Genomic DNA, 54373 nt, shown 5'->3' with positions numbered 1-54373 from the left:
GTGAAGAGCTGTTCCACGGCACCATCAACGCCGCACCGGTCTACCCCCGCGAAGTGGTGCGGCGCGCTCTGCTGCACAACGCGGCGGCGGTGATCCTCAGCCACAACCACCCTTCCGGCGACCCGGAACCCTCCAGCGCCGATACCCGCATCACCGACGAACTGCAGCAGGCGCTGGCGATGGTGGACGTGCGCCTGCTGGACCACTTCGTGGTCGGCGAGGGCCGTCCCGTTTCATTTGCTGAACGGGGCCTGCTATCCCTGCCCCAGCCGCGGCTGTTCGGCTGAGCGCGGCCCTTCAGGCGCCATCGGCCGCCCCCACAGGCATGTTCTGGTCAGCGTGGGCGTGGGTATCTGCGCTAAAATGGGCGATTCCGCCGCTCATTCTCACAGCAGGCCTCGTGAAAAATCTCCTCCGCGCCCTGATCAGCCAAGGCATCGAAGCCTTGCGCGCCAATGGCACCCTGCCCGCCGACTCCCTGCCGCCGGACTTCGTGGTCGAGCGCCCGAAGACCCGCGACCACGGCGACTTCGCCACCAACGCCGCGATGCTGCTGGCCAAGGCCGCGCGCAGCAATCCGCGCGCACTGGCGCAGGCGCTGGTCGAGGCGCTGCCGCGCAGCGAGGACGTGAGCAAGGTCGAGATCGCCGGCCCCGGCTTCATCAACTTCCACCTGGCCCCGGCCGCGTACCAGCGCGAAGCCGCGTCGGTCATCAAGGAAGCCCACGACTACGGTCGCAACCTGTCCGGCAATGGCCGCACGGTGGGCGTGGAGTACGTGTCGGCCAACCCGACCGGCCCGCTGCATGTCGGCCATGGCCGCGCGGCGGCGATCGGCGACTGCGTGGCGCGCGTGCTCGATGCCAACGGCTGGAACGCCAAGCGTGAGTTCTACTACAACGACGCCGGCGTGCAGATCGAGAACCTGGCGCTGTCCACCCAGGCACGGATCAAAGGCATCGCGCCGGACCAGGACGGCTGGCCGGAAGGTGGCTACCGCGGCGAGTACATCGCCGACGTCGCCCGCGCCTACATGGCCGGCGCCAGCGTCGACCTGGAAGGCAGCACCGTGGTCGGCGCCAAGGACCCGGACGACATGCAGGCGATCCGCCGCTTCGCCGTGGCCTACCTGCGCAACGAGCAGAACCTGGACCTGGCCGCGTTCGGCGTCGACTTCGACATCTATTTCCTGGAAAGCTCGCTGTACGCCGACGGCAAGGTAGCCGAAGCGGTGGCCAAGCTGCAGGCGTCGGGTCATACCTATGAAGAAGGTGGCGCGCTGTGGCTGCGCAGCACCGACTTCGGTGACGACAAGGACCGCGTGATGCGCAAGTCCGACGGCACCTTCACCTACTTCGTGCCCGACGTGGCCTACCACCTGTCCAAGTGGCAGCGCGGCTACGAGCGCGCGATCACCGAGCTGGGCGCCGACCACCACGGCTCGCTGGCCCGCGTGCGCGCCGGCCTGCAGGCGATGGAAGTGGGCATCCCGCAGGGCTGGCCGGAATACGTGCTGCACCAGATGGTCACCGTCATGCGTGGCGGCGAGGAAGTGAAGCTGTCCAAGCGTGCCGGCAGCTACTTCACCCTGCGCGACCTGATCGAGGAAGCCGGCCGCGATGCCACCCGCTGGTTCCTGATCGCGCGCAAGCCAGATTCGCAGCTGACCTTCGACATCGACCTGGCCCGCCAGCAGAGCAACGACAACCCGGTGTTCTACGTGCAGTACGCGCATGCCCGCGTCTGCAGCCTGCTGCGCCAGGCGCAGGAGAAGGGCCTGGTGTATGAGCAGGGCAACGGCCTGGCCAACCTCGGCCGCCTGGCCGACGACGCCTCGCTGCTGCTGATGAACGAGATCTCGCGCTATCCGGAAGTGGTGGAAGCGGCCGGCGTGGCGCTGGAACCGCATCTGGTGGCGCAGTACCTGCGTGAATTGGCGCACGCGTTCCACACGTGGTATCACGGGACGCCGGTGCTGGTGGAAGATGCCGCCGATCGCAACGCCAAACTGACCCTGGCCTGTGCGGCGCGCCAGGTACTGGCCAATGGCCTCGAACTCCTGGGCGTCAGCGCCCCGGAAAAAATGTAAGCATCAGGAGACGCAGTACACATGGCAGCACGACGCGGCAAAAGCCAGGCACGACGCAACAGCGGCAGCCAGGGCACCCCCGGATGGGTGTGGCTGGTGGCCGGTGTAGCGATCGCGGCCGTGGTGTTCCTGGCGGCGCCGAACCTGTTCAAGGGCGAGGGCGATGGCTTCCTGCGCGCCGGTCCGCAGCCGAACCCGAACGCGCAGCCGGCCCCGGTCGCCGATGCCGACAGCGATGTCGGTACCCAGCCGGCCGCGCAGCCGGCTGCGCCGAAGCAGGCCGAACCGAAAAAGCCGGCCGCCACCCAGTACGACTTCTACACCCTGCTGCCGGGCAAGGAAGTCGAGATGTCCGACGCCGAACTGGCCGCCAGCGCGCGTGCCGAAGACCAGCGCCGGGCCAAGGCCGAAGCACAGCGCGCGCAGGCGGCACTGGAAGGCAAGCCGGTTCCGCCGGCGACCACGACCGCACCGGCACCGGCGGCCACCGCCAGCGTGTCCAGCACCGCGCAGGTGACCGCCACCAGCCGTCCGCTGCCGGCACCGCTGAGTGAACGTCCGGCTGCGGCAACGCCGCCGGCCAGCACGGCCTCGACCAGCACCGCCGCCGCCACGCCGGCAGCGCGCGCGGAAACCGCAACGGCAACGGCGGGTACCCCGGCCACTGCCGCACCCGCGGCCGCCGACAACGCCCGCTATATCCTGCAGGCAGGCGCCTTCGGCGCCTCCGGCGATGCCGAAGCAACCAAGGCCAAGCTGGCGATGATGGGACTTGCGGCACGCGTGGAGTCAGCACAGATCAACGGCAAGACCGTGTACCGCGTGCGCATGGGGCCGTATGGCAGTGCCGGTGAACTGTCCGAAGCCAAGCAGAAGCTGGATGGCACCGGCCTGCAGGCGATGGCGATCAAGGCCCAGTAAGCCTGCCGCTGTGAATGAAAAAGCCGGGCATTGCCCGGCTTTTTCTTGTTTCTGCAGAGTCGAGCCATGCTCGACTCTACAAACGGCGGTCAGCCTTCGCGGGCGACCTGGAAACCGGCGAAGGACTGGCTGACCGGCATCAGTTCCAGGCGATTGATGTTCAGGTGCGGCGGCAGGCTGGCCACCCAGAAGATCTGTTCGGCGATGTCTTCGGCGGTCATCGGGTTGGCGCCGTTGTAGAGCTTGTCCGACGCCGCCTGGTCGCCGTGGGTGCGCACCAAGGTGAACTCGGTTTCAGCCATGCCTGGCTCGATCGTGGTCACGCGCACGCCGGTGCCGTGCAGGTCCGAACGCAGGCCCAGCGAGAACTGGCTGACGAAAGCCTTGGTGCCACCGTAGGCGTTGCCACCCGGGTACGGGTAGACGCCGGCCACCGACGAAATATTGATGATCGCGCCCTTGCGCTCCACCAGCTGCGGCAGCAGGCGGTGGGTCAGGGTCACCAGCGCGGTGATGTTGGTGTCGATCATCGTGGTCCAGTCCGACAACTTGGCGCTCTGTGCCGGCGCGGTGCCCTGCGCCAGGCCGGCGTTGTTGACCAGCAGATCGATCTCGCCAAAGGCCGGCGGCAGTGCCAGCAGCGCCGCTTCCATCGCAACCGGATCGCGGATGTCGAAGGCGGCGGCATGCACCACGTCCTTGCCGTAGCGATCGACCAGCGGCTGCAGGCGTTCGCCGCGGCGGCCCGTGGCGATCACTTTCCAGCCGGCCTGGGCGAAGCGGTGGACGGCGGCGGCGCCGAAGCCGGACGTGGCGCCGGTAATCAGGACAGTGCGGGTCATCAGGCAACTCCAGGGGGAAAAACCGGACGCCCATTCTGGCACCGTCGGCCCGCCCTTGCGTTGTCGATGCCGGCTGACCACGCCCGAGGCGTGCGCGGCTCAGCGCACGCGGAATACCCGGGCCTTGGGCAGGTCTTCGTCGACCTGCAGGAACCAGCGCCCGGCAATTCCTGGAACAACGGCGATCTGCGGCGACTGCAGCACCTTGCGCAGCTTCATCTGCCCCTTCATCACCTGCCATTGCTGGCCGTTATCAAGGGTGAACAGCGTGCCGGGCTGCCAGCCTGCGACCTCTCCGACCACGCGTGCATTGACCGGTCCTTCTTCCAGGCCCAGATGCATTGCTGCCGGTGCCGGCACATTGGCAGGCAGCGGCGCAGCGGCGGGGGCCACCGCTGCCGTCGGCCCGGTGGCCGCGCGCTCTGCCTCGCGCAGTACCCGGTTCAGCGCCTGCAACTGCGCTGGACTGAGCCCGACCTCGGCCAGTTGAGATGCACTCAGGCGCCGCTCGACGGGTACGAAGCGGTCCTGGGCGAAGGCAGCGAAGCTGCTGGCGAGCAGCAGTGCGGAAAACAGATACCGGCGCATGCAAGGGTCTCAGCGAACGAGTGCCCACGATGCTGCAGTTCGATGACAGTCCGGTGACACGCCAGGGGCCGGTACAATGGGCCATGATCAACAACGATGTCCTGCGCAGCGTGCGCTATTCCCTGGACCTGGGCGACCACCACGTGGTGACCCTGTGCCAGATGGCCGACCCGGCCTTCGCCGTGGATCCCGAACAGGTGAAGGCCTGGCTGCGCCGCGAGGACGAAGCCGGCTTCGAAGCGATGAGCGACAGCGCGCTGGCGCACTTCCTCGATGGCCTGATCGTGCACCTGCGCGGTCGCGACGAGAGCCAGCCGCAGCGCGCGGTGGAAACCCGCATCGACAACAACCTGGTGCTGAAGAAGCTGCGCGTGGCGTTCCAGCTGCGCGACGTCGATCTGATGGAAATCTTCGCCAGCGCCGGTTTCAACGTCTCCAAGTCGGAAGTCGGTGCGCTGTTCCGCCAGCCCGGGCACACCAACTACCGGCGTTGCCTGGACCAGATGCTGCGCAACTTCCTCAAGGGCCTGAGCCTGCGCCTGCGCGGCTGAGCACGGCCTCGACGAACGCCCGCGCCGCCGGTGTCGGCAGCCGCTGCCAGACCAGGTGCACGCGGCGGGTCGGGGTCGGCTGCAGCGGAATCTGCACCACGCCCTGGAAGCCTTCGGCAATCAACGTCGGCACGATGCCAACCGCCAGCCCATGGCGGACGAAGCGCTCGATCAGTTCCATCAGATTGACCTCGAAGCGCACCGCATGCGGCAGGCCAGCGGCGGCGAAGGCATCGTCGGTCTGCCGCCGCGCACCAGTGCCGCGCGGGAAGTCGACCAGCGCCTCGTCCTGCAATTCGGTCAATGGCAGCCGCTTGCGCCGGGCCAAGCGGTGCGACGGCGCCAGCACCGCCACCAGGTCTTCTTCCTGCAGCATCTGGTGGCAGACCCCGTCCAGGCCGGCCGAGGGCGCCAACCCCACCAGTGCAACATCCAGGTCACGCGACTGCACCTGCGCGATCAGGTCCTCGCTCTTGTCCACCCGCAACTGGAATTCCACCTGTGGGTGCGCCTGCTGGAACGCGGCCAGCATCGCCACCACATCGATATCGGTCAGCGAGGAGATCTGCCCGATCGCCAGCAGCCCGCGCACCTCGCCACTGACCGCGGCCACGTCGGCGCGCAGGTGGCGCAGGCTGACCAGCACCTGGCGTGCGTGCACCAGCAGCGCCTCACCCGCTGCCGTCGCCCGCACCTGCCGCGGCAGGCGCTCGAACAGCGGCGTGCCCAGTTCCTGCTCCAGGTAGGCAATCTGGTGGCTCAACGCGGACTGCACTACATGGCAGCGTTCGGCTGCGCGGGTGAAATTGCCCTCCTCGGCAAGGGCAACGGCAAACTCGAGCTGCTTGAGATTCATCCAACTATCTCGTTTCCAGATGGCATGGATGATGATGATTCATTTCCATCATGGCCGCAGCAGGTGGACACTGTGCCCCCCGCTTCCTGGAACACCGCGTGAGCCCGTCCCTCCCCCCTCTGCACCGCTGGCAGGTGCTGCTGATGTCCGTGGCTACCGGCGTGGCCGTGGCCAGCAACTACTATGCGCAGCCACTGCTGCACACCATCGCCGACGCCTTCGGTGTGCCGTTCGGCCAGGTCGGCATGGTCGTTACCGCCGCGCAGCTGAGCTATGCCGCCGGACTGATCCTGCTGGTGCCGCTGGGAGACCTGTTCGAACGCCGCCGCCTGATCGTGGTGATGAGCCTGCTGTCGGCCGGCGGACTGGTGATCAGTGCCTGCGCACCGTCACTGACCTGGCTGCTGGTGGGCACCGCCATCACCGGCCTGTTCTCGGTGGTCGCCCAGGTGCTGGTGCCGTTCGCCGCTACGCTGGCCGCGCCGGAACATCGCGGTCGCGTGGTCGGCACGCTGATGAGTGGCCTGCTGCTGGGCATTCTGCTGGCGCGCACCGTGGCCGGCCTGCTTTCCAGCCTGGGCGACTGGCGCCTGGTGTATGCGATCGCCGCTGCCACCCTGGTGCTGACCGCACTGGCATTGCAGCGCGGTCTGCCGCGATTCCACCACAGCGCCGGCTTGGGCTATTTCGCATTGCTGCGCTCGATCGGCGTGCTGTTCGTGCAGGAACCGGTGCTGCGCCAGCGCACGCTGCTGGGCGCCTGCAGCTTCGCCATGTTCGCGATCTTCTGGACCCCGCTCGCGTTCCTGCTGGCACAGCCGCCGTATGCCTACAGCGACGCCACCATCGGGCTGTTCGGGCTGGTCGGCGCGGCCGGCACGCTGGCGGCCGCCCTGGCTGGCCGCATGTCCGACCGTGGCCAGACCGGGCGTGCCACCGCCATTGCACTGCTGCTGTTGCTGCTGTCGTGGTTGCCATTGGGGCTGTCGGCACACTCGCTGCTGGCGCTGCTGGTGGGCGTGGTGGTGCTGGACCTGGCCGCGCAGCTGTTGCACGTCAGCAACCAGAACCTGATCTACGCACTGCAACCGGCGGCACGCAACCGCCTCAATGCCGGCTACATGACCGGCTATTTCATCGGCGGTTCGCTGGGTTCGCTGCTGTCTGCGCAGGTCTACCAGCGCTTCGGCTGGACGGGCGTCTGCGTGGCCGGCGCTGCCGTGGCTGCGCTGGCCCTGCTGCTGTGGCTGCCCGGCGCGCTGCGCGCGCGCCAGGCGTCGCTGGCCGACTAGAAGCTGCCCTGCAGCGCCAGCTCCCATCGCCCACCGGCGTTGCCGGGGAACAGGCGCTTGGCTGCGTTGTCCGTGTCATGCACGGTGGCGCGCAGTTCCCATGCCGGGGTCAGCGAGGCGATGGCACTGAGCTGCCCATGCAGGTAGTCCGGGCCCTGCGCGGTGGCCAGCCAGTACTGGCCCACCGCTGCTTCCAGGCGGAGGCGTTCGTGCAACGGCACACGCACACCCAGCTGGGCATAGGTACCGCGATGGCCACCGGCCAACGCATCGTTGGAATGGGCGACCTGCAGCCAGGCGCGCTGCTTCCAGGTCACCGTGGTGTTGAGCTCGGTCCAGTCCAGCGCGCGGCCGGTGCCCGGGTACACGTAACGGGTCAGGTTGGCATCCAGGCTCCAGTCCGGTGCCAGTGCGCCGGACCAGCCCGCCACCAGGTCGAACTCGCTGCGCGCGCCATTGTCCGGCTTGAACGAAACGTTGGACCCCCACACGCTGGCGTACCAGCCCGCTGGGATCGAGACCTTCGCGCCGGCCTGCACCGCCGGGTCGCCGTCGCTCTGCGAGCTGCCGCGCCATACGTAGTCACTGGTCAACGCCGCACTGCCACTGACCTGCACCTGCGCCTGCGCGCTGCCGATCCCGAGCAGCCCTGCCAGGGCGGCCACCAGCGCCGCCATCATCGCCTTGCTGTTCACTGCACTGTGTTCCTCGTCGAAGGCGGTCACGCCGCCGGGAACGCAGTGTCGAGGCGGGGGCCGTAACGGATCGAGGGTGCTGCCGGGCCCGTGGCGCAAATTCGGCGTAAATCCCGTGGACTGCGGCCAATGCCAGCAGCGCGGTATCATGGCGCCCTGTTTCCAGGAACCAACCGCGTGGACGCCATCCTGACCCCGGTATCGATCGGCGAGCTGATCGACAAGATCACCATTCTCCAGATCAAGGCCGAGCGCATCGACGATGCGGCCAAGCTGGCCAACGTGCGCACCGAACTGGACGGCCTGCTGCCCTTGTTGCAGCAGCAGCTGCAGGCACAGCCGGCCCTGGCCGCGCTGCAGCAGCAGCTGAAGGCGATCAACGAGCGCATGTGGGACATCCAGGACCAGCTGCGCGACAAGGAAGCGGCCCAGGTATTCGACGATGCCTTCATCCAGCTGGCACGCGGTGTCTATGGCACCAATGGTGAGCGCGTGCAGGTGAAGAACGAGATCAACCGCGTGGCCGGTTCGGCGCTGGTGGAAGAGAAACAGTACCAGGGCGAGTAAGCCCGCTCATCCGCATTCGAGCAGGTGCCGGATGCGGAACAGCTCACCATCGCTGTGGATGCCCAGCTTCTCGTAGGCGGTCCGCTTCTGCGTGCTGACCGTACTGGCCGTGCGCCCGAAGCGCCGCGCCACCTCCCCGGTGGTGCAGCCCTGCAGGACCAGCCGGAGCACCTCGCGCTCGCGTCGGCTCAAGGGCGTGAGCACCGGCGCCGGTGTGCGCCGCATGCGCGATCGGCTCAACTGCGTGCGCAACTCCGGGGGCACGAAGCGGCCGCCACGCGCCAGTACGTCAACTGCGCGCCGCAGCATCTCCGGCGTGGTTCCCTTGGACAGAAAGCCGCGCGCGCCGGCCTGCATCGCCATGGTCACCGTGCTGGCATTGCAGTGCGCAGACAGCACCAGCACCGGCAGCAGCGGCCAGCGCCGCGACAACAGCCGCAACAGGGCCAGGCCCTGTTCGGGTCCGCACGGCGCCAGCAGGTCGATCAGCAACAGGTCGATGCCATCCGGCTGGCGCTGCAGCAGATCGAGCAGATCACCTTCGCGGGTGAAGCTGCCACAGACCTGCACGCCACCGTGCTGGCAAAGCACCACCTCCACCCCCAGGCGCAGCACGGGATGCGGCGCCAGCATTGCCAGGCGGCGGGGCCGATCGAGGGGCAGAGCGGGAACGGCAGGCGGCATCACATGGATCCGACGGTACGAAGTGCCCACCGTAGGCCCGCGCCGGGAGCAGCGGAATCCAATTTATTGCAACGCAGCAGCGGCCCCGGAACATGCTCAGCTGCGGTTTCGGGTCGTCACAACGCAACAGGCCCGGCATGCGCCGGGCCTGTCGAGGCATCTTCAGCGCGCAGGCGCGCCGAGGTAGCTATTACCAGCTGAAACGCGGGCCGACGGTGTATTCCTTGTCGCCGTCGCGGTTCATCTTCAGCTCGCCATTGATGCCCCAGTTCTGGTTCAGCTTGACCTGGCCACCCAGGCGACCGTACCACTGGCCTTCCGGATTGATGCCGTGCTTCTTCGAGAAATCTTCGTAGCCGACCATGCCGTAGACTTCGGCGTGGGCACCGAAGGCGGTGCGGATACCCGCTTCAGCGCTGTAGCCGTTGAAGTCCAGGCCGTGCTTCTGGTCGCGCTTCTGGTAAGCAACGCGGGCAACGAAGTCGGTGGTCGGGGCGATTTCAACGTTGTAGCCGGCGCCGATCTTCCACTGGTCCAGCTTGATGTTGGTGTGGTCGATTTCCTGGCGGCTGTACTCACCGAAAGCGTGGAAGTTCGGCAGGAAGCCGTAAGAACCCTTCACGCCCCAGCCGTCGGCCTTGAACGCGTCGATATCGGTCTTGGCGTAGTCGGCTTCGGCGTAGTTGTACGACAGGTTCTCAGCAGCCGAGGCGGTGAACGGCAGGGCAGCGGCCAGGGCCAGAGCAATCAGCGAATTCTTCATGGGGGTACACCTTTTACTTTCTTATGGTGTGCAGCAGCGCCAGGGCGCCATCGCATCGGGAATGTAAATTCTCCGTTATTCGCCACAACGCTCCCTGAAAACAGCGTTCTTCGCATTGCTGAATTTTTTGGCTTGATTCAGGCTGTCTCTGGCATACGCGCGCGGCGCGCGTGCATTTGTGGTTCGTCACCGACTGCAACAGGAGGTTGCCTTGCACGTTTCCGATCCGCTGCTGATGCCTGTTCGCGCCGCCCTCCTGGCCTGCGCTTCCCTGTTTCCGATCCATGCTGCGCACGCGCTGCAGGCGGCTGACTACCAGCGCGCCGAACGCGTGCATGACAGTCATCTGCGCGGTGCGCTGCGCAATGCATCGGTCCTGCCCCAGTGGCTGGCCGATGGGCGCTTCTGGTACGAACGCGAAGACACACAGGGCCGGCGCCAGGCGATACTGGTCGATCCAATCCAGGCTACGCGCCAGATCCTGTTCGAACCCGATGCGCTGGACGCCGCAGTTGCACCTCTGGGTGCCAGCGGGCCACGCCTGCGCTTGAACAACGTGCAGGTACTGGATGATGGCCTGCGCCTGCAGTTCAACGGCGAGGCGGAGATCAACTGCCAATGGCCACGCCTGCAGTGCACGGCCGCACAACAGGCATTGCCGCCGGCTGATGCACTGCCGTCGCCCGGCGGTGATGCCTGGCTGCAGGTACGCGACCACAACCTGTGGCTGCAGCGCTCTGGAGCGGCGCCGCAGCTACTGACCCAGGGCGGTGAAGCTGGGCATGGCTATGGCGTACTGCCGGACTTCACCCTGCGCGGCATTCCACGCCGTCAGGGCCGGATGCCGGCACGACCGTTTGCGGTGAGCTGGTCACCCGATGGCCGTTACGCAGCCGGCATCCGCTACGACGAGCGCGCGCTGCAGGACTATCCCTATCTGGAAAGCAGCCCGACCCACAGCGCGCGGCCGCGCGTGCATACCGTGAAGCTGGGGGTACTGGGCGATGCACAGCAGGTATGCGACAGCCTGTATGTGATCGATATCCCCAGCGGCAGGCAGCATGACATCGCGCTGCCCGAGGGCTGGAACACGCTCAGTGAGGCCGGCATCCTGGGTTGGGACGGCGATCGGTTATATGCCGTGATCGCGCACTTCGGCACGCCGCGCAGGCTGCGCCTGGTGGAGATCGATGCCAACAGCGGTGCATTGCGCACGGTTGTGGAAGAAGCCAGCGACACTCGCCTCCAGCTCAACGTGTATTCCTACAACCGGCCAGCGGTGGCCATCCTGCCCGGGCAGGACACCGCCGTGTGGTTCTCGCAGCGCGATGGCTGGGGCCATCTGTACCGGGTGCGCCTGTCCGATGGCAAGGTGCTGCGCCAGCTCACCCGCGGCAAATGGGTGGTGCGTGACCTGCTGGGTGTGGACGCTGCGGGTGGCTGGGCGTACTTCAGCGCCGGTGGCGTCGACGGTGGCGACCCCTACGTGCGCGGCCTGTACCGGGTATCGCTGCAGGGCGGTCCGATCCAGCGCCTGGCCGCCGATGGCAGCGACCACATGGCCGATGCGGGCACCGGTGCCCTGTTCGGCGGACGCGCGCCACAGGCACTGTCACCGCACGGTGGCTACCTGGTGGATACGGTCTCGCGCCTGGAACAGCCACCGCGCACGGTGCTGCGCGCCAGCGACGACGGACGTGAAGTGATGGTGCTGGAAACAGCCGATGACAGCGCGATCGTTGCTGCCGGCTGGCGCGCACCACGGCGCGAACGGCTGCTGGCCGCCGATGGACGCACGCCGATCTTCGCCACCGTCTACCTGCCCCGCGACTATCGCGATGATGGCAGCTTCCCGGTGATCGACGCGATGTACGGTGGTTCCTTCATCAGCAATGCGCCGGTGACCTACGCCGAGGCGGTGTCTGCCCTGAATCCGGTATCCCGCGCCAGCCTGGCCGAACTCGGCTTCATGGTGGTCAGCATCGATGCGCGCGGCACCGGTGGCCGCGACAAGGCGTTCCATGACAGCAGCTTCCTGCGCGCCGCCGATGTACAGCTGGATGACCATGTGGCTGCGCTGCGCCAGCTGGGCGAACGCTACCTGGGCATCGACCTGGAGCGGGTCGGCATCTACGGGCATTCGTTCGGCGGCTATAGTGCAGCGCGCGCCCTGCTGCGCTATCCCACGTTCTACAAGGTGGGCGTGGCCTCGGCTGGCAGCCACAATTTCCAGGGTATGTACGGCGGCGCCCTGCACGGCATGGACCGGCTGTTCGGTGGGGTGCTGCCGGCCACGCCCACTGCCGAAGGCGTGCCGGCGCCCTTTGCCGGGCTCGACAATGCGGCACTGGCCGGCAACCTGCGCGGGCATCTGCTGCTGGTCTATGGCGAACTGGACGAGAACGCGCCACCGGCGCTGACCCTGCAGCTGGCCGCCGCCCTGAACAAGGCCCAGCGCAGCTACGACCTGCTGTACCTGGCCCGGCAGGACCACGAACTGTTCCGCAACGACGCCACCTACACGCACCGCATGTGGGACTACTTCGTGCGCCACCTGGCCGGCCAGCAGCCACCGGATACGGTGCTGGCGCCGCTGCCCGGTGGCCCGGGCTGAACAGGCGCACACAGGATGTCGATCCACGACGCCCTGGTTCGTCGGGTACTTGAAGGCCGTGCATGCGGCACGGTCCATCCGGAGGCAGGCAATGAGCTACATCGATGGTTTCGTCCTGGCGGTGCCCACCGCCAACAAGGAGAAGTTCCTCGCCCACGCACGCACAGGAGATCCCGTTTTCATCGAATACGGCGCGCTGCGCGTGGTCGAGTGCTGGGGCGATGACGTGCCGCACGGCAAGACCACCGACTTCTTCGGCGCAGTGAAAGCCACGCCGGACGAGACGGTGGTGTTTTCCTGGATCGAATGGCCGGACAAGCCGACCCGCGACGCCGGCATGAAGAAGATGATGGAAGACCCAAGGTTTGATCCGGCGACAAATCCGATGCCGTTCGACGGCGCGCGGATGATCTACGGCGGCTTCGTGCCGCTCTACGAGCTGACGCGCTGAACCGGGCGGACGTGCTCAGCGCGCGTCCGTTTCATCGCTGGCAGACGCATGGCCGGCGCCCAGAGCGGCGCCGGCGCCGAGGCCGACCCCCCCCATGCCAGCGCCCATTCCGCCACCGCCACCTCCTCCACCCGCACGACCGCCCTTGGCATCGCCCTCGTTGCGGCCCTTGCCGCCGCCACTGGCGCCACCCGGCCGGGTCGGCCCCTGCGGCGGTATCTGCAGGTCGGCCGGAATCGGCGCCAGATCCAGCGCTTCGCGCACGAAGTCGCGCAGCGAGACCACAAGTTCGTGGGTATGCACCGGTCGCCCCTGTGCAAGATCGTTGGCAGCGCGCGCAGCCAACCGCACCTGTTCGTCGGTGCCCAGCAGCAGGATGTCCGACAGCGCCGCTTCAACGGCATCGCGGATGCGGCGCGCGCGATCCGAGCGGGGTTCGGCGATGCCTTCGGCATCTTCGCGCTGGCGCAGGTCGCGGCGATGGCTGGGATCCACGCCCAGTTCGCCGGTGAACGAACCGCCCAGGGTCTTGTAGGCCGCCATCAGCGTGCGCAGCCGTTCGTTGATCTGCCGGTTCTCGCGCTCGCGGCGCTGTTGCAGGGTCTGCATCACCAGCAGGCGGATGCCCACGCCCAGCAGGGTGATCAGGACCAGGCCGGCCAAGGTGGACAGCACGCCCTGCCAGGAACTGAAGTCGATACCGCGCATGCCCGGGGCTCCAGCGGAAAGAACCCGCATCTTGCCCCGGACAGTGTCCCGGAAACGCGAAAGGCCCCACCACCCGGTGGGTGGCAGGGCCTTCGGTCACGGCGCGATTACTTGCGCTTGGCGGCCTTGCGCACGGCCTTCTTGGCCGGAGCCTTCTTGGCAGCGACCTTCTTCAGCGGGGCAGCCTTCTTGGCAACCGTCTTGCGGGTGGCGGCAACCTTCTTGCCAGCTGCCTTCTTGGCAACGGCGGTCTTTTTGCCGACGGCCTTCTTGGCCACAGCAGCCTTCTTGCCGACAACCTTCTTGGCGGCGGCGGTCTTCTTGGTGGCGACCTTCCTGGTGGCGGCAACCTTCTTGCCGACAACCTTCTTCGCAGCCACGGCCTTCTTGCCAGCGACCTTCTTGGTGGCGACGGTCTTCTTGGCCACAGCCTTCTTGGCGGTGGCGACCTTCTTGCCGACCACCTTCTTGGCGGCCGCGGTCTTCTTGGCAACGGTCTTCTTGGCGACGGCGGCCTTCTTGGTGGCAGCCTTCTTCACGGTGGCGACCTTCTTGCCGGCAGTCTTGGTGGCGGCCTTGGTGGTCTTCTTGGCAGCGGCGGCCTTCTTGGTCACAGCCTTGCCTGCAGCGGCCTTCTTCTTGGCCACTTCCTTCTTCAGGGCAGCGGCTTCGGCCTTGGCGTTCTTCTTGGCCGCTTCCAGCTTCTTCTTGGCGTTGGCAACAGTCTTGCCGACCGACTTGGCAGCCTTTTCGGCCTTCTTGGCAACGGTCTTCTCGACCTTGGCCACGGCCTTCTTGGCCTTGGCAACGCGGGTACCGGCAGCCTTGGTGGCGCGCTTGACGGTCTTCTTGACCGACTTCACTGCGTCTTCGGCAGCGTGGGCGATGGTCTCGCCAACGTTGGTGGCGGTTTCTTTGACGTTCTCGACAGCGTCGGTCACGACCGACACACCATTACCGTTGCTCATGTTGCCCTCCTGGGGGCCTTAAGTATCAAAACGGGGCGATGCTATACCGACATTGACGATCGTGGAACGGGGCATGCGCCACCAATCGCATCTGCTGCGACGGCGATGGTGTAGTCGACCATCCCTGCAGGCACACCGTGTTTACAGGAAACCCCTTTTTTTCAGTACTGCGCCGCATGATCCGCGTCGTGACAGGCATTGGTTGTGTGCACCCGCCCGGATGCCGCGGAGGGCATGCAATATGGCGCGTCGCGGCACCGGGATGCGCAGAACTGCGCAAGTATCGTCCTGTATCCGCGCGACCTGCGGCTGACGTCCGCACACTGCCGGGCGCCGCCTCCGCTGTCGTCACCGGCCCAGCGCCGGTCGTCGCGATCCGCGTTCCCGGCGCGCGGTTTTCATGGCGCATTTATCCAGATCGCGACACACTCATTCAGCTTGTTTTACCGTAGAGCCGAACCGCCCCCATTCCCGCCAGCGAACCGACTCCCATGCGACCGCTACCTACCCTGCTCACGCTCGCAATCGCCGCCGCCTTCGGTGGCTTCGTTGCCACCGGCATCAACGCCCACCTGGACAACCGTGCCGACGCCGCTCCGCTTCCAGCGGTGGTGCCGACCATGGCGGCACTGCCAGCCGCAGTGGCCGGGCAGCAGGTTCCGTCACTGGCACCGATGCTGGAGAAGGCGATGCCGGCCGTGGTCAGCGTCAACACCAAGCAGGTGGTGCGCGTACGCAATCCCTTCTTCAACGACCCGTTCTTCCGCCGCCTGTTCCCGGACATCCCGCAGGAACGCATCAACGAATCGCTGGGCTCGGGCGTGATCATCGACGCCAGGGAGGGCCTGGTGCTGACCAACCACCATGTCATCGACAACGCCGATGACGTACAGGTGACACTGGCCGACGGGCGCACGGTCAAGGCCGAATTCCTCGGCTCGGACCGCGATACCGACATCGCGCTGATCCGCATTCCGGCGCAGAACCTGACCGACATCAAGCTCGGCAACAGCGACCAGTTGCGGGTGGGCGACTTCGTGGTGGCCATCGGCAATCCGTTCGGCTTCAGCCAGACGGTCACTTCGGGCATCGTCTCGGCGGTGGGCCGCAGCGGCATCCGCGGGCTGGGCTACCAGAACTTCATCCAGACCGACGCGTCGATCAACCCGGGCAACTCGGGTGGCGCGCTGGTCGACCTGCAGGGCCAGCTGGTCGGCATCAACACTGCCAGCTTCAACCCGCAGGGCAGCATGGCCGGCAACATCGGCCTGGGCCTGGCGATTCCCTCGAACCTGGCGCGCAGCGTGGTCGACCAGCTGGTCAAGCACGGCGTGGTGGTGCGCGGCACGCTGGGCGTGGAAAGCCAGAACCTGACCGCGCAGATCGCGCAGGGCCTGGGCCTGGGCGAAACCCGCGGTGCGCTGATCACCCGCGTGCTGGCCGGTTCGGCGGCCGCCGCCGCCGGCCTGAAGCCGGGCGACGTGGTGGTGTCGGCCAATGGCCAGCGCGTGGACAGCGCCGAAGCCCTGCACAACGTGGAAGGCCTGGCGGCGGTCGGCAGCCCGATGACGCTGGACGTACGCCGCGAAGGCAAGCCGCTGCAGATCAAGGCGACGCTGAAGGAACAGGCACGCGCGGTCACCGGCGACAGCCTGGACCCGCGCCTGGGCGGGGCCACCTTCGTCGACCTGCCCGAGTCGCTGCGCCAGTCGGGCGCCAGCGGCGTGCTGGTCAGCGAGGTCAAGCGCGGCAGCCGCGCCGCCAGCAACGGCCTGCAGCAGGGCGACATCATCACCGATGCCACCGTCGGTGAATTCGCCGACCTGGCCAGCTGGCGCGCCAACTTCCAGCAGCGCCCGCCGACGCTGGTGCTGCGCGTGCTGCGCAACAATGGCCAGCAGCAGGGCCAGCTCGTGATGCGCTGATCGCCCTGCCGTAACACCCCCTATACCCCGGCAATGCTATTGCTGTCAGTCCAGGTCGGCACCGCCGACTCCCGTTCCCCCATCGCAACAGGAGTGATTCGATGAGCCCCACCAATACCGAGAACCTGAAGGAACACCTGGGTGAAGCCGGTTCCCACCTGAAGCAGGCCGCTACGGCCGCCGGCGGTGCGATCAAGGGTGCAACCGGTGCAGCGACCGACGAGCTTCGCATCGGCAAGGCCAACGTCAAGGCTGAATTGTCCGACAGTGCACTGTCCGGCCTGGCCGCCGCCGAGTTCGGCGGTGCCGCCGCCAAGGAACAGGTCGATGCGCTGATGGACAAGGGCAAGGACCTGATCGACAGCGCCGCCGAACTGATCCGCGAACGTCCGCTGGCCTCGTTCGGCGTCGCCTTCGCAGCCGGCTGGATCATCGCCAAGCTGGCCCGCGGCAGCAGCGACAAGTAAGCCGCAGCGTGAGCGAAGACAACACGCAAGCGCCTGATCCGGCGGCCACCCCGCCGCTGGATGAGAGCATCCGCCAGGTCGGCGCGGCCGGTCGTGCCGCTGCCGATTCGGCCAAGCACACGCTGCGTTCACTGCGCCGGCTGGCCTCGGCCGACTTCGCGCTGGCGCGCAGCGCATTCGGTCGTGCGCTGGCCTGGGCCGGCGTGGCGATCGTGTTTGGTGCATCGGCGTGGCTGCTGATGGCCGCCACCCTCATCGCGCTGCTGCAGAGCTGGGGCCTGAGTTGGCTGCAGGCCCTGCTGATCACCTCGCTGCTGAGCCTGGCCGTCACCGGCTATGCGATCTGGCGGGTGTCCTACTTCTTCCACCACACCGGCATGCACGCCACCCGGCGTCAGCTGTCACGCCTGGGCCTGTTTGACGAACCCAGCGAAAACGACCCTGATGCCGGCGTGCAGCTGCCCGAGGGCAAGCCATGAAGTTCGGCGCGCTGCAGCGGCGGGTAAAGCGCTGCGAACAGGTGGTGACCGTGCGTCTGGGCGAGACACAGGACCACTGGTCCACCCTCGGCCAGGTGTGGCGACAGGGCTGGTCGCCGTTGCGCATCGTAGTGGTCGGCCTTGCCGGTGGCTTCATCGCCGGCAAGCTGGAGGTACCGGGCAAGGTCAACGGTGCCCGCTGGCTGCAGATGGTCGGTTCGGTCTCGAACCTGTTCGCCAGTGCGCAGGCGGCGTTCGCCACGGCGATGGCGGCGCAGGCTGCGGCCACCGCCGACGATGCGGCCGAAGAAGCCGACGATGCCAGCGAGCAGGCACAGGCAGCGGCCTCCGCTGCCGGAGCACGGCCGGCACCGGCACCACGCTCCGTGCCGGAGCCAGAACCGGACCTGCGCGGACCACGTCCGGCCGAAGCGGCCACCGAGCTGTCCGAACGTTGATCCATGGAATCCGCCGCGCCGATCGCGGCCGGCGGATAATGCGCTCCCCTTTCCGGTTGATGCGTCGATGAGCGAGTCCCTCCTGTCCCCGCCACCGGCCGGCCCCGACGAGCCAGAGGCAGCGCTGCCACCACCGTCGCGCCCGCGCGGGCCGATGTCGCTGGTGGTGCTGGCGACCCTGGCGGTGGGCTACACGCTGTGGGCCGCGCAGGACATCATCCTGCCGGTGCTGCTGGCGATGTTCTTCGCCCTGGTCGGCAACCCGATCCTGCGCCTGCTGCAGAAGCTGTGGATTCCGCGCGCGCTGGGCGCACTGTTGATCCTCGGTGCGGGCCTGGGCGTGACCGGTTCGCTCGCCGTGCAGCTGATCGGCCCGGCAATGGAATGGGCGCAGGAAGCCCCACAGCAGCTGCGCAAGGTCGCCCGCCAGGTGCAGGACCTGACCAAGCCGGTGCAGCAGGCCAACCAGGCGGCGGAAAACTTCGCCCGTGTGGCCGGCGGTGACAGCAACCACAAGGTGCAGGTGATCCGTACCCAGCTGGACGACCCCTACCGCATGCTGACCCGTGCGCCGCGGCTGGCTGCCTCGGTGTTGGCCGTGGTGCTGCTGACGCTGTTCTTCATGATCTACGGGCAGAGCCTGCAGCGCGCGGCGATCGCCCTGTTCCCCAACCGCCAGCAGCAGCGCTTCACCACGGACATCCTGCGTTCGATCGAACGCGAGGTCTCGCGTTACGTGCTGACCATCAGCGTCATCAACACTCTGGTCGGGCTGGTGTTCGCCGGCGTGCTGATGCTGCTCGGTATCGGCCTGCAGGAAGCGCTGCTGTGGGGCACGGTGGCCGCGCTGCTGAATTTTGCGCCGTATGTGGGTCCGTTGATCGGCGTGGCGCTGATGCTGTTGATGGGCTTCGTCGAGTTCCGCGACCCGCTGCAGGCCCTGCTGCCAGCGGCCGCCTACCTGGGCCTGCACACCCTGGAAGGGCAGATGGTGACCCCGATCGTGCTGGGTCGTCGGATGAAGCTGTCGCCGCTGGTGCTGATCCTGGCGCTGATGGTGTTCGGCTGGGCCTGGGGCATGATCGGGCTGCTGCTGGCGGTGCCGCTGCTGGTGTGCATCAAGCTGGTGCTGGCACGCTTGGACGGCATGCAGGGCTGGGCACGCCTGCTGGAATGAAAGCCCGCGCGGGCAGGGGTAGAATGGCGGGGTGAATTTCCCCGTCCAAGCCATCACCCTCGACCTTGACGACACGCTGTGGCCGTTCGCTCCGATCGGCGCCCGCATCGAACAGGTCCTGCACGCCTGGATGTGCGAACACAGCCCCGCTACCGCCGCGATGTATCCGGTGGAGGCGATGCGCGAACTGCGCGAGCGGCTGTACCACGCCCATCCGCACCTCCACCACGACCTGAGTGCGCTGCGCCGGCTGACCCTGCACGAAGCACTGCGCACCAGCGGTGCCAGCCTCGATCTGCTGGAGCCTGCGTATGAAGTGTTCTACGCCGCGCGCAACCAGGTGGAGTGCTATCCCGATGCGATCGACGCGCTGGCGCGCATTGCCGCACGGGTACCGGTGGCGGCGCTGAGCAACGGCAACGCCGACCTGGAGCGGATCGGCCTGGCCCATCATTTCGCCTTCCAGCTGGGTTCGCGCGAACACGGCGCGGCCAAGCCCGAAGCCAGCATCTTCCATGCCGCGTGCACCCGCCTGGGTGTGGCGCCGGCACAGGTGCTGCACGTCGGCGATCATGTCGACATGGACGTGGCCGGGGCGATTGCCGCCGGCCTGCGCGGCTGCTGGATCAACCGCGACGCAGCCACCTGGACCCATCCGCAGCTGCAGCCGGACCTGCAGTTCGACACCCTTACCGGCCTGGCCGACTGGTTGGATGCCAACCTCGACGCCGCCGCACCCCGGAGTACCTGACGCATGAGCGAGATCACTGGTTTCACCGCCGACACCGCTGCGGCGCTGCCGTTGTACGTGCTGGACCGCGAGCAGTTCACCGCCTGGAAGGACAGCCAGCCGGCTGCCACGCAGGCGTGGCTGGCATCGCAGGGCTTCAACGCCGGCGCCCACAGCGTGGCACTGCTACCGGGCGCCGATGGCCTGGCCGGTGCCGTGATGGGCGTGGGTGATCGTGCCGATGCCTACAGCTATGCGCATGCGCCGCACGCGCTGCCGGAAGGCAGCGTCTGGCAGCTGGCCAATGAACTGCCGGCCGCCGAACTGGCGCTGCTGCAGCTGGGCTGGGGCCTGGGCAGCTACCGCTTTGACCGCTACCGCAAGCGCAACCGCGCACCGGCGCAGCTGGTGGCCTCGCCGACCGGCGAAGTGGCCGACCTGATCGCCGCCAGCCTGCGCGTGCGCGACTGGGTCAACACCCCGACCGAAGACATGGGCCCGCAGCAGCTGGAAGACGCCGCGCGTGCGCTGGCCGACGCACATGGTGCGCAGGTCGAGGCGATTACCGGCGACGAACTGCTGAAGCAGAATTTCCCGGCCATCCACGCCGTGGGCCGCGCTTCGCATCGTGCGCCGCGCCTGGTCGTGCTGCGCTGGGGCAGGGAAACCGACCCGGCACTGGTGCTGGTGGGCAAGGGCGTGTGCTTCGATACCGGCGGGCTGGACATCAAGCCGGCCGACGGCATGCGCAACATGAAGAAGGACATGGGCGGCGCCGCGCACGCACTGGCCCTGGCCGGCCTGGTGATGGCGCGCGGGCTGCCGGTGCGCCTGACCCTGCTGGTGCCGGCAGTGGAAAACGCGATCGGCCCCGATGCGTTCCGTCCGGGCGAGGTCATCGCCACCCGCAAGGGCCTGAGCGTGGAGATCGACAACACCGACGCCGAGGGCCGCGTGATCCTGTGCGACGCATTGACCTTCGCCGGTGAGCAGAAACCGGACCTGGTGCTGGACTTCGCCACCCTCACCGGTGCCGCGCGCATCGCCCTGGGCCCCGACCTGCCGGCACTGTTCAGCAACGACGACACGGTGGCCCAGCAGTGGCTGCAGGCCGGTGACGCGACCCGCGACCCGGTCTGGCGCATGCCGCTGTGGCGCCCCTACCTGCGCTACCTGAGCAGCGGCATCGCCGACCTGGCCAACGCCGGTTCGCGCATGGCCGGCTCGGTGACCGCCGCGCTGTACCTGGAACGCTTCCTGGAAGACGGCCAGCGCTGGGCCCATCTGGACGTGTATGCCTGGAACGACGGCGAGCGCCCGGGCCGTCCGGCCGGTGGCGAAGCGCTGGCGCTGCGCTCGGCGTGGGCGATGCTGAAGCAGCGCTACAGCTGATCGGGTGGGTGCCGACCGTTGGTCGGCACGCCGTCCCCGGAAAATCTGACGAAAAATTGAATTTCGGCCCCGGCCGGGTTCTGCGAGGATGTGTGGGTCGACCACCCACACGCTCCGTGAAGGCAGGACTCCGACCATGTCGCTCTTTCGCTACACCCGCGCTGGCCAGACGCCGGGCGCGCCACGCAAGCATTCACCCCTGCTCTGGATCGCACTGATCGCACTCATCCTGGGTGCGGTCGCGCTGGCCTTCGCCTGGCTGGCCGGCTGGATTGGCGGCCGCCTGACCGCGCAGCGCTTCACCGACACCATCGAAGCCACCGGCCCGGCACATCCCGGGTTCCGCCGGGCGCACAGCAAGGGCATCTGCGTGAGCGGTTGGTTCGAACCCAGTGCACAGGCCCCTACCCTGTCCAGTGCACGGGTTTTCTCGCAGCGCCGCGTGCCGGTGATGGGCCGCCTGTCGATCGGCGGCGGTGATCCCTACGGCGCCGACAACACCGCGCGCGTACGCAGCCTGGCGGTGCAGATGGTCAGCGATGACGGCCAGGAATGGCGCATGGCGATGAACAGCTTCCCGTTCTTCGCGGTGCCCGATGCCGAGGCGTTCTACGAGCAGACGCGCGCCTCCATTCCCGACCCGGCCACCGGCAAGCCCGACCCGCAGAAGATGGCCGCGGTGCTGGCGAAATACCCCAGTGCACAGGCGTTCCAGCAGTGGGCCAGGACGGCGCCGTGGACCAGCAGCTGGGCCGACACCACCTTCAACAGCGTCAACAGCTTCTGGTTCACCAACGCGCAGGGCCAGAAGCGTGCGGTGCGCTGGCGCTGGCAGCCGCAGGCGCCGGTGGTGGAGATGGATGCGGAAACGCGCAAGCAGGCCAGTGTCGATTTCCTCAGCCAGGAACTGCAGCAGCGCCTGGCCAGCGGCCCGGTGCGCTGGAACCTGGTCGTCAATACCGCCGCGCCCGGCGATGCCATCGATGATCCATCGGTGCCGTGGCCAGAGTCGCGTGATCAGGTGCTGGCCGGCGTACTCAGCCTGGACCGCATGCAGTCGCAGGAAAAAGGCGCGTGCGGCCAGATCAACTTCGATCCGCTGATTCTGCCCAGCGGCGTGCGCGGCAGTGACGATCCGATCCTGGCGGCCCGCTCGGCGGTGTATTCGCAGTCCTTCAACCGCCGCGAGCGCGAGCGCGCCAGCGGCAACGTCGAGCAACCGAAGGAGGCCGCGCGATGAACACCCATAACGGCCACTTCAACCTGCTGGCGCGGGTGCTGCACTGGACCATGGCGCTGATGATCATCGCCATGCTGTTCATCGGCGTGACCATGGTCGCCTCGCTGCACCTGCGGCCGATGCTGATCGACCTGCACCGACCACTGGGCATCGCGATCCTGCTGCTGGTGCTGCTGCGCCTGTACAACCGCCTGCGCCACCGCCCGCCGCCGCTGCCGGCGGATCTTCCGGTATGGCAGGTGATGGCGGCCAAGGCCTCGCACTGGATGCTGTATGCGCTGATGCTGGCGATGCCGTTGATCGGCTGGGCGATGCTGTCGGCCGGCGGTTACCCGATCGTGCTGTGGGGTGGCCTGCACCTGCCGCCGATCGTGCCGCACACCCCGGCGTTGTATGCCGCGCTGCGCAATGCGCACAGCTTGTTGGCGTATGTGTTGTTCGCCACGGTGCTGATGCATGTGGGGGCGGCGCTGTTCCATTTGTGGGTGCGGCGGGATGGCGTGTTCCAGGCGATGGCGCGCGGGAAGGATTGATCGGGTTCGCCGGGTGTTCCCGGTGATGTCATTTCCGCGACCGCGGGTGGGTGTCACTTTCTTTGCTCGTGCACCACGCTGCAGGAGCAGCGTGGAACGGCGTAGCCGGCCCGTAGGGTGGCGCACATGGATGTGCGCCATCAAGAAAGTAACCAAAGAAACACGCCGCCAGATCGCGAGCCGGTGCTGCGCACCGGTGCCCTGCGCTTCTCGGTGAATCAGGGGACGGCGCCGAACTCGCTGCGCTCAGACATCGGCGCCTCTACGCCCCTGATTCCCCTGCGATGCTCGGCTCGCTAAAAGGCGGACCCGACGTCAAAGGCAAAAGCTGCACCCCGTAGATCCACGCCGCGCGTGAATGCTCTTGTTGTTGATCTTGCCCTTCAAGTCCGCCTTGAGCGAGCCGAGCACCGCAGGTCCGGCGAGGGCGAAGAGGTGCGGGTGTCTGAGCGCAGCGAGTTCCCGCGCCGTCCCTCGACGGACCGAGGAGCGCAGGGCACCGGCGTGCGAAGCACGCCGGCTCGCGGCCGGCGGAGCGTTTCTTTGGTTACTTTCTTTGCGCGCAAAGAAAGTGACACCCACCCGCGGTCGCGGAAACGACATCATTGGGAACAGCTGGGCGCCGCTACAACCATCCCTTCTGCCGCGCCAGCCGGTACGCCTCGATCCGGTTGGCCACCCCCAGCTTGCCGATGCACTCGGACAGGTAATTGCGCACCGTGCCATGCGACAACCCCAGCTGCTCGGCAATCTCGCTGGCGGTACGGCCCTCGCCCGCCAGCCGCAGCACGCGGCGTTCGCGGTCGGTCAGCGGGTCGGCCTGCGACCACGCATCCAGTGCCAGCTGTGGGTCGATCGCGCGGATGCCCTGTTTCACCTTGCGCAGGGCATCGGCCAGGTTCTCGGCCGGTGCGTCCTTCAGCAGGTAGCCCAGCACGCCCGCTTCCAGCGCGCGGCGCAGGAAGCCGGCACGGGCGAAGGTGGTCACGATCACGACCTTGATCGGCAACTCGTGGCGGGCGATGCGCTGGGCCAGTTCCAGCCCGGACAGGCCAGGCATTTCGATGTCAGTGACCAGAATGTCCGGCTGCAACTGCTGCAGCATGCGCCACGCCGCCTCGCCGTCAGCAGCGCTGCCCAGCACCTCGATGTCCGGCTCCAGGCCCAGCAGCGCCGACAATGCACCGCGTACCATCGCCTGGTCTTCGGCCAGCAGGATGCGGATCATGCGGCACCATCCCGTGCCAATGATGCTGACGACAGCGGCGTGGTCGCGGCCACCAGTGGCACGCGCACGGTCACTAGGGTGCCTTCGCCGCGCGGCGACTGCAGTGACAACTGGCCGCCCAGCGCCATCGCCCGTTCGCGCATGCCACACAATCCGTTGCCCTCGGCCTGTACGCCACCGCGGCCGTCATCGCGTATCTGCATCACCAACTGTCGTTCCTCAAGCATGAAATCCACCTGCACCCGGGTCGCCTGCGCGTGGCGCACGATGTTGGTCGCAGCCTCGCGCAGCACCAGCGCCAGCCCACGTTCCACGTCGACCGGCATCGGCGGCGGCGGTGTGTACTGCAGGTGTACCTGCTGGCATTCCAGCAGCAGCCGCGCCGAGGCCAGCTCGCCAGCCAGGTCGCTGGCGCGGATGCCGGTCACCGCACTGCGCACCTGGGCCAGCGCCTCGCGGGCGATCGCCTCGGCTTCGCCGATCTCCTGCCGCGCGCGCGCGTCATCACGGTCGTACAGCTTGCGCGCCAGCTCCAGCTTCAGCGTGATCAGCGACAGCGTGTGGCCCAGCAGGTCATGCAGATCGCGGCCGATGCGCTCGCGCTCGGCGGTAGTGGCCAGCCGCCGCACCTCGTCCTGGGACAGCTGCAGGGCAACGTCCCGTTGATGGCTCAAGGCCTCCACGTTCACCACCAGGCCGACGATGAACGACACGGCCGGCATCCACACCATGGCTTGCCACGGATAACCGACGTAGAGCGCAGCGCCGCAGAACAACAGGTTCAGGCCGGTGAGCTGCAACAGGTACACCCACCAGCCGCCACGGCTGCTCATGCGGATCATCACGCAACCGAACACGAAGTAGCTCAGTCCCGACGGATACCACGGCAGCAGCACCAGGGCCATCAGGATCATGCCCAGCGCATAGCGCCATGCGTGGTGCCGTGGCGCCAGCATCACCTTCGCATAGAGCAGCAGGAACAGCGGATAGCTGGCCACGGTCAGCAGCAGCCAGCGCACCGTGAAGCCATTGCCGAGCACCGGGGTGAGGAAGATCCAGACCGACCACAGCAGGTGGATCGCACCGCTCCAGGGCGACTTGCCACGCCGCAGCAGGTCGGCCACCGCCGAGTCCGGCGCGGGGCGCAGCAGGGACGCAAGCCAGCTCGACGACACGGAAGAATCCAGGCGGGAATGATCGCTGCCGATCATGCCAGTTCAGCCGATCCGGCGCAGGCGGCGGCGCGCCAGCAGCAGCGCCACCACCGTGACCGCCAGCAGCACCAGCAGGTGGCCAGCCATGCTGCCCACCGACGGCAGCCCGACCACCGGCAGCGCCAGCTGCGCCAGATGCCAGGTTGGCCACAGCGGTGCCATCATCGAGAACACCTTGGGCAGCGCCGACAACGGCAGCCACAGGCCCGACAGCAGGGCCAGCGGCAGGTAGACCAGGTTGACCATCGCCGGCGCCGCGCTGGCACTGACATGACTGCCGATCAGCAGGCCGATCGCCCCCAGCGGCAGCGCTGCCAGGCCCGCCACCGCCAGCAGCTGCAGCATCTGCACTGCCTGCAGCTGCACGCCACCCAGCGCGCGCGCCACCCCGATCAACAGGGCGGCTACCAGCAACGCGAACATCACGGCCATCGCCAGTCGCGCCAGCAACGGTGCCGCCGCCGGCATCGGCAGCGCTCGCTTGAGGGTCAGCAGGCCGCCTTCACGGTCCAGCGCCAGATGCACGCCGAAGCCGAACAGGGCCGGGGCCATCGCACCGAACACGCAGTAGGTGGCCAGCAGGTAGAGCGGTGCATGGCCGCGGCCCAACAGCACGCCGAGCAACAGGTAGAACAGCACCGGGAACAGCAGCGAAGGCACCGCGAAGGCGGGTGTACGCCAGGCGCGGCGCAGCTCGGCCACCAGTTCAGCGCCGTACGGGCGCAAGGCCTGGCGCCACGCCGATACCGGCGCGGGTGTAGTGCCGGTACGGGTCATCGTGTTCATGCGGCCTCCCGGGTCATGTCGAGAAAAGCGTCGGCCAGTGCCGCGCCCTGTACTTCCAGCTCACGCAGCTGTGCATCGGCGGCCAGCAGGCGCGCCACCACCGGCTCGGCCGGGCTTGCCATCAACTGCAGGTGCTCGCCATCACGCTGCACCTGCTGCACGCCCGGCCACTGCTGTACGTCTTCAACAGTCAACACGCTGCGGCAGCGGATGCGGCGCGGCCGATCGGCCAGGCGCAGCTCGCTCAACGGTGCGTCGGCCAGCACCCGGCCCTGCTCAAGCACCACCACCTGCTGCGCCAGCGCTTCGGCCTCTTCCAGATAGTGGGTGGTCAGCAGCACGCCGCAGCCTTCGGCCACCAGCTGCCGGATCGCCTGCCACATCGCCTGCCGCGCCTGGATGTCCAGACCGGTGGTGGGCTCGTCCAGGAACAGCACGCGCGGGCGACCACACAGCGCGATGGCGAACTGCACCGCGCGCTGCTGGCCACCGGACAGCTGACCGTAGCGACGGCCTGCCAGTGCCTGCAGGCCTGCGCGCTGCAGCACCTCCTGCAGCGGCATCGGGTCCGGATAGCAGGCGCTGGCCTGCGCCACCAGTTCGTCCACCTGCAGCATCGGCGGCAGGCTGGTGCTCTGCAGCATCACGCCCAGGCCGAGGCGGCTGCTGCGCTGCTGCGGGTCGCCACCGAGCAGCTCGACCTGGCCGGCATCGGCGCGGCGCAGGCCCAACAGCACGCTGATCGCGGTACTCTTGCCGGCACCGTTGCGGCCCAGCAATGCCAGCACCTGGCCAGCGCGGACCTGCAGGTCGATGCCCTGCAGGGCGGTATGGTCGCGGTAGCGCACCTGCACCTGCTGCAGGCGGGCCAGCGACGGGGCGATCGGATCCATGGGCGGTACCGGTAGCGGGGACGTTGCCATCCTGTGCCGCCGTGGTCACATTTCGCAGTTGCCGCCGTCAGTGTCATCGGATGACAGCTGTCACTGCCGTCATCGCTGTCCCTGCCTTCATGCTGTGCCGCACGCTCCACCGCCGGAACCGCCGCCGTCCGCGCTTCCGGCCACACCCGCCCGAACGCCTGTGATGGAACGAATGAACGCTTCTGCCGAGCTGTTGAAGGAACTCCGTATCGACCGCAAGTCGCCGCCGCCCGCCTCCGGTGGTGGCAGCAATGGCGGTGGCCGTCGTTGGCTGTGGATCGCGATCATCGTGGTCGTGCTGCTGATCGCCGCTGCCGTGGCCTTCCTGCTCGGCCGCGCGCCGGCCGTGGAAGTGGAAACCGCGCCCGCAGTGGCCATCCAGCAGGGCAGCGCCAGCAGTTCGGTGCTCGATGCCAGTGGCTACGTGGTCGCCCGACGCATGGCCACGGTCTCGGCCAAGATCACCGGCAAGGTGCGCGAGGTGATGATCGAGGAAGGCATGCGGGTCGAAGCCGGCCAGGTGATGGCCACCCTGGATCCGATCGATGCCGATGCGCAGCGCAGCCTGTATGCCTCGCAGTTGCAGGCCGCGCGCAGTCAGGTGGCCGGGCTGGAGGCACAGCAGAAGCAGGCCGCCGCAGACGCCAGCCGCCTGCAGGCGCTGGTCGACCAGCAACTGGTGTCACGTTCGCAGTACGACCAGGCCGTGGCCCAGCGTGACAGCCTGCGTGCGCAGCTGGAAACGGCCCAGCGCAACGTCAAGGTCGCCAACGACCAGCTGGCCATTGCCGATCTGGGCGTGGACAACAACATCGTGCGCGCGCCGTTCTCCGGCGTGGTCACCGCCAAGGCCGCGCAGCCGGGCGAAATCGTTTCGCCGCTGTCGGCGGGCGGTGGTTTCACCCGTACCGGCATCGGCACCATCGTCGACATGGACTCGCTGGAGATCGAAGTCGAGGTCGGTGAGGCATTCATCGGCCGCGTGCAACCGAAGATGCCGGTGGAAGCCACGCTCAACGCTTATCCGGAGTGGAAGATTCCGGGCGAGGTCATCGCCATCATCCCCACTGCCGACCGCGGCAAGGCCACGGTGAAGGTGCGCGTGGCGCTGAAGGTGAAGGACCCGCGCATCGTGCCGGAGATGGGCGTGCGGGTCAGCTTCCTGGAGCAGGCGCAGCCGCAGACGGCCGCCAAACCGCAAGGCGTGCGCGTGCCGGCTGGCGCGGTGGTCCAGCGCGAGGGCGCCTCGGTGACCTTCGTACTGGGCGACCAGAGCCGCGTGCAGCAGCGCACGGTCGAGGCCGGCCAGGCGATGGGCAAGGACCGCCAGATCCTCAAGGGCGTCAGCGCGGGTGAGTCGGTGGTGGTGAACCCGCCGGACACCCTGCGCGATGGCGCCAAGGTGCAACAGAAACAAGCGCAGTAACGGCCTGGCGCCCATGGGCGCCGCCGGCAACACCGCTCGACGCACGCCTGCGGCCACCGCAGGTGCGCTTCCCCGTTTCCCGCCTTCCGTGGAGAACCACCCATGTCGACCCTGGTTTCACTGCGCAACATCACCAAGACCTACCAGCGTGGCCCCGAGAAAGTGCAGGTGCTGCACGGCATCGACCTGGACATCGCCAGCGGCGACTTCGTCGCGCTGATGGGCCCGTCCGGCTCGGGCAAGACCACCCTGCTCAACCTGATCGGCGGCCTGGACAACCCCAGCGGCGGCGAGATCAGCATCGAAGGCGAGCGCATCGACCAGATGAGCGGCGGCCAGCTGTCGACCTGGCGCAGCCACCACGTCGGCTTCGTGTTCCAGTTCTACAACCTGATGCCGATGCTGACCGCGCAGAAGAACGTGGAGCTACCGCTGCTGCTGACCCATCTCAATGCCGCGCAGCGCCGCCGCAATGCCGAAATCGCGCTGACCCTGGTCGGCCTGGCCGACCGCCGCAGCCATCGCCCCAATGAACTGTCCGGCGGCCAGCAGCAGCGCGTGGCGATCGCGCGGGCGATCGTTTCCGACCCGACCTTCCTGATCTGCGACGAACCCACCGGCGACCTCGACCGCCAGTCCGCCGAGGAGATCCTCGGCCTGCTGCAGCAGCTCAACCGCGAACACGGCAAGACCATCATCATGGTCACCCATGACCCGAAGGCCGCCGAGTACGCCACGCACACGGTGCACCTGGACAAGGGCGAGCTGGCCGACGCGCCGCTGGCCCACTGACGGAGGCCACGGCGATGAAATACTTCTCGTTGGTGTGGGCGCAGCTGTTCCGCAGCCGCACGCGCACCCTGTTGACCCTGCTGTCGGTGGTGGCCGCGTTCCTGCTGTTCGGCATGCTCGACTCGGTGCGCGTGGCGTTCTCGTCCGGCGGCAGCGTGGAAGGCGCCAACCGCCTGGTGGTGGCCTCGCGGCTGTCGATCACCCAGTCGCTGCCGATCCGCCTGGAAACCCAGATCCGCCAGGTGGCCGGCGTGCGCGACGTGGCCTACGGCATGTGGTTCGGCGGCATCTACCAGGATCCAAAGAACTTCTTCCCGAACTTCTCGGTGTCGCCCAACTACTTCGATGTCTACCGCGAGCTGCAGATCGATCCGGCCCAGCTGGAGGACTGGAAGCAGACCCGCACCGGCGCCATCGTCGGCGAATCGCTGGCCAAGCAGTTCGGCTGGAAGATCGGCGACACCATCCCGTTGCAGGCCACGATCTTCCCGCGCGGCGGCAGCAACGACTGGCCGCTGGAACTGAAGGGCATCTACCGTTCCAAGGACCGAGCGCTGGCGGCCAACGAAGAACGCCAGTTGATGATGAACTGGAAGTACTTCGATGAATCCAACGACTACATCAAGAACCAGGTGAGCTGGTACACGGTGACGCTGGACAACCCGGATCATTCCTCGCGGGTAGCGCAGGCCATTGATGCAATCTCGGCCAACTCCGACCACGAGACCAAGACCCAGACCGAGTCGGCGTTCCAGCAGGCCTTCGTCAAGCAGTTCGCCGACATCGGCATGATCGTCACTTCAATCATGGGCGCGGTGTTCTTCACCCTGCTGCTGTTGACCGGCAACACCATGGCGCAGGCGGTGCGCGAACGCGTGCCGGAGCTGGCCACGCTGAAGACGCTGGGCTTCAAGGACAGCACCGTGCTGACCCTGGTGATGGTGGAGTCGGTGCTGCTGATCGGCCTGGGCGGCCTGATCGGCATGGGCCTGGCCGCACTGATCCTGCCGGCGATCGGCCCGAAGAGCATGGGCATGCTGCCGCCACACGTACCGACGCCGACCTGGCTGATGGGGCTGGGCCTGATCGTGGTGATCGGCATCATCGTCGGGTTGTTGCCGGCGCTGCGTGCCAAGCGCCTGAAGATCGTCGACGCACTGGCCGGCCGCTGAGGAGGACACCGACATGTTCAAGAGCAAACTCAAGAAATGGCTGGGCAACGGCCTGACGGTGCTGCTGCTGGTGATCGGCCTGGTGCTGTGGATCAGCCTGCCGTGGTTCGGCGTGCTGGCCGTGGCCGTGCTGGTGGCACTGTGGCTGCTGCTGACCCGTGGCGGACGGTTGGCGCTGGCCGCCACCCGCATCGGCGTGGCCAGCCTGCCGCAGCGCTGGGGCGCGTCCTCGGTGATCGTGGTCGGCATCGCCGGCGTGGTCGGCGTGCTGGTGGCGATGCTGGCGATGGGCGAAGGCTTCCAGGCCACGCTCAACAACACCGGCGACGACACCACCGCCATCGTGCTGCGCGGCGGCTCGCAGGCCGAGACCAACTCGGTGATCACCCGCGAGCAGGTGCCGACGTTGTCCACCCTGCCCGGCATCAGCCGCGATGGCGAAGGCCGGCCGCTGCTGTCGCCGGAGCTGTCGCAGGTGGTCAACCTGGTATCGAAGTCCGACGGCACCGACGTCAACGCGCAGTTCCGCGGCGTTGGTCCGCAGGCCTGGGCCGTGCATGACAAGGTCAAGATCATCGAGGGCCGCAAGTTCGCAGCCGGCCTGCGCGAGATCGTGGTCGGCCAGGGTGCCAAGGGCCAGTTCCGCGACATGGACGTGGGCAGGACGCTGACCCTGGGCAACCAGACCTGGACCGTGGTCGGCGTGTTCGCCACCGGCGATGCGCACGATTCGGAGCTGTGGACCGACGCCGATACGCTGGCCACCACCTACCAGCGCAGCGCCTGGCAGTCGATCAGCGTGCGTACCGATGGCAAGGCCGGCGTCGAGCAGTTCAAGGCAGCGGTCGCCGCCGACCCGCGCCTGAAACTGGACGTGGAAACCACCCGTGTCTACTACAGCAAGCAGGGCGGCGGGCTGACCAAGCTGATCGACATCCTCGGCAAGGTCATCGGCACGATCATGGCGGTGGGTGCAGTGTTCGGCGCACTCAACACCATGTACGCGGCCGTGGCCACCCGTGCGCGCGAGATCGCCACCATGCGCGCGATCGGCTTCCGCGGCCTGCCGGTGGTGACGGCGGTGATGCTGGAGACCATGCTGCTGGCGTTGCTGGGTGGCCTTCTGGGGTGTGCGGTGGCGTGGCTGCTGTTCAATGGCTACAGCGTGTCCACCATCGGCAGCAACTTCAGCGCGGTGGTGTTCAAGTTCCATGTGTCGCCGGAACTGCTGTGGACCGGACTGAAATGGGCGCTGGGCATCGGCCTGGTCGGCGGCCTGTTCCCGGCGCTGCGCGCGGCCCGTTTGCCGATCACCACGGCGTTGCGAGAAACCTGAGCATCACGCAGCGGTGGACTGCGCATCACGCAGGGGACGGAGCGAAGACTCCGTCCCTTTTATTTTGCGCGTCATCCACGCTTGCTGGTGAGCCAGAACGTCCAGTAGATCCACGCCATGCGTGGATGGATGCCGGCGCACGCGCACGGCTACAGATTGCGGGAAATACGCCGCTATCGATGCCTCTGCCCATCGAAAGCGCAACGCGCGTGACGTCGCGCACATCCCATCTGTGGATTGTTGGTTGCGATTCATTTTCGCGCACATCCGCGGCGCAGAGGCAAACAGTTACGAATGGAAACATTCTAGAATCGCCCCCCCACGTTGGTTTGCAGCACCCCACGCGTCCATAGAACGGGCGCTTGTTTTCCTGAAACACGAGATTTCACGGATGTCCCTGAAAACCAATCCGCTGCGCAACGCGATCGTCATCGCGCTGGCCGCCAGCTGCACCACCCCCGCCTTCGCACAGAGCGCCGGCGATACCCCGACCAACCTCGATCGCATCGAGATCACCGGCTCGCGCATCCGCCAGGCCAGTGTCGAGACCGCACAGCCGGTCGTCGCGCTCAGCCGCGCCGAGATCGAGAAGAAGGGTTACATCAACGTCGCCGACATCCTGCAGGACGTCACCGCCGCCGGCGCACCGAGCCTGAGCCGCTCGTCGTCGCTGAGTTCTTCGCGCGACTTCGGCGGCACGTACGTCAGCCTGCGCAACCTCGGCCCGGAGCGCAGCCTGGTGCTGATCGACGGCCGCCGCATGGGCGTCAGCGCCGGTGGCTACTCCGACCTGGCTTCGATTCCCTCGGCGATTGTCGAGCGCGTGGAAGTGCTCACCGATGGCGCGTCCGCGCTGTACGGCTCGGACGCCATCGCCGGTGTGGTCAACATCATCACCCGCAAGAACTTCGACGGTGGCGAAGCCAGCGTCTACGTCGGCCAGTACGGTGAAGGTGACGGCCAGAAGCGCTCCTACAGCGCCACCTTCGGCAAGACCTTCGACCGCGGCTGGTTCAGCGTCGGCGCCGAGCGCACCAAGGAAGACGAGATCCTCGGCAGCGAGCGCGAGTTCAGCCGTTACCCGGGTGGCCCGCGCCATCCCGACGACGTCAAGGCACTGAACCAGACCACGCAGTGGGGCAGCGTCACTGTCGACGGCAAGTCGCTGACCGTGGGCCCGGGCGGCGACCCGAGCCAGAAGGGCAATTTCCACACGCCCAATCCGGCCGATGGTGCCAACACCAAGACCAACATGAGCCTGCTGAGCGGCCTGGAGCGCACTTCGGTGTTCGCCAACGGTGGCTTCTCGATCACCGATGACCTGCGCATCGTGGCCGACGCGCTGTACAGCAAGCGCGAGTCGACCAAGCACCTGGCCGGCTACCCCTACTCGGTGTCCACCGCACAGGCGCGCAACGGTTCCCGTGCTGCCCTGTCCAAGGACAGTGCGTTCAACCACTGGGGCCAGGACGTGCTGTTCTCGCACCGCACCGAAGAAATGCCGCGTGCGACCGAGAACAACCTGGACACCAAGCGCGCCAGCATCGGCCTGGAAGGCAGCTTCGAAACCGGTTCGCGTTACTGGGACTGGAACGTCAGCTACATGTACAACCGCAATGAAGGCGAGCGCATCGGTACCGGCAGCATGTACCAGCCGCACGTCGACCTGGCGGTCGGCCCATCCTTCATGGATGGCACCGTGGCACGCTGCGGCAGCCCGGGTGCAGTGATCGCCGGCTGCGTGCCGTGGAACCCGGCCGCGCCGATGGGCTATGCGGGCCCGGGCTCGCTGAGCAACCAGGACGTGCAGGACTACCTGTTCACCCGCTTCGTCGACAAGATGAAGAGCACCACGAAGGTCGCCAGCGCCAACATCTCCGGTTCGGTGTTCACCCTGCCGGCCGGCGACGTGATGGCCGCGATGGGCTTCGAGCACCGCAACGAAGAAGCCAGCTACACCCCGGACCTGATGGTGCAGAAGGGCCAGATTGCCGGCACCACCGGCCAGCCGACCCGTGGCGACTACTCGCTCAACGAGGTCTACCTGGAGCTGCAGGTACCGCTGCTGGCCGACATGCCGTTCGCGCGTGAACTGTCGCTGGACCTGGCCGGCCGCTACACCGACTACAACACCTTCGGTTCGACCACCAACAGCAAGTTCGGCCTGAAGTGGAAGCCGATCGACAGCCTGCTGGTACGCGCGACCTATGGCACCGGCTTCCGTGCGCCGACCGTGGACGACCTGTACGGCGGTGCGGTGAAGAGCCGTGATTCGTTCACCGATCCGTGCGATACCTCGTTCGGCATCGCTGCCAGCAGCGCGACCGTGGCCGCACGCTGCCAGGCGCTGAAGGTGCCGGCGGACTTCCGCCAGCAGACCGCGTCGGAAGGCAACGTCGCCAACCGTCCGGGCCAGCAGGGCATCGCCGATTTCGACTCCGGTTCCAATGCGAACCTGAAGCCGGAAACCGCCAAGACCTGGACCGTGGGCCTGGTGTACAGCCCCGAGTTCGTGCCGGGCCTGGACGTCAGCCTGGACTGGTGGAAGATCCGCATCGACAACGCGATCGTGGGTGAGTCGGCCACCGACATCCTCAACCAGTGCTACGTGCAGGGCGTGGATTCGGCGTGCGGCCGCTTCACCCGCTCCACCAGCGCCAAGACGCTGGGTCAGGTGACGTCGCTGGACCGCTCGCTGGTCAATGCGGGCTACCGCGAAACCGCCGGGTACGACTTCAGCCTGCGTTACCGCCTGCCGGAAACCGCGTTCGGCCGCTTTGCCGCCACCTGGAACACCACCTACACCGACTACCTGGCGCAGCGCAACGACAGCGCCGCCACCACGCCGGTGGAGCAGAAGACCGGCTGGCAGGGCAACTTCCGCGTGCGTTCGACCTTCAACCTGGATTGGCAGTACGGCGACCTGGGCATCGGCTGGACCGCCCGCTACTACTCGGGCATGAAGGAAGCCTGCTCGTATGACCTGGCCGGTGGCCCGGACTGCAACATGGCCGGCTTCGTCTCGCCGTACACCGATGCGCAGCCGAGCCGCAAGGTGGGCTCCAACACCTTCCACGACCTGCAGGTGCGTTACAGCCTGCCGTGGGACGGCACCGTGTCGCTGGGCGTGAACAACGTCTTCGACCACCAGGGTCCGATCATGTACAGCCAGCCGAACAGCAGCTTCACCTACTACGGTGGCTTCGACATCGGTCGTTTCATGTACATGAAGTACCAGCAGCGCTTCTAAGCCTGCAACCGCGTTCCCGCCACCGCCATCTCTCTCTCCTGGCGGTGGATGGAAGCAGAACGGCGCCCTTCGGGGCGCCGTTCTTTTTTGGGTGGAAGCGGGTCGGATCCCTTCACCCTGCGAAGGGCTCTGACCCCACGCGACGGATAGAACAGGGTCAGAGCCCTCCGCGTTGCGGAGGGATCCGACCCCGCAGCCCCGCCGGCGCTAGCGCTTGGCGCGCATCGTGCGGATGTTGTCACCGACGAACAGGATCAGGCCGGCCCAGATCGCGGCGAAGCCGATCGCCTTGGCAGTATCGAACGCTTCGTGGAAGAAGAACACGCCCAGCAGCAGCTGCAGGCTCGGCGCGATGTACTGCAGGATGCCGACCAGCGACAGCGGGATGCGCTTCACGCCGTAGGCGAAACCGATCAGCGGCACTGCGGTCACTGCGCCACCGAAGACCAGCAGCAGGTCATTGCGCCAGCCCCAGCCATGGAAGAACGCGCCGCCATGGCCGTTTTCCGCCCAGATCGCGAAGGCCAGCGCCGGCAGGAACAGGTACATGCTCTCCACGCCCAGGCCGGCCACCGGATCGACCGAGACCAGCTTGCGCAGCAGGCCATACAGGCCGAACGAACAGGCCAGGCCCAGCGCGATCCACGGCGGCGTACCCGCGTCGATGGTCAGCCAGGCCACGCCCACCGCTGCCATCGCCACCGCCACCCACTGCAGGCGGCGCAGCCGCTCCTTCAGCACCAGCACGCCCAGCAGCACGTTCACCAGCGGGTTGATGAAGTAGCCCAGGCTGGTCTCGATCACATGGCCGGCGTTGACCGCCCAGATGTACAGGCCCCAGTTGAAGGCGATGGTCAGGCTCGACACCAGCAGGATCGGCAGCGCGCGCGGCTGCGCGGCGATCTTCTGCCACCAGCCCAGGCGCGAGCTGACCAAGAGCCAGCCCAGCACCATCACGGTGCTCCAGATGATGCGGTGGGCGATGATCTGGAACGAGGGTACCTCGTTGAGCAGGTGCCAATAGACCGGCACCAGGCCCCAGATCACGAAGGTGGATGCGGTGACCAGCAGGCCCCGGCGTTGTTCTTTCTCGTCCATGCTCACTTCTTTCTCGTCCTTGCCATTGTCAGCACCACCACACCCAGGAGAATCACCGCCATCGCCAGCAGGTCGCGCCAGCCGAAGCGCTCGCCGTTGAGCAGCGCGCCCAGCAGCACCGCGATCACCGGATTGACGTACGCATAGCTGCCGGCCAGCGCCGGCCGCACGTTCTGCAGCAGCCAGACGTAGGCGGTGAAGGCAACGATGGAACCGAACACGCACAGGTAGGCCATCGCCAGCAGGCCACCGGTATCGGGCAGCGTGGTCGGGCGCTCGCCGACCGCCAGGCCGATCAGCACCAGCAGCACGCCACCGCAGATCATCTGCCCGGCGGCGGTCATGAACGGGCCCGGCAGGTCCAGGCCGCGCGCCCACACCGAACCGAAGGCCCAGCCGATCGGCGCGATCAGCAGCAGCACCAGCCCGGTCGGCGAGGCCGTCAGGCTGCTGCCGGCGTTGAGCCAGACTACGCCGAGGAAGCCGATGGCGATGCCCAGCCACTCACCGCGGCTGGCATGCTGCCCGCGCAGCGCCGAGAACAGCGCCATCCACAGCGGCACCGAGGCCACCGCTGTCGCGGCCAGGCCCGAGGACACCTCACGCTCGGCCAGCACCACCATGCCGTTGCCCAGCACCAGCATGGTCACGCCCATCACCACCAGGTTGCGCCACTGCCGCAGGGTCGGGTTCGGCATCTTCCAGAACAGGCGCAAGGCCAGGAACATCAGGCCACCGGCAATGATGAACCGGCTGCCGGAAACCATCGTCAGCGGCAGCGCGCCGCCGTGCAGGGCCTTGGCGATGCCCAGGTAGGTCGAGCCCCAGACCACGTAGACCAGCAGCAATGCCAGCGCGACAAGGCCACCCCGGGGGGCAGCCGCAGACGAAGAGGGGGGAACCGACATGACACACCAGGGAGCCGGGGGAAGGCGGATTCTAGGACGTTTTGAGTATGGTCCGGCACCCCGGACGGTGGCACGCTGTCATCCATCCATGCACCCTGCTCTGGTCTGCTACCCCGTGTTGACGGCCGATGCAGTACCAAGAGGGCTGCCCGGCCGCGCCGCCCCAAGGCCGGGCGCCGTTTTCCCTGCGCACGGACGCGCCGCATCGAGGATTCCCACCCAGATGAGCACCACGTCCCAACCTGCCGTACCCGCGAACGACCGCGCCGCCCTGCGCAGGTCGATCTCCAACACCCTCAAAGGCTCCGCCGGCAACCTGGTGGAGTGGTATGACGTCTACGTGTACTCGGTGTTCGCCGTGTACTTCGAATCGCAGTTCTTCTCGCCGGACGACAAGAACTCCACGATGTACGTGTGGGCGATCTTCGCCGCCACGTTCCTGATGCGCCCGATCGGTGCCTGGTTCTTCGGCCGCTTCGCCGACCGCCACGGCCGTCGGTTGGCGCTGACTGTCTCGGTCACGCTGATGGCGCTGTGCTCGTTCCTGATCGCCATCACCCCCACCGCCGCCAGCATCGGCATCTGGGCCGCAGTCATCCTGCTGTTCGCGCGCCTGCTGCAGGGCTTCGCCACCGGCGGCGAGTACGGCGCCAGCGCCACCTACATGTCCGAGGCCGCCATTCCCGGCCGTCGCGGCTTCCTGTCCTCCTTCCACTACGTCACCCTGGTTGGCGGCCATGTGCTGGCCCAGCTGACCCTGCTGCTGATGCTGACCTTCTGGGGCAAGCCGGAGATCTCCGAGTGGGGCTGGCGCATCGCCTTCGGCATCGGTGGCATCGCCGCGGTGGTGGTGTTCTGGCTGCGCCGCGGCATGGACGAATCGCTGTCGGAGTCGTCGATCGAAGCTGCGCGCGAGGGCAAGGCGCAGAAGTCCGGCTCGATGTACGAGCTGTTCGTGCACCAGTGGCGGCCGCTGCTGCTGTGCTTCCTGATCACCGCCGGTGGCACCGTGGCCTTCTACACCTACTCGGTGAACGGCCCGAAAATGATCCAGAGCGCATTCGCGGGCAACGACCCGATGACCGGCACCCTGATCAACCTGGGCGTGCTGGCGTTCCTGATGGTGCTGCAGCCGATCGGCGGCTGGCTGTCGGACATCATCGGCCGCAAGACCCTGCTGGTGTTCTTCGGTGTCGGCGGCGTGCTGTACAGCTGGTACCTGATCACCCAGCTGCCGCACCAGCACGACGCCACGCTGGCGTTCCTGACCCTGGCACTGGCCTTCGTCATCCTCACCGGCTACACCTCGATCAATGCCGTGGTGAAGGCCGAGCTGTTCCCCACCCACGTGCGTGCGCTGGGCGTAGGCCTGGGTTACGCGCTGGCCAACTCGCTGTTCGGCGGCACCGCCCCGTTGCTGTACCAGGGCGCGCTGAAGACAGGCCACGTCGACTGGTTCGCCATCTACGTGACCGCAACGATCGCGGTATCGTTGGTGGTCTATGTGTTCTTCCTCACCAACAAGGGCCCCAACTGGCTCGACGGCACCCGCAAGTAAGCGCGTTGCCCTGATCGCGGCCACCGGTGCACTGCCGGTGGCCGCTGCGTCTCCCGCCACGCCACTGATGTGGATCGCGGCGGCGCTGGCCGCAGCTACGGTACTGGCCTGGCTGCTGCGCCGCCCCAACGCACAGGCCGCGTGGCCACGCACCGGGTTCGGGGTCGCCCTGCTGGTGTTCTGCGCCGCGCTGGCGCTGCAGCTGGCGGTGGACCTGGGCAGCGGCCACAGCTCGCTGCAACTGCGCCTGCATCGCGGCATCAATGCAGGGTCGCCGGTTGGCCTGCGTACGATGGTGGCGTGCTATCTGGCAGCGCTCGCTGCCGCCGGCTGGGGCGCATGGACGCTGCTGCGCGGGCGCAGGTAGTGCCGGCCGCTGGCCAGCAATGGCAATCGGCAATCCGCAATCGGTAGAGTCGACTGTTGGTCGACTGCTCTCTCTGTCGGCACCGAAAAACCCGCGCTGCGCGCGATAGTCGACTGGCTGTCGACTCTACCCCCGGCGGAATGACATGACACCTCGCCGGTCCCGAGCCTCAGCGGCGGGCCGCTTCGCTCTTGTCGCGCGCGCCGCGGAACTCCGATTCCTTCTCCCACGTCGGCCAGCGGCGGCTGTTGGCCAGCTCGGCACCCAGGTCGTAGACCAGCAGAGTGTCAGCCGCGTGGCCGCTCGGATCCCAGCTCGGGGTCCAGGCATCGCAGGCCTGGTGGTAGCAGTCGGCGAAGTACTTCTCGCGCAGCGCGCGGCCGGCTTCAACGCCGCCGTCCAGCTTGTCCAGGCCCGGGCCGATGGTGATCGCCGGCACGCCCAGGCGGGCAAAGGCGAAGTGGTCGGCGCGGTAGAAGAAGCCGGCCTCCAGGTTCGGGTCCGGGCTGTAGCTGCGACCGCGGGCCTTGGCCACGCGTTCCAGGTCGCCTTCCAGCGACACCCGGCCCTTGCCCCACGAAGCGATGTCGCGGGTCGCGCCATCCGGGCTGAACATCTCGATGTTCAGCACTGCAGCGGTCTTGTCCAGCGGCGCCAGCGGATGCGCGGCGTAGTAGCTGGCGCCCAGCAGGCCCTTCTCTTCGGCGGTGAGGGCCACGAAGTACAGCGTGCGCTGCGGCTGCGGGCCGGCGGCGAACACGCGGCCCAGTTCCAGCACCGTGGCCACGCCGGTGGCGTTGTCGATCGCACCACGGCGGATGCGGTCGCCCTTGGCGTCGGCCTGGCCGATTCCGAAGGCATCCCAGTGCGCGGAGAAGATCACCGCCTCGTCGGCGTGTTCACCACCGGGCAGCTTGGCCACCACGTTGCGGGTCACCACCTGCTCGCGCTTGAGCGCGAAATCCACGCTCAGCTTCGCGTTGTCCAGTGCCACCGGGCGGAAGTCGGCACGCATCGCCTTGCGCTTCTCGGCATCGAAGTCCAAGCCGGCGTCAGCGAAGATCGCCTCGGCAAGTTCGCGCTGCATCCAGCCACGCAGCGGCGTGTGCTGCGCCATCGCCTCGGCCTGGCCGCGTTCGATGTCGAACAGCGGCGAGGTGCCCGAGCTCTTCACCGTGGCCCAGCCATAGGCGGCCGGCGCGGTCTCGTGCACGATCAGCACACCCTCGGCACCACGGCGCGCGGCTTCCTCGAACTTGTAGGTCCAGCGGCCGTAGTAGGTCACCGCCTTGCCATCGAACGCGCCCGGCGCATCGGCCTCGAAATCGGCGTCGTTGATCAGCACCACGGCGATCTTGCCGTGCAGGTCCACGTCCTTGTAATCGTTCCAGTGGCGTTCCGGTGCGTCGATGCCATAGCCGACGAACACCAGTGGCGCATCCTTGATCTGCACGCGCTTTCGCGGCTGCAGGCTCTGCAGGGTCACGTCCACGCCGTTGGCCAGCGCGCGCTTGCCCTGCTTCAGCGACAGGCTGGCCTTGGCCGGCCCGTCCAGCTGCGCGCGCACCAGCGGCACCGGCTGCACCCAGCTGCCATCCACGCCACCCGGCTGCAGGCCGTAGCTGCGGAACTGCTCGATCAGGTACTGCACCGTGCGCTCTTCGCCCTCGGTGGCCGGCGCGCGACCCTCGAATTCATCCGATGCCAGCACACGCACGTGCCGCGACAGAGCCTGCGGATCGATGCCGCCACCCGGGAGGTCGTTGGCCGCATGGGCCAGGCCGCCGACAAACAGGCAGGACGACAGCAGCAACACGCGCATCGGATTCACGGCAGTACCACGGCTAGCTTGGAAATCACCAGAGTGTAACGTGGTCGTGACATCACGGCGCAGCCTGGGCCCACGTCATCCACGCATGGCGTGGGTCTACCTGCTGATGCGGTCCAGCCAGCAGGCCAGGCCCTGCGCGTTGAGTTCGATGTCCATCGCCAGAACAGCGATCACCGCCGCATCGTCCAGCGCACAGCCATGCAGCTGTGCACGTTCCAGGTACAGCGCCTGCAGCGCGGCCAGCAGGCAGCGGTGGCGGTCCGGCCGGCCATCGCACTGGCGGCCGATGGTGGCCATCGCATCGATCTGTTCGAACAGGTCGTTGGCCAGTTTCTGCACCTGCTCCACGCGGCCGTAGTGGGTCAGGTACATCGCCTGCGGGCCATAGCCCAGCATGCGCTGGATCGAGGCCTTCATCGCTTCCGGGTCGAACTGCACCGGCGACGAGGTCGGGAAGATGAAGGCCCCCTGCGCGCTGTCCAGCTCGCGGTAGGAAATGCCGAAGGTATCGCCGGTGAACCAGCTGCGGCTGCGCGCATCCCACACGCAGTAATGGTGCAGTGCGTGGCCCGGGGTGTGCAGCAGCACCAGCTCGCGGCCGGCCAGGTCGATACGGTGGCCGTCCTCGGCCACCACCACACGATGTTCGGGAATGGCCTCGATACGACCATAGCTGCGCGCGATTTCCTCGGCACCGTACACCGCCGTGGCACCGGCGATCAGCCGGGTCGGGTCGATCATGTGCGGCGCACCGCGCGGGTGCAGCACTGCCTTTGCGTTGGGCAGCTGCTGCATCAGCAGGCCGGCGCCGCCGGCGTGGTCCAGGTGCACGTGCGTGAGCAGCAGCCAGTCCACCGCGTCAACGGCCAGACCCGCGTTGGCCAGCGCCTGCAGCATCGCCGGCACCGACAGGCCGGTGCCACAGTCGACGAACGCGGCGCGGTCGCTTTCAACGATCAGATAGGCCGCGTCGAAGTCGGGACGCTGGAAGCCGGTATCGATGGTGTGGATGCTGGGGTCGGCGATCATCGGCACGCACCTGGCAGGATCGGGAACAGACGCCCATGGTAGGCGCGCGGGCGGCCCGGGTTCGATGCGGCTTTGGTCGGGTAGTGCCGGGTTGTGGGCGGGTAGAGTCGACTGTCAGTCGACTGTCGCGCGCAGCGCGGGCTTCCAGAAGAGCAGTCGACTCACAGTCGACTCTAGCAAGGGCAAGCGCAGGCAAGGGCAAGCGCAGGCCAACCAACCGCAGGTCCATCGGGTGCGCAAGGGCCAGGTTCAGCGCAATGCGAACCGCGGCCGCAGCAGCAGGGCCAGCACCAGCACCGCCAGGAATGCGCCGTAGGCGTACAGCACCGCCAGTACCTGCGGCCAGATCGGGCCGGCGCCGGGCTGTGCCATGCCAAGTCGATACCCCCACAGCATCGAGGCGATGCTCAGGGCGAAGGCCAGCAACAGGGTGGAGCCATCGAACAGGCGCCGCCGCGGGGTGCGCGGCTGGCGCGGGAACAGCCAGTACAGGCTGCCCAGCAGCAGGAACCAGGGCAGGAACAGCAGCAGCGACAACCAGGCCATCGCAGACTCCATGTCATCGCGCCGGAGGCGCGCGGACATCATGCCATGACGTTCGTTCGCGGGTAGGGCCGACCGCTGGCCGGCGTTTTCCTATGCAGTGCCGTGGTAGTGCCGGCCGCTGGCCGGCATTTCCTATGCAGTTGCCGGCCAGCGGCCGGCACTACCCTTACGCTTCGCGCAGCATGGCCAGGGCCGCCAGCACGGCGTCCACTTCAGCGTCCAGCTTGAACAGTTCGCTCTGCAGCTGGTCACCCTGCTCCGCCTGCTTGATCACGGCAATCAACTGCCCCGCATCGCGCGGCGAATCGAAGCCTTCGCTCTGGATCAGCAGCGTGCCGTCACCGGCGGTCAGCTTGAAGTAGAAGCGGCCGTCCTTGTCGCGGTACTGCTTGAACTGCGGCGGTGCCACGCGGGCCACGCCGGCGTCCTCGCTGGCGATATCGCCTGCGGTGGACAGGTCACGCAGGCCCACCGCATGGCGCAGTTCGTCCAGCAGCGGTGCCGCCAGCTGCTCGCGCAGCTGCTGGCCACGGCGCTTGAGCAGCGCCTCGATCTTCTCCGGCTCGGCCATCAGCGCGTTGTAGCGCTCGCGCAGCGGCGACAGTTCGCTGTCGATGCGCTCGAACAGCTGCTGCTTGGCGTCACCCCAGCTGATGCCGGCGGCGAACGCCCTGGCGAATTCGGCGGTCTGTTCCGGGGTGGCGAAGGCCTGGTACATCTGGAACAGCGCCGAGCCCTCGGTGTCCTTCGGCTCGCCAGGTGCGCGCGAGTCGGTCAGGATCGAGAACACCAGCTTCTTCAGCTCCTCGCGCGGCACGAACAGCGGAATGGTGTTGTGGTAGCTCTTGCTCATCTTGCGGCCATCCAGGCCCGCCAGCGTCGCCACCTGCTCGTCGATCACCACGTCCGGCAGCGGGAAGTACTCCTTGCCATACACGTGGTTGAAGCGCTGGGCGAAGTCGCGCGCCATCTCGATGTGCTGGATCTGGTCACGGCCCACCGGTACCTGGTTGGCCTTGAAGATCAGGATATCGGCGGCCATCAGCACCGGATACATGAACAGGCCGGCGCTGACGCCTGCGTCCTCGTCCACGCCTTCCTCGCGGTTCTTGTCCACCGCCGCCTTGTAGGCGTGCGCGCGGTTGAGGATGCCCTTGCTGGCGATGGCGGTCAGGAACCACATCAGCTCGGTGGTCTCGCGGATGTCGCTCTGGCGGTAGAACCACACGTGTTCCGGGTCCAGGCCACAGGCCAGCCAGCTGGCCGCGATCTCCAGGGTCGCGCGCTGGGTGCGCTGCGGGTCCTGGGACTTGATCAGGCTGTGCAGGTCGGCCAGGAAGAAGAAGCTCTCGATCCCCGGCGCGCGGCTGGCCGCGATGGCCGGACGGATGGCGCCAACGTAGTTGCCCAGGTGGGGCGTGCCGGAGGGGGTGATGCCGGTAAGGACTCGGGTGGTCATGACTGCGTGGGGTAACCTTCGATGAACGGGGCCAGTTTACCTTGCACGCCACCAACCCCGTCAGGGCCTGCGGCGCGTTCATTCACGCAACCCCGCTGGAGACGCCCGATGAAACGCCTGCTGCCCCTGCTGCTGATCCTGCCCCTGGCCGGCTTCCGCCCCGCCCCGATGCCGCCGCCGGCCTACGAGGGCGGCCCCGTGCGCATGTCTCTGGTCGACCGCGACCGCGGCACCGAGTTGCGCAGCTACCCTGCCGAGGGCCAGCGCTGGGTGGCCGGCGAGCGCGGCCACCGCTACGCCGTGCGCCTGTACAACGACAGCCCGCGCCGGGTGCTGGTGGTGCTGTCGGTGGACGGCGTCAACGCCATCTCCGGCGAGGATGCCGATCCGTCGCAGACCGGCTACGTGCTCAACCCCGGCCAGCGCGCCGACATCACCGGCTGGCGCAAGAGCCAGGATGAAGTGGCGCAGTTCGTGTTCAGCAGCCCCAGCGGCAGCTATGCCAGCCGCACCGGTCGCCCGGACAACATCGGCGTGGTCGGCGTGGCGGTGTTCGAGGAAGCGCGCCGCTGGCGTCCGGATCCGATCCTGCGCCGGAGCCTGCCACTGCCGGCTCCGGCCCCGACGGCCGAAGCGGCGGCCGATGCCAGCGCCAGCAACAGCCGCATCGAGGGCTATGCCAGCAAGTCACAGACCCCTGCGCTGGGCACCGGCCACGGCGCACGCGAGCAGTCGTCGGTACGCGATACCGACTTCGAACGCGCCAGCCGCAGCCCGGCACAGGTTCTGCAGCTGCGCTACGACAGCGCCCGCAATCTGCGCGCGCGCGGCATCCTGGTCGATACGCCGCCGTCGCGCCTGCCGCGCGAACCGCAAGCGTTCCCGAACCGCTACGTGCCGGACCCCCCGGCGCGCTGAGCGCAGACAGCACGACGCCCGCAACCTCTCGGTGCGGGCGTTGTGCCGTGGGGGGAAAACCGTAGCGCTTACTTGTAGTCCGGGTAGTCCTTGCTCACGGCATCCTGGAACTCACGGACTTCCTTCTCAGCGCGATCCTTGGCCCAGCCATAACGTTCCTGCAGGCGGCCGGCCAGATACTCGGCATTGCCTTCAGCCACATCGAAGTCGTCGTTGGTCAGATCGCCCCACTTGGCCTGGGCCTTGCCCTTCAGCTGCGACCACTTGCCGGAAATGATGTCTTTGTTCATTGCTGGGAGTCCTTGGTTGCAACGGCGTTCTTACCGTGGCTACAGCTTCGCGCAGCGGCTGTTGAGTGCCGGTCAACCGACCATGAAAGCACTGCTCACCTGCTTGAATGGTTCACTACGCTTCGACACGTACGCTGCAGAAAAACGCGCAAGAAAAAAGGCCGGGGGGGTCCCCCCGGCCTTTTTGCTTTCCGTTCCACTTCAGGCTCAACGGCCCTTGGCGGCATCCTCAACCTTTTCGCCAGCCTTCTGCACGTCCTTGCCGGCACCGGCAACGGTGTTGCAACCGGCCAGCAGGGCCACCGAGAACATCGACAACAGCATCAGGGCAACTACGCGCTTCATGGGCTTCTCCTTGGGTTCGCCGCTATACCGCTTCATTCGCGGATGGGGTTCGGTCGCTCGGCGGAAGGAGCCAATGCCACTGCCGCCGCGTGATGTGCAATCTGGCGGCAGGGGCGTGGAGCGCGTGTGAACGGATCATCGATCCGTTCAGGCGGAGAGCTCAGTCGCGCATCAGGGTGGACTTGCCGAACAGGCTTTCGACCAGGTCCACGGCCAGTTCGGCGGTGGCATTCTGCTTGTCCAGCAAGGGGTTGAGCTCGACGATGTCCAGCGAACCCATGCGCCCGGTGTCGGCAATCATCTCCATCACCAGCTGCGCCTCGCGGTAGTTCACCCCGCCCGGCACGGTGGTGCCGACGCCCGGTGCGATGCTCGGGTCGAGGAAATCCACATCGAAGCTGACATGCAGGTGGGTGTTCTCGTCGATGCCCGCCAGTGCTGCTTCAACCGCGCGCTTCATGCCGTTCTCGTCGATGTAGCGCATGTCATAGACATCCACCTTGTGGGTCTTGATCAGGCGCTTCTCTTCCGGGTCCACCGAACGGATGCCGATCTGGTGCATCTGCGCCGGGGTGATCGCCGGTGCGGTACCACCGAGCTGGGTCAGTGCATCCGGGCCCAGGCCGCACAGGCAGGCCACCGGCATGCCGTGGATGTTGCCCGACGGAGTGACATCGCTGGTGTTGAAGTCCGAATGCGCATCCAGCCACAGCACGCGCAGGGTCTTGCCCTGCTCGCGGCACCAGCGCGCGACGGCGGTGATCGAACCGATGCCCAGGCAATGGTCGCCGCCGAGCATGATCGGCATGCGCCCGGCCTGAAGTTCGGCATAGCTGGCTTCCATCAGTGCATGGTTCCACGCCACCACTTCGTCCAGGTGGCGGTAGCCTTCCACCGGCGCAGTCCACGGGTTGCGCGGGCCATCCAGGTTGCCCACGTCGCGCACGTCCACGCCGCGCGCTTCCAGCGCCTCCGGCAGGCCGGCCACGCGCAGCGCTTCCGGGCCAAGCCGTGCACCGCGATGGCCGGCACCCACGTCGGTGGGAACGCCAATCAACGATACGGAAATGGGATGGGCCATGGGTGCCTCCTGCGGGGGAAAAAGAAGCACAGTCTAGCCAGAGCTGTGTGACACCACTCGCGGCGGTGCAGCAGGGCAATCACATGGCATGATGCCGCGCGGACCTGCCCCCGCTTCATGGAAGATTGCGATGTCGCCCTTCATCAATACGGCCTGGCCGCGCTTTTTCATCGGGGCGCTACCCATCGCCGCTCTTGCGGTTTTTTCAGCAGCTCGATCGATGCGTCGCAGAACGGCTGGTTGATGCAGGCGACGCTGCTGCTGGTGCCGTTCTCGACCCTGGTATTCCTCGGGTTGGGTTGGCAGCGTCTGCGCAAAGCACACGCCGAACACCCGATTCTGAAAAGCGAGCTGCCCCGTGTGGCGACGGCATTGATTGGCAACGTGAAGCTGGCGGCGCTATGGTTCGGCCTGACCTTCGTTGGTATGTTCACCCTGATCCTGGCGTGGGTGTTGCTGTATAGGTCCTGCGGCTGAAGCCTGCCCCAACCCGCTGCGCGCTCAGCGTCCGCTGCGGCGCACCGGCGTCACGCTCTGCACCTGGCCGTTGTTGCGCATCATGCACAGGAAGCGGCCATCGGGATAATCGATGATCAGTTCCTGGTAATCGCTGCCCACCGGCATCTGGGTCACCAGCGCGCCCTGCGCGCCCTTGCGCATGTTGCAGGCGCCCAACGCGGTATCGCCTGCCGGCGCGGGGGTAGTCACCGAGGACACATTGCGGAACACCGCGCGGCAGCCGCCATTGACCCATACCGAGTGCCGCGACAGGCCCCAGTTCTTGCCCTCCTCGCAGCGGGTACGGCTGAGCTGGCGCACGATTTCCACGTTGCCACGGGTGTTCAGATCGCAAGAGACCTGCTGCTGGCCGGTGGATTCGCAGGTGACTTCGCGCGGTAGTGCGGCATCTCCGGAGGCAGCGTCGCGAGCGCGTGCGCTGTTTGCGGTAAGCGCGGACGTGCCCCTGGCGCTGACCTGGCAGATGCCATTGGCGCCGCCACGGCCGGTGTAGCTGACCTGCGGCGCGCCGTCATCGTTGCGGCTGATCGACAGCGTGATGCCACTGTTGGCATCGCGTGCTTCGAAATAGCGGTCGTTGAAACGTTTCAGCGTGGCCTCGCGGCCCTGCACGTAGACGGGTCCACCATCGTCGGCGTGAACATCGATGCCGCCCGGGCAGCTGGCGTTGAAGAACGGCACAGCAGCCATGGCCGGGGCCACGAAGGCGGTGGACAACAGTGCGACGATGAGCGACAGGGCATGGCGACGCATGTGCTTATCCCGAAGGGGCCAAGGGCGGGCGTGTAGCGGCAGTATGCGGTGGGGCGCTGCGGGCTGTCCGTGAGGAATATCAAGATCCGGGGCGCGCGTTGGCACTTTTGGGTCTGGTATCGTTGCCTTGGTGCCTTGCCGAGGCTGTTAAGCCAGCTTTACGTCGCACGCTACTGTAAGCCGTGCGGCAACAGTGGAGCGGCCCGGATGGCCGATGATTAGGGCGCTGCGCGATATGTCGCTTCTGGCATTGCGATGCTCGAAACGGGCCAAACGCGATAATTCATTTTTCCTTTCAGATCACCCGATGCCATCGAAACAAACGACTGGCAGGCGGGGATTTCGCGTGCGCATGATGAATCGCCACCTGCAAAGGTGGTCGGGACTTCCAAGCCCGCGTTGTCAACGATGTATACGCTTGCCAGCCGGCGTCGTCCTTTCAGGGGCGGCGCCGGCTGGCAATCCGTTAGCCGATCGACGGCGGGCGGTGCGTGGGGGCCTCGTGCCCGCCGATTCGTTGACCCGGTCTTGGAAGCCACGCATCGCCCGCCACCCTCTTCGGGTGGCACCTCTGTTTCCGACGAGGACGCCCGCATGCCCAAGACCCATCACCCGTACCTGACCGCCACCCTGGGCGAGGCTGCGCTGCGCCTGCCGCCCGAACTGGCGCAGCCGTTGGAAGCCGCTTTCGCTGCCGCCAACGAGGCGCCCGCGCCCATCAACCTGCCCGGCTGCCTGCAACGCATCCAGGCCGGTGACGCCGCCGATGGACAGCCGTGGCAGGGACCGGCAGGCACACCTGGCGACGCCGTGGCTGCCGCACGCAGGGACCGCGCCGCAGTGGGCCTGGTATCGCTGCTGGAGCTGTACCACGCCGCAGAGCGCGTGCGCGTGGATGGGGAAGAGAAGGACGACATCGGCGATGGCACGCGCGAGGGTCTGATGCTGGCCTGCCGGGGGCTGGCGGAGTATGTGGCGTTGCAGATGGGTGGGACTCAATAATGCGGAACGTTGAGATCCCCAACGCATAGGTTCAACACGCCGCAACCCAGCTAACGATTCAGGCAGACCCGCTGCTGGAATGAGCACACCCTACCCAAACCTGTCCTCGTTGAGCTGCGGCTGGACGAAGAGGATTCGCGTGGCGGCGCTGTTGCCGAGATGATCGCGTCCACCGCACGCCCCATGGCGCCTTCCATGAGTCCTGAACTCATGTGGTACAGCTTCGTCTTGAATGACAGAGCCATCACCCGGATCCGTCCTGGAACGCGGACGAATTGCACGATCTCATTCGTCAACCATGACGGTGCGAAAGAGGTATTCCCCTGTGGCACGGTGGCCGCCTTCGGAGACGGATCGTCAACAAGAGGGTTGATCCGCATCATTCGGTTTGATTAAGACTGATCGCACCGGACTTCTTGGAGCGGCGGAAGTGGAGCGCAGTGCCTTGACGCCTCACACGGCACTGGCATGCAGGCGCACACCCAAGGCACGGGTCACCTTCAGGATGGTGGCGAAATCGGGGCTGCGTTCGCCGGACAGTGCGCGGTAAAGGCTCTCGCGCGACAGGCCCGCCGCGCGCGCAACCTTGCTCATACCCTGAGCGCGCGCGATGTCGCCAAGCGCCTTAGCGATGAATGCGGAATCGCCGTCGCTTTCCTCGATGCAGGCGTCGAGATAGGCGGCCATTTCTTCGGGTGTCCGAAGGTGTTCGGCCACATCAAATGCTTTGAGTTCGACTTTTTTCTTGGTGGCCATGATGGAACAGCTCCAGTACTTGGGTATTGATTCGTTTCGACTACAGCCGGTTCGACGCTCACAGGGCACGTGCAATCTCCCTGGCCTTTTCGATATCGCGTTGCTGTGAGCTTTTGTCACCTCCGACCAAAAGAATCAGCAACTGCCTGCCGCGCTGGGTGTAGTACAGGCAGTAGCCCGGCCCTGCATCGACACGCAGTTCGGAAATACCGTCCCCCAGATAGCGGTGATCGCCCGGATGGCCTTCGGTGAGCCGACCGATGCGGGCCAGGATGCGAGCGCGCGCAGTTACGTCCTTGAGAGCGTCAATCCATGTCGCGAACTGACGGGTACGCTGGATCTTCATGGAAAAATGTAGCCTACTGACTACACATTTTCAACTACGAGAAACGCGTATCAACCACGAAGGACGCGCACAGACAGGTGGGACGCGCCTCGTCAGGTGCAAGATGAGATAACAGCAAGGCAGGAAAAGAAGGGGAGAGACGCAGCAGGGAGCAGTGCTCGACCGATTACTGCGCCGCCGTGTCGAGCTGCACAACTGGAGTGTGGTGGTGCCGCTTATCCGAATCGAACGGATGACCTACTGTTTACAAGACAGTTGCTCTACCAACTGAGCTAAAGCGGCATGGGGGATGCACCGGCGGCAGCGCCGCGGTCCGGGGATTCTAGCGCAACCGCGTGCATTCCAGCGACCGGCTCTGTGCCGCCCCGCTGCGCTGCTGGGCCTGGGCCGGCTGCGTGCCTGCCGCCAGCTGCCCTTCCAGCCACCACTGGCCGGCGTCGCCGCTGGCGACAAGGCGCGGCTGGAAGCCGGCGGCCTGCACCGCCGCCATGCGCCGCTCGGCGCCTTCGCGGTTGCGGTACTGGCCCAGCGCCACGGCGTTGGCCTCCTCGCCTTGGCTGATGATGTAGTAGTCGCTCAGGCCAGCGGCGACGATGCGTTTCACGGTGGCCTGGGCTTCTTCGCGGTTGGCGGCGGCCGGCAGCATCACCCGGTAACGGGCGCTGCCGCTGGCAGCGGGCTGTTCGCGCAGGCGCACCTGGCTGAGCAGCGTGCCGGCCTTGCCCTGCGCGCTGCTCGCGGTGGCGCGGTCGGCGAACGGGCCCAGCGCGACGCAGCGCGGCGGTTCGGCAGCCACGGGCGGGGTTACGGGCTTTTCCGGCGCCGGCGCCGGGGTCGGGGTCGGTGCAGGCGGTGTTGCCGGCTTGGCAGCGGCAGCAACCGGCGTAGCCTCAGCCGCCTGCGGCTTGGCAATCTCCGGCTTGGCCGGGGCGGCGGGCGCCGGCGTTACAGCCACGGCCGTATTGTCCGCCGGTTCGCGCTCCATCAACGGCGCGGTCGGCGCGGCGGCTGTGGCTTCGGCGGCCGCAGCGGCATCCACGCCACCGGGCACCCAGCGCAGCTCGGCCACGCCGGCCGGTTGCGGCGGCGGCGCAGGCTTCTGCGGCGCATCGCGCAGCAGCCACCAGCAGGCGACGCCAAGATTGAGGATGGCCAGTACGACGATCAGGGCACGGGTCAGCATGCGCGGATACTAGCCTGCGGGCTGGTGCACCGCCCAGCGGGCGAGGCCATCCAGCACCAGCGAGGGATGGTAATCCGCGCCGGGCAGCAACGGCATCAGCGCCGGTGCGCCGCCACCGTGCACCAGCAGCGACGGTGCCACGCCCAGCAGCGTGTGCGCCTGCTGTGCGCTGCGTTCGATCAGTGCCACGGCCGCACCATCGCAGCCGGAGGCCAGCGCGTCGGCGGTGTCGTTGGCGAATTCGCTGTAGTCACCGCCGGTAGCCGGCAGCTGCACCGCGCGGGCATGCAGTGCTTCGCGCATGGTGGTGGGCGATGCGGAAATGCGGCCACCGTGGTGTTGGCCGTCGGCGTCAAGCAGATCAATCGTCAGTGCGGTGCCCACCCCGACCACCAGCACCGGGCGCTGCGCCTTGGCCGCGGCCAGCAGGGCCAGGAAGCGGTCCACACCGAATTTTTCGGGCTTGGCATAGGCAATGCGCACACCGGCGCATTCGGCGCTGGTACGCACCACGTGCACGTGCTCGAAGCGACGTTGCAGCTGGTCCAGCATGGCGCTGGTCAGCGACGGTGCGGCCACGCTGGCCACGAACGCGGTGGTACCGCTGGGCAGGCTGTGCGGCGGCTGTCCGGCCATGCCTTCGGCGCCATGCGCCCAGGCCTGCACGTCACCGGCACGGTCACCCTGCAACGGCGCGAACTTGAAGCGCGAGTTGCCGAGGTCGAACAACCAATCGCTCATGCCGCCCTCACGCTGACTTCGCCGGCGTGCAGCAGGCGCTCACGGCCATCGATGCGCACGCGCAGTGCCCCGTCATCGGCCAGGCCAAGCGCGGTGCCATGCTGCCACTGCCCTTCCAGTTCCACCCGTACTTCTCGACCGGCCAGCATGTCGAACGCGGCGTAGCGCGGCAGGAAGGGAGCGAGGCCTTCGCGATCGAATTCTTCCAGTGCCGGCAGCAGGCGCGCCAGCACGGCAGCAACCACCACGTTGCGGTCCACCGGCTTGCCGGCCAGCGTGTCCAGGTCCACCCACGGCTGGGTGATCTGCTCGGCGAAGGACGGCGGCATGTGCGTGTTGATGCCGATGCCGATCACCGCGCGCGCCGGGCCGGCGTATTCGCCACCGCCTTCTGCGAGCAGGCCGACCAGCTTGCGCTTGCCATCGACGATCAGGTCATTCGGCCACTTCAGCTGCGCCTGGGTGTAGCCCAGGTCGTGCAGCGCTTCGGCCACGGCGATGCCGGCCACCAGGCTCAGCCCGGCCAGGCGACCGAGGCCACCGGAGAACAGCCGCAGCACCGACAGGTAGATATGCGCGGCCAGCGGCGACGCCCACGTACGGCCACGACGGCCGCGGCCACCGGTCTGGCGTTCGGCCAGCAGCACGCTGACCCCGCGCTGGGGCGCGCTGCACCGCAGCAATTCGGCATTGGTCGAGTCCACCGTCCAGGCCACCTGGAGGTCGTGCAGCAGCGCCTGGGCGTCGCCGGGCAGGCCGGCGCGGATCGCGGCCGGGTCCAGCAGGTCGACCGGGCGGGTCAGGCCATAGCCCTCACCTGCACGCCCCTCGATGTCTACACCGGCGGCTCTAAGTCCTTGAATACGCTTCCAAATGGCCGCCCGGGTCTGGCCCAGCTCACGGGCCAGGGCGTCGCCGGAGAGGCGACCGGCAGCGAGTTTGGCCAGCAATTGGCGGTCGTCCACGGCAGCTTCCACGAAGTCAGGAAGGAATTATGCGGGAAAGCCGCCAGCGGCGCCCGCCACGCTGGGTTCCGCGGGGGCTTCCAACGGGGCGCCGGGTTCGGGCTAGAATCGGGAACTCACCTTCCCTTAACGTGGATGTCGTCAATGCGCCGTTATGCCCATTGCCTGATCCTGCTGACGATGCCCTTCGCGGCGTCTGCGACGGCAGCGCTGGACGACAGCCGCGGCGCCTGCGTGTCCTCCAACGGCGATGCCGCTTCGCAGCGTGCACCGACCGCGACCGCTTCGGCCGCCACCACCAAGCCGGCACCGGTCCGCCCGGCAGCCAGCACCAGCACGGGCGGCGGTGGCAGCGATGACGACGTGCTGCAGCGCATCCGCGCACCGAAGTGGCACAGCTACCTGCCGGGAATGTTCCGCTGATCAAGTCGTTGCTGCAGTGGCTGCGGCCTGCGCCGCGGCCGATCGACGATGTACTGTGGGATGAGGCCTGCCGCCGTGCGGCTTGGATGCACGGTCTGGACGACGATCGCCGCGCGCGATTGCGCCTGCTGGCCACGCGCTTCCTGCACGAGAAGACCATTACCCCGATCGGCGAGCTGCAGCTGGAGGCCGGCGATGGCGTGCTGCTGGCGGCACTGTGCTGCCTGCCGCTGCTGGAGTTCGGCGAGGTGGGTCTGGAAGGCTGGTCGCAGCTGATCGTCTACCCCGATGCATTCCGCGTACATCGCAGCCACATGGATGCGGCCGGCGTACTGCATGAGTGGGATGACGAACTGATTGGCGAGTCGTGGGACAGCGGTCCGTTGATCCTGTCGTGGGCCGATGTGCAGGCCGACCTGGCGACGCCGCACGAGGGCTACTGCGTGGCGGTGCACGAGATGGTGCACAAGCTGGATGCGCTGGATGGCGCGATGGACGGCACGCCGCCACTGCCGCGCGAGTGGCAGCGCGAGTGGGCAGCCACCTTCCAGCGTTCCTACGACGCCTTCTGCGCGCAGGTGGATGCCGGCGAGGAGACGTTGATCGACCCGTACGCGGCCGAGGCGCCGGAAGAGTTCTTCGCGGTGGCCAGCGAGTATCACTTCTCGGCACCGGATCTGCTGCAGCAGGCGTTGCCGGAGGTCGCCGCGCAGCTGCAGCGGTTCTATGGCGAGCCGCCAAGGATCAAAACACGGTAGTGCCGGCCGCTGGCCGGCAACCTGGCAATGCCACCGAAGATCATGAGGGTGCCGGCCAGCGGCCGGCACTACCGGATTACGCACGCGTTATTACGTCAGGCGATGCCCGGCGGACGGGAACGCGCGGCTGCGGCGGTTCTACGGCGAGCCGCCGAAGATCGAAACACGGTAGTGCCGGCCGCTGGCCGGCGACCTGGCAATGCCACCGAAGATCATGAGGGTGCCGGCCAGCGGCCGGCACTACCGGAATACCACGCGCTGTTGCGTCAGGCGATGCCCGGCGGACGGGAACGCGCGGCTGCGGCGGTTCTACGGCGCGCCGCCGAAGATCGAAACACGGTAGTGCCGGCCGCTGGCCGGCAACCTGGCAATGCCACCGA

56 protein-coding genes and 1 tRNA gene (1 of these 57 cut by a window edge) are annotated in these 54373 nt (G+C 67.3%); 29 read left to right on the top strand and 28 right to left on the bottom strand.

Annotated elements, in window-relative coordinates:
* The 3 genes from radC to AC5P8Y_RS19355 all read left to right on the top strand — a co-directional run.
* Positions 1–287 carry the 3' portion of a RadC family protein gene (gene radC, locus AC5P8Y_RS19365; RefSeq protein WP_033834996.1) on the top strand. Its footprint begins 418 nt before the window's first position, so the window shows 287 of its 705 coding nt (coding positions 419–705); the start codon falls outside the window, past its left edge; the stop codon is at positions 285–287.
* Positions 288–400: 113 nt separating this feature from the next.
* A complete protein-coding gene (argS, locus tag AC5P8Y_RS19360) occupies positions 401–2089 on the top strand; it encodes an arginine--tRNA ligase (RefSeq protein WP_012478915.1) in 1689 nt (562 codons plus the stop codon).
* 21 nt (positions 2090–2110) lie between these two features.
* Complete coding sequence (locus tag AC5P8Y_RS19355) at positions 2111–3010, top strand: SPOR domain-containing protein (RefSeq protein WP_033833599.1); 900 nt, start codon at positions 2111–2113, stop codon at positions 3008–3010.
* An 89-nt stretch (positions 3011–3099) separates the two neighbouring features.
* Here AC5P8Y_RS19355 and AC5P8Y_RS19350 read toward each other — a convergent pair whose 3' ends face one another.
* Both AC5P8Y_RS19350 and AC5P8Y_RS19345 read right to left on the bottom strand, forming a co-directional pair.
* On the bottom strand, positions 3100–3852 hold the full coding sequence (locus AC5P8Y_RS19350; RefSeq protein ID WP_495202132.1) for an SDR family NAD(P)-dependent oxidoreductase: 753 nt from the start codon (positions 3850–3852) through the stop codon (positions 3100–3102).
* A gap of 99 nt (positions 3853–3951) precedes the next feature.
* Entirely contained in the window at positions 3952–4440 is a 489-nt protein-coding gene (locus AC5P8Y_RS19345) for a hypothetical protein (RefSeq protein ID WP_005407755.1), read from the bottom strand.
* A gap of 83 nt (positions 4441–4523) precedes the next feature.
* Here AC5P8Y_RS19345 and AC5P8Y_RS19340 point away from each other — a divergent pair, with 83 nt between their 5' ends.
* The gene (locus AC5P8Y_RS19340; protein WP_005411992.1) at positions 4524–4991 is read left to right on the top strand and encodes a YehS family protein; all 468 of its coding nucleotides are present in this window, start codon (positions 4524–4526) and stop codon (positions 4989–4991) included.
* Here the strand turns inward: AC5P8Y_RS19340 and AC5P8Y_RS19335 are convergent.
* On the bottom strand, positions 4960–5847 hold the full coding sequence (locus AC5P8Y_RS19335; RefSeq protein WP_049403465.1) for a LysR family transcriptional regulator: 888 nt from the start codon (positions 5845–5847) through the stop codon (positions 4960–4962). The genes AC5P8Y_RS19340 and AC5P8Y_RS19335 overlap by 32 nt on opposite strands.
* A gap of 143 nt (positions 5848–5990) precedes the next feature.
* Between AC5P8Y_RS19335 and AC5P8Y_RS19330 the strand changes: the two genes are divergently transcribed.
* Positions 5991–7139, top strand: coding sequence for an MFS transporter (locus AC5P8Y_RS19330; RefSeq protein WP_329772748.1), 1149 nt, complete (start codon positions 5991–5993; stop codon positions 7137–7139).
* Here the strand turns inward: AC5P8Y_RS19330 and AC5P8Y_RS19325 are convergent.
* Positions 7136–7834, bottom strand: a complete 699-nt coding sequence (locus AC5P8Y_RS19325; RefSeq protein WP_049403481.1) for a TorF family putative porin — start codon at positions 7832–7834, stop codon at positions 7136–7138. The genes AC5P8Y_RS19330 and AC5P8Y_RS19325 overlap by 4 nt on opposite strands.
* 129 nt (positions 7835–7963) lie before the next feature.
* On the opposite strand from AC5P8Y_RS19325, the gene AC5P8Y_RS19320 reads away from it, so the two are divergent.
* Positions 7964–8401: a DUF6165 family protein gene (locus AC5P8Y_RS19320; protein WP_049403467.1), complete on the top strand. Its 438-nt coding sequence runs from the start codon at positions 7964–7966 to the stop codon at positions 8399–8401.
* 6 nt (positions 8402–8407) lie between these two features.
* Here the strand turns inward: AC5P8Y_RS19320 and AC5P8Y_RS19315 are convergent, their stop codons facing one another.
* Both AC5P8Y_RS19315 and AC5P8Y_RS19310 read right to left on the bottom strand, forming a co-directional pair.
* Entirely contained in the window at positions 8408–9085 is a 678-nt protein-coding gene (locus AC5P8Y_RS19315; RefSeq protein ID WP_049403468.1) for a response regulator transcription factor, read from the bottom strand.
* Positions 9086–9275: 190 nt separating this feature from the next.
* Entirely contained in the window at positions 9276–9848 is a 573-nt protein-coding gene (locus AC5P8Y_RS19310; protein WP_010486919.1) for an OmpO family porin, read from the bottom strand.
* A 211-nt stretch (positions 9849–10059) separates the two neighbouring features.
* On the opposite strand from AC5P8Y_RS19310, the gene AC5P8Y_RS19305 reads away from it, so the two are divergent.
* Both AC5P8Y_RS19305 and AC5P8Y_RS19300 read left to right on the top strand, forming a co-directional pair.
* Positions 10060–12462 carry a S9 family peptidase gene (locus AC5P8Y_RS19305; RefSeq protein ID WP_049403469.1) on the top strand — a complete coding sequence of 801 codons (2403 nt, stop codon included), beginning with the start codon at positions 10060–10062 and terminating at the stop codon, positions 12460–12462.
* Between the two features lie 91 nt (positions 12463–12553).
* Complete coding sequence (locus AC5P8Y_RS19300) at positions 12554–12913, top strand: DUF1428 domain-containing protein (protein WP_032130337.1); 360 nt, start codon at positions 12554–12556, stop codon at positions 12911–12913.
* A gap of 15 nt (positions 12914–12928) precedes the next feature.
* Here AC5P8Y_RS19300 and AC5P8Y_RS19295 read toward each other — a convergent pair whose 3' ends face one another.
* Both AC5P8Y_RS19295 and AC5P8Y_RS19290 read right to left on the bottom strand, forming a co-directional pair.
* Positions 12929–13621, bottom strand: coding sequence for a hypothetical protein (locus AC5P8Y_RS19295; protein ID WP_043401759.1), 693 nt, complete (start codon positions 13619–13621; stop codon positions 12929–12931).
* 107 nt (positions 13622–13728) lie between these two features.
* Positions 13729–14589, bottom strand: a complete 861-nt coding sequence (locus AC5P8Y_RS19290) for a hypothetical protein (protein WP_049403470.1) — start codon at positions 14587–14589, stop codon at positions 13729–13731.
* A gap of 491 nt (positions 14590–15080) precedes the next feature.
* Between AC5P8Y_RS19290 and AC5P8Y_RS19285 the strand changes: the two genes are divergently transcribed.
* From AC5P8Y_RS19285 to AC5P8Y_RS19245, 9 genes are all read left to right on the top strand, one after another.
* On the top strand, positions 15081–16514 hold the full coding sequence (locus tag AC5P8Y_RS19285; RefSeq protein WP_012478904.1) for a Do family serine endopeptidase: 1434 nt from the start codon (positions 15081–15083) through the stop codon (positions 16512–16514).
* 101 nt (positions 16515–16615) lie between these two features.
* On the top strand, positions 16616–16981 hold the full coding sequence (locus tag AC5P8Y_RS19280; protein ID WP_004153835.1) for a hypothetical protein: 366 nt from the start codon (positions 16616–16618) through the stop codon (positions 16979–16981).
* An 8-nt stretch (positions 16982–16989) separates the two neighbouring features.
* Positions 16990–17460 (top strand): phage holin family protein, encoded by a 471-nt coding sequence (locus AC5P8Y_RS19275; protein WP_033833594.1) that lies wholly within the window; start codon positions 16990–16992, stop codon positions 17458–17460.
* Positions 17457–17918 carry a hypothetical protein gene (locus AC5P8Y_RS19270; protein WP_005411983.1) on the top strand — a complete coding sequence of 154 codons (462 nt, stop codon included), beginning with the start codon at positions 17457–17459 and terminating at the stop codon, positions 17916–17918. The genes AC5P8Y_RS19275 and AC5P8Y_RS19270 overlap by 4 nt, the downstream gene beginning before the upstream one ends.
* A 67-nt stretch (positions 17919–17985) precedes the next feature.
* Positions 17986–19095, top strand: coding sequence for an AI-2E family transporter (locus AC5P8Y_RS19265; protein WP_005411982.1), 1110 nt, complete (start codon positions 17986–17988; stop codon positions 19093–19095).
* A 31-nt stretch (positions 19096–19126) separates the two neighbouring features.
* Positions 19127–19846, top strand: a complete 720-nt coding sequence (locus AC5P8Y_RS19260; protein WP_033833592.1) for an HAD family hydrolase — start codon at positions 19127–19129, stop codon at positions 19844–19846.
* Positions 19847–19849: 3 nt separating this feature from the next.
* Complete coding sequence (locus AC5P8Y_RS19255) at positions 19850–21217, top strand: leucyl aminopeptidase family protein (protein WP_033833591.1); 1368 nt, start codon at positions 19850–19852, stop codon at positions 21215–21217.
* 136 nt (positions 21218–21353) lie between these two features.
* Complete coding sequence (locus AC5P8Y_RS19250) at positions 21354–22457, top strand: catalase family peroxidase (protein ID WP_164133421.1); 1104 nt, start codon at positions 21354–21356, stop codon at positions 22455–22457.
* Positions 22454–22990: a cytochrome b gene (locus AC5P8Y_RS19245; protein WP_005407734.1), complete on the top strand. Its 537-nt coding sequence runs from the start codon at positions 22454–22456 to the stop codon at positions 22988–22990. Before AC5P8Y_RS19250 ends, AC5P8Y_RS19245 begins: the two co-directional genes overlap by 4 nt.
* A 625-nt stretch (positions 22991–23615) precedes the next feature.
* On the opposite strand, the gene AC5P8Y_RS19240 is transcribed toward AC5P8Y_RS19245, so the two are convergent.
* Genes AC5P8Y_RS19240 through AC5P8Y_RS19225 form a run of 4 tightly spaced genes read right to left on the bottom strand, consistent with a single transcriptional unit; the run spans position 23616 to position 27111 of the window.
* Positions 23616–24218 carry a response regulator transcription factor gene (locus AC5P8Y_RS19240; protein ID WP_005407733.1) on the bottom strand — a complete coding sequence of 201 codons (603 nt, stop codon included), beginning with the start codon at positions 24216–24218 and terminating at the stop codon, positions 23616–23618.
* The gene (locus AC5P8Y_RS19235; RefSeq protein WP_049403472.1) at positions 24215–25429 is read right to left on the bottom strand and encodes a sensor histidine kinase; all 1215 of its coding nucleotides are present in this window, start codon (positions 25427–25429) and stop codon (positions 24215–24217) included. Before AC5P8Y_RS19235 ends, AC5P8Y_RS19240 begins: the two co-directional genes overlap by 4 nt.
* A 6-nt stretch (positions 25430–25435) precedes the next feature.
* Positions 25436–26218: an ABC transporter permease gene (locus tag AC5P8Y_RS19230; protein ID WP_033833588.1), complete on the bottom strand. Its 783-nt coding sequence runs from the start codon at positions 26216–26218 to the stop codon at positions 25436–25438.
* The gene (locus AC5P8Y_RS19225; protein WP_049403473.1) at positions 26215–27111 is read right to left on the bottom strand and encodes an ABC transporter ATP-binding protein; all 897 of its coding nucleotides are present in this window, start codon (positions 27109–27111) and stop codon (positions 26215–26217) included. Before AC5P8Y_RS19225 ends, AC5P8Y_RS19230 begins: the two co-directional genes overlap by 4 nt.
* A 202-nt stretch (positions 27112–27313) precedes the next feature.
* Between AC5P8Y_RS19225 and AC5P8Y_RS19220 the strand changes: the two genes are divergently transcribed.
* From AC5P8Y_RS19220 to AC5P8Y_RS19200, 5 genes are all read left to right on the top strand, one after another.
* The gene (locus AC5P8Y_RS19220; RefSeq protein ID WP_049403474.1) at positions 27314–28567 is read left to right on the top strand and encodes an efflux RND transporter periplasmic adaptor subunit; all 1254 of its coding nucleotides are present in this window, start codon (positions 27314–27316) and stop codon (positions 28565–28567) included.
* Between the two features lie 102 nt (positions 28568–28669).
* A complete protein-coding gene (locus AC5P8Y_RS19215) occupies positions 28670–29359 on the top strand; it encodes an ABC transporter ATP-binding protein (RefSeq protein WP_004137569.1) in 690 nt (229 codons plus the stop codon).
* A 14-nt stretch (positions 29360–29373) separates the two neighbouring features.
* The gene (locus AC5P8Y_RS19210; RefSeq protein ID WP_005407727.1) at positions 29374–30531 is read left to right on the top strand and encodes an ABC transporter permease; all 1158 of its coding nucleotides are present in this window, start codon (positions 29374–29376) and stop codon (positions 30529–30531) included.
* 13 nt (positions 30532–30544) lie between these two features.
* Positions 30545–31867, top strand: a complete 1323-nt coding sequence (locus AC5P8Y_RS19205) for an ABC transporter permease (RefSeq protein ID WP_495202131.1) — start codon at positions 30545–30547, stop codon at positions 31865–31867.
* Between the two features lie 391 nt (positions 31868–32258).
* On the top strand, positions 32259–35117 hold the full coding sequence (locus AC5P8Y_RS19200; protein ID WP_033833627.1) for a TonB-dependent receptor plug domain-containing protein: 2859 nt from the start codon (positions 32259–32261) through the stop codon (positions 35115–35117).
* A 207-nt stretch (positions 35118–35324) separates the two neighbouring features.
* On the opposite strand, the gene rarD is transcribed toward AC5P8Y_RS19200, so the two are convergent.
* Positions 35325–36221, bottom strand: coding sequence for an EamA family transporter RarD (gene rarD / locus AC5P8Y_RS19195; protein ID WP_495202130.1), 897 nt, complete (start codon positions 36219–36221; stop codon positions 35325–35327).
* Positions 36218–37123, bottom strand: a complete 906-nt coding sequence (gene yedA / locus AC5P8Y_RS19190) for a drug/metabolite exporter YedA (protein WP_043035189.1) — start codon at positions 37121–37123, stop codon at positions 36218–36220. Before yedA ends, rarD begins: the two co-directional genes overlap by 4 nt.
* 223 nt (positions 37124–37346) lie before the next feature.
* Here yedA and AC5P8Y_RS19185 point away from each other — a divergent pair, with 223 nt between their 5' ends.
* Positions 37347–38681: an MFS transporter gene (locus AC5P8Y_RS19185; RefSeq protein ID WP_033833624.1), complete on the top strand. Its 1335-nt coding sequence runs from the start codon at positions 37347–37349 to the stop codon at positions 38679–38681.
* Positions 38682–38748: 67 nt separating this feature from the next.
* On the top strand, positions 38749–39048 hold the full coding sequence (locus AC5P8Y_RS19180; RefSeq protein WP_033833623.1) for a hypothetical protein: 300 nt from the start codon (positions 38749–38751) through the stop codon (positions 39046–39048).
* A 169-nt stretch (positions 39049–39217) separates the two neighbouring features.
* On the opposite strand, the gene AC5P8Y_RS19175 is transcribed toward AC5P8Y_RS19180, so the two are convergent.
* From AC5P8Y_RS19175 to AC5P8Y_RS19160, 4 genes are all read right to left on the bottom strand, one after another.
* Positions 39218–40870 carry a M28 family metallopeptidase gene (locus AC5P8Y_RS19175; protein WP_005407715.1) on the bottom strand — a complete coding sequence of 551 codons (1653 nt, stop codon included), beginning with the start codon at positions 40868–40870 and terminating at the stop codon, positions 39218–39220.
* Between the two features lie 105 nt (positions 40871–40975).
* Entirely contained in the window at positions 40976–41908 is a 933-nt protein-coding gene (locus AC5P8Y_RS19170; RefSeq protein ID WP_033833622.1) for an MBL fold metallo-hydrolase, read from the bottom strand.
* A gap of 249 nt (positions 41909–42157) precedes the next feature.
* Entirely contained in the window at positions 42158–42454 is a 297-nt protein-coding gene (locus AC5P8Y_RS19165) for a hypothetical protein (protein WP_024956159.1), read from the bottom strand.
* Positions 42455–42620: 166 nt separating this feature from the next.
* On the bottom strand, positions 42621–43913 hold the full coding sequence (locus tag AC5P8Y_RS19160; RefSeq protein ID WP_033833621.1) for a tryptophan--tRNA ligase: 1293 nt from the start codon (positions 43911–43913) through the stop codon (positions 42621–42623).
* A gap of 108 nt (positions 43914–44021) precedes the next feature.
* Here AC5P8Y_RS19160 and AC5P8Y_RS19155 point away from each other — a divergent pair, with 108 nt between their 5' ends.
* The gene (locus AC5P8Y_RS19155) at positions 44022–44831 is read left to right on the top strand and encodes a hypothetical protein (RefSeq protein WP_033833620.1); all 810 of its coding nucleotides are present in this window, start codon (positions 44022–44024) and stop codon (positions 44829–44831) included.
* Positions 44832–44899: 68 nt separating this feature from the next.
* Here the strand turns inward: AC5P8Y_RS19155 and AC5P8Y_RS19150 are convergent, their stop codons facing one another.
* The 3 genes from AC5P8Y_RS19150 to rocF all read right to left on the bottom strand — a co-directional run bounded on the left by AC5P8Y_RS19150 (position 44900) and on the right by rocF (position 46547).
* On the bottom strand, positions 44900–45121 hold the full coding sequence (locus AC5P8Y_RS19150; RefSeq protein ID WP_004153772.1) for a CsbD family protein: 222 nt from the start codon (positions 45119–45121) through the stop codon (positions 44900–44902).
* Positions 45122–45328: 207 nt separating this feature from the next.
* Complete coding sequence (locus tag AC5P8Y_RS19145; RefSeq protein ID WP_005407710.1) at positions 45329–45466, bottom strand: entericidin A/B family lipoprotein; 138 nt, start codon at positions 45464–45466, stop codon at positions 45329–45331.
* Between the two features lie 160 nt (positions 45467–45626).
* Positions 45627–46547, bottom strand: a complete 921-nt coding sequence (gene rocF / locus AC5P8Y_RS19140; RefSeq protein ID WP_033833619.1) for an arginase — start codon at positions 46545–46547, stop codon at positions 45627–45629.
* Positions 46548–46664: 117 nt separating this feature from the next.
* Between rocF and AC5P8Y_RS19135 the strand changes: the two genes are divergently transcribed.
* Positions 46665–47024 carry a hypothetical protein gene (locus AC5P8Y_RS19135; protein WP_231522698.1) on the top strand — a complete coding sequence of 120 codons (360 nt, stop codon included), beginning with the start codon at positions 46665–46667 and terminating at the stop codon, positions 47022–47024.
* Positions 47025–47048: 24 nt separating this feature from the next.
* On the opposite strand, the gene AC5P8Y_RS19130 is transcribed toward AC5P8Y_RS19135, so the two are convergent.
* Positions 47049–47819, bottom strand: coding sequence for a DUF3011 domain-containing protein (locus tag AC5P8Y_RS19130; protein WP_049433631.1), 771 nt, complete (start codon positions 47817–47819; stop codon positions 47049–47051).
* Positions 47820–48413: 594 nt separating this feature from the next.
* On the opposite strand from AC5P8Y_RS19130, the gene AC5P8Y_RS19125 reads away from it, so the two are divergent.
* Positions 48414–48821, top strand: a complete 408-nt coding sequence (locus AC5P8Y_RS19125; RefSeq protein WP_353949714.1) for a hypothetical protein — start codon at positions 48414–48416, stop codon at positions 48819–48821.
* 453 nt (positions 48822–49274) lie between these two features.
* Here AC5P8Y_RS19125 and AC5P8Y_RS19120 read toward each other — a convergent pair whose 3' ends face one another.
* The 6 genes from AC5P8Y_RS19120 to birA form a co-directional block, all read right to left on the bottom strand.
* Positions 49275–49577, bottom strand: a complete 303-nt coding sequence (locus AC5P8Y_RS19120; protein ID WP_049433632.1) for an addiction module antidote protein — start codon at positions 49575–49577, stop codon at positions 49275–49277.
* A gap of 58 nt (positions 49578–49635) precedes the next feature.
* Positions 49636–49923, bottom strand: coding sequence for a type II toxin-antitoxin system RelE/ParE family toxin (locus AC5P8Y_RS19115; protein WP_033833615.1), 288 nt, complete (start codon positions 49921–49923; stop codon positions 49636–49638).
* A 206-nt stretch (positions 49924–50129) separates the two neighbouring features.
* Positions 50130–50205: transfer RNA gene (locus AC5P8Y_RS19110), tRNA-Thr, on the bottom strand.
* Between the two features lie 40 nt (positions 50206–50245).
* On the bottom strand, positions 50246–51106 hold the full coding sequence (locus AC5P8Y_RS19105) for an SPOR domain-containing protein (protein WP_049403479.1): 861 nt from the start codon (positions 51104–51106) through the stop codon (positions 50246–50248).
* 9 nt (positions 51107–51115) lie between these two features.
* The gene (locus AC5P8Y_RS19100) at positions 51116–51847 is read right to left on the bottom strand and encodes a type III pantothenate kinase (protein ID WP_005407698.1); all 732 of its coding nucleotides are present in this window, start codon (positions 51845–51847) and stop codon (positions 51116–51118) included.
* The gene (birA, locus tag AC5P8Y_RS19095; protein ID WP_033833474.1) at positions 51844–52812 is read right to left on the bottom strand and encodes a bifunctional biotin--[acetyl-CoA-carboxylase] ligase/biotin operon repressor BirA; all 969 of its coding nucleotides are present in this window, start codon (positions 52810–52812) and stop codon (positions 51844–51846) included. Before birA ends, AC5P8Y_RS19100 begins: the two co-directional genes overlap by 4 nt.
* A 144-nt stretch (positions 52813–52956) precedes the next feature.
* Between birA and AC5P8Y_RS19090 the strand changes: the two genes are divergently transcribed.
* Together AC5P8Y_RS19090 and AC5P8Y_RS19085 are read left to right on the top strand one after the other, a co-directional pair.
* On the top strand, positions 52957–53235 hold the full coding sequence (locus AC5P8Y_RS19090; RefSeq protein WP_005407696.1) for a hypothetical protein: 279 nt from the start codon (positions 52957–52959) through the stop codon (positions 53233–53235).
* Positions 53202–53993 carry a M90 family metallopeptidase gene (locus tag AC5P8Y_RS19085; RefSeq protein WP_174842114.1) on the top strand — a complete coding sequence of 264 codons (792 nt, stop codon included), beginning with the start codon at positions 53202–53204 and terminating at the stop codon, positions 53991–53993. The genes AC5P8Y_RS19090 and AC5P8Y_RS19085 overlap by 34 nt, the downstream gene beginning before the upstream one ends.
* Positions 53994–54373 lie beyond the last annotated feature (380 nt).

The organism is Stenotrophomonas sp. YJH_SMC_12-1 (assembly GCF_059370935.1).
The sequence above is the reverse complement of the archived record's forward strand: the minus strand, read 5'-3'. Positions and strand labels throughout refer to the sequence as shown.

What these genes read in the sequence shown, in the direction of transcription:
- AC5P8Y_RS19355 (WP_033833599.1), top strand. Translation starts at nt 2,111, where the DNA reads ATGGCAGCACGACGCGGCAAAAGCCAGGCACGACGCAACAGCGGCAGC.
- AC5P8Y_RS19350 (WP_495202132.1), bottom strand. Translation starts at nt 3,852, where the DNA reads ATGACCCGCACTGTCCTGATTACCGGCGCCACGTCCGGCTTCGGCGCC.
- AC5P8Y_RS19345 (WP_005407755.1), bottom strand. Translation starts at nt 4,440, where the DNA reads ATGCGCCGGTATCTGTTTTCCGCACTGCTGCTCGCCAGCAGCTTCGCT.
- AC5P8Y_RS19340 (WP_005411992.1), top strand. Translation starts at nt 4,524, where the DNA reads ATGATCAACAACGATGTCCTGCGCAGCGTGCGCTATTCCCTGGACCTG.
- AC5P8Y_RS19335 (WP_049403465.1), bottom strand. Translation starts at nt 5,847, where the DNA reads ATGAATCTCAAGCAGCTCGAGTTTGCCGTTGCCCTTGCCGAGGAGGGC.
- AC5P8Y_RS19330 (WP_329772748.1), top strand. Translation starts at nt 5,991, where the DNA reads ATGTCCGTGGCTACCGGCGTGGCCGTGGCCAGCAACTACTATGCGCAG.
- AC5P8Y_RS19320 (WP_049403467.1), top strand. Translation starts at nt 7,964, where the DNA reads ATGCCAGCAGCGCGGTATCATGGCGCCCTGTTTCCAGGAACCAACCGC.
- AC5P8Y_RS19315 (WP_049403468.1), bottom strand. Translation starts at nt 9,085, where the DNA reads ATGCCGCCTGCCGTTCCCGCTCTGCCCCTCGATCGGCCCCGCCGCCTG.
- AC5P8Y_RS19310 (WP_010486919.1), bottom strand. Translation starts at nt 9,848, where the DNA reads ATGAAGAATTCGCTGATTGCTCTGGCCCTGGCCGCTGCCCTGCCGTTC.
- AC5P8Y_RS19300 (WP_032130337.1), top strand. Translation starts at nt 12,554, where the DNA reads ATGAGCTACATCGATGGTTTCGTCCTGGCGGTGCCCACCGCCAACAAG.
- AC5P8Y_RS19295 (WP_043401759.1), bottom strand. Translation starts at nt 13,621, where the DNA reads ATGCGCGGTATCGACTTCAGTTCCTGGCAGGGCGTGCTGTCCACCTTG.
- AC5P8Y_RS19290 (WP_049403470.1), bottom strand. Translation starts at nt 14,589, where the DNA reads ATGAGCAACGGTAATGGTGTGTCGGTCGTGACCGACGCTGTCGAGAAC.
- AC5P8Y_RS19285 (WP_012478904.1), top strand. Translation starts at nt 15,081, where the DNA reads ATGCGACCGCTACCTACCCTGCTCACGCTCGCAATCGCCGCCGCCTTC.
- AC5P8Y_RS19280 (WP_004153835.1), top strand. Translation starts at nt 16,616, where the DNA reads ATGAGCCCCACCAATACCGAGAACCTGAAGGAACACCTGGGTGAAGCC.
- AC5P8Y_RS19270 (WP_005411983.1), top strand. Translation starts at nt 17,457, where the DNA reads ATGAAGTTCGGCGCGCTGCAGCGGCGGGTAAAGCGCTGCGAACAGGTG.
- AC5P8Y_RS19265 (WP_005411982.1), top strand. Translation starts at nt 17,986, where the DNA reads ATGAGCGAGTCCCTCCTGTCCCCGCCACCGGCCGGCCCCGACGAGCCA.
- AC5P8Y_RS19255 (WP_033833591.1), top strand. Translation starts at nt 19,850, where the DNA reads ATGAGCGAGATCACTGGTTTCACCGCCGACACCGCTGCGGCGCTGCCG.
- AC5P8Y_RS19250 (WP_164133421.1), top strand. Translation starts at nt 21,354, where the DNA reads ATGTCGCTCTTTCGCTACACCCGCGCTGGCCAGACGCCGGGCGCGCCA.
- AC5P8Y_RS19245 (WP_005407734.1), top strand. Translation starts at nt 22,454, where the DNA reads ATGAACACCCATAACGGCCACTTCAACCTGCTGGCGCGGGTGCTGCAC.
- AC5P8Y_RS19240 (WP_005407733.1), bottom strand. Translation starts at nt 24,218, where the DNA reads ATGATCCGCATCCTGCTGGCCGAAGACCAGGCGATGGTACGCGGTGCA.
- AC5P8Y_RS19235 (WP_049403472.1), bottom strand. Translation starts at nt 25,429, where the DNA reads ATGATCGGCAGCGATCATTCCCGCCTGGATTCTTCCGTGTCGTCGAGC.
- AC5P8Y_RS19230 (WP_033833588.1), bottom strand. Translation starts at nt 26,218, where the DNA reads ATGAACACGATGACCCGTACCGGCACTACACCCGCGCCGGTATCGGCG.
- AC5P8Y_RS19225 (WP_049403473.1), bottom strand. Translation starts at nt 27,111, where the DNA reads ATGGATCCGATCGCCCCGTCGCTGGCCCGCCTGCAGCAGGTGCAGGTG.
- AC5P8Y_RS19220 (WP_049403474.1), top strand. Translation starts at nt 27,314, where the DNA reads ATGAACGCTTCTGCCGAGCTGTTGAAGGAACTCCGTATCGACCGCAAG.
- AC5P8Y_RS19215 (WP_004137569.1), top strand. Translation starts at nt 28,670, where the DNA reads ATGTCGACCCTGGTTTCACTGCGCAACATCACCAAGACCTACCAGCGT.
- AC5P8Y_RS19210 (WP_005407727.1), top strand. Translation starts at nt 29,374, where the DNA reads ATGAAATACTTCTCGTTGGTGTGGGCGCAGCTGTTCCGCAGCCGCACG.
- AC5P8Y_RS19205 (WP_495202131.1), top strand. Translation starts at nt 30,545, where the DNA reads ATGTTCAAGAGCAAACTCAAGAAATGGCTGGGCAACGGCCTGACGGTG.
- AC5P8Y_RS19200 (WP_033833627.1), top strand. Translation starts at nt 32,259, where the DNA reads ATGTCCCTGAAAACCAATCCGCTGCGCAACGCGATCGTCATCGCGCTG.
- yedA (WP_043035189.1), bottom strand. Translation starts at nt 37,123, where the DNA reads ATGTCGGTTCCCCCCTCTTCGTCTGCGGCTGCCCCCCGGGGTGGCCTT.
- AC5P8Y_RS19185 (WP_033833624.1), top strand. Translation starts at nt 37,347, where the DNA reads ATGAGCACCACGTCCCAACCTGCCGTACCCGCGAACGACCGCGCCGCC.
- AC5P8Y_RS19180 (WP_033833623.1), top strand. Translation starts at nt 38,749, where the DNA reads ATGTGGATCGCGGCGGCGCTGGCCGCAGCTACGGTACTGGCCTGGCTG.
- AC5P8Y_RS19175 (WP_005407715.1), bottom strand. Translation starts at nt 40,870, where the DNA reads ATGCGCGTGTTGCTGCTGTCGTCCTGCCTGTTTGTCGGCGGCCTGGCC.
- AC5P8Y_RS19170 (WP_033833622.1), bottom strand. Translation starts at nt 41,908, where the DNA reads ATGATCGCCGACCCCAGCATCCACACCATCGATACCGGCTTCCAGCGT.
- AC5P8Y_RS19165 (WP_024956159.1), bottom strand. Translation starts at nt 42,454, where the DNA reads ATGGCCTGGTTGTCGCTGCTGCTGTTCCTGCCCTGGTTCCTGCTGCTG.
- AC5P8Y_RS19160 (WP_033833621.1), bottom strand. Translation starts at nt 43,913, where the DNA reads ATGACCACCCGAGTCCTTACCGGCATCACCCCCTCCGGCACGCCCCAC.
- AC5P8Y_RS19155 (WP_033833620.1), top strand. Translation starts at nt 44,022, where the DNA reads ATGAAACGCCTGCTGCCCCTGCTGCTGATCCTGCCCCTGGCCGGCTTC.
- AC5P8Y_RS19150 (WP_004153772.1), bottom strand. Translation starts at nt 45,121, where the DNA reads ATGAACAAAGACATCATTTCCGGCAAGTGGTCGCAGCTGAAGGGCAAG.
- AC5P8Y_RS19145 (WP_005407710.1), bottom strand. Translation starts at nt 45,466, where the DNA reads ATGAAGCGCGTAGTTGCCCTGATGCTGTTGTCGATGTTCTCGGTGGCC.
- rocF (WP_033833619.1), bottom strand. Translation starts at nt 46,547, where the DNA reads ATGGCCCATCCCATTTCCGTATCGTTGATTGGCGTTCCCACCGACGTG.
- AC5P8Y_RS19135 (WP_231522698.1), top strand. Translation starts at nt 46,665, where the DNA reads ATGGAAGATTGCGATGTCGCCCTTCATCAATACGGCCTGGCCGCGCTT.
- AC5P8Y_RS19130 (WP_049433631.1), bottom strand. Translation starts at nt 47,819, where the DNA reads ATGCGTCGCCATGCCCTGTCGCTCATCGTCGCACTGTTGTCCACCGCC.
- AC5P8Y_RS19125 (WP_353949714.1), top strand. Translation starts at nt 48,414, where the DNA reads ATGCCCAAGACCCATCACCCGTACCTGACCGCCACCCTGGGCGAGGCT.
- AC5P8Y_RS19120 (WP_049433632.1), bottom strand. Translation starts at nt 49,577, where the DNA reads ATGGCCACCAAGAAAAAAGTCGAACTCAAAGCATTTGATGTGGCCGAA.
- AC5P8Y_RS19115 (WP_033833615.1), bottom strand. Translation starts at nt 49,923, where the DNA reads ATGAAGATCCAGCGTACCCGTCAGTTCGCGACATGGATTGACGCTCTC.
- AC5P8Y_RS19105 (WP_049403479.1), bottom strand. Translation starts at nt 51,106, where the DNA reads ATGCTGACCCGTGCCCTGATCGTCGTACTGGCCATCCTCAATCTTGGC.
- AC5P8Y_RS19100 (WP_005407698.1), bottom strand. Translation starts at nt 51,847, where the DNA reads ATGAGCGATTGGTTGTTCGACCTCGGCAACTCGCGCTTCAAGTTCGCG.
- AC5P8Y_RS19090 (WP_005407696.1), top strand. Translation starts at nt 52,957, where the DNA reads ATGCGCCGTTATGCCCATTGCCTGATCCTGCTGACGATGCCCTTCGCG.